This is a genomic window from Bacillus sp. OTU530 (genome assembly GCF_038440375.1).
The window spans coordinates 1-57,671 of record NZ_JASATP010000006.1 but is presented as its reverse complement, the minus strand read 5'-3'; the positions used below and the strand labels follow the sequence as shown (position 1 = coordinate 57,671).

Sequence of the window (57,671 nt, the reverse complement as noted above, 5' to 3'; positions counted from 1 at the left end):
AGCCACCTCCTTTTAATTTACAACAGTTATAATGTTTGTTCTAGATTATTTAGATATACTTGTTTATTGTTGGAGTAATTCGGATTTCAATTTTAAAAGGTAGGATATCGAATTGTGGATGTGCTGGAATAAAAAAACTGAGCACGGGTGATTTTCCCGTGCTCAGTTTTTTTATTGTTTTTTTACAGCATTAAGAGCTTCGGTATTGGAATTCTTAGGAGCGAAATAACCTTCTGTATTTACAACAGCAGTTTGCTCCTGATACTGACCATCAGCGTGCTTTTTCTTTTTTACATGCGGATCTTGATTGTTTCCCATGTTTATCACCTCCACCGATAGTATGCTCCACCGCTCGAAAAAAAACTTTCGCAGAAGTGTCAAAACAGTCAGTTTCGTGTGGTATTAGATAGTGTAGGGCTTAACGGTCATGTAAGAAATTACACCTGTTATTGACTTCAACATTGAATGATATAGAAGGTCTTTTGTTTTGACTAAGTGGTATAAAGTCATTGCAGTATGAAAATAACATAACGGTAAAATAACCCAATGTTTTTACAGTTTTGTGAATTTGAAATAGGAAGAGTTTCCTATTTGTTGTAATTTTTTCCGAGATAAACAGCGTATTGCACTAAGAGTTTATGCAAAAATGATAGTCTGTTCTTCGACCGAAGCATTATAACGCAAGCGGAATAATGTTTACATAGTGTAGTGGGGAAGGGTGAAATAAAACTTGCATTTTACAATTGGATGGAATCTGAATTAGAAAAAGCGTTGGCGACTCTCCAAAATCTGTTACAGGTATCCAAACCTGATTTGCATGAGGAATCGCTTGTTCCAATTGATCTATGTCAGGAGTTAGAGTCTCTATTGTTTTTATTCCAAGAAAGACTTTATAACGTGAAACTAGAAATGGATTTAAGGGATTCGGAGAGAAAAATAATTGGAAAAAGAAACTTATTTCTAAAAGCATTTTTTAATCTAATAAAGAACGCGATTGAGGCTATTCAGGACACAGGAAAAATTAAAATTGAACATTACTATCAAAATGAATGGATTCATATAAAAGTGAGTGATACAGGAGTAGGAATCCCTGAAGATAAAGTGAAAATGCTGGGAACACCATTTTTTTCTACTAAAAGCGAAGGGACAGGTCTGGGTCTAACTCAAGTGTTTACAACTATACATAAACACGGAGGAAATATCTCCGTTCACAGTACGATTGGAAAAGGAACTACCTTTCATATTCAACTTCCTGTTAGATAAAGATAGCTTACAATCATACTTATTAGGAGATATTCTCCTTTTTCAATTGACAAGGGATTTTTTAAGGTGAATTCAGAACATCATAATAACATTGAAACAAGGGTTTTATGATACATATATTAGTGATAGTTTACTGTTTCATTTTTCTAGTTAAAACTACATCTACAATCCATTTTACTAATGCAGCTTTTGCTACATAGATTGGTAAAGAGTAAGCATACTCCCAATTGTCCAGCCTGTAAATCTTCAGCCAAACTGTTATAGGTTCACATATAAAGGAAAAAATAGTTGCCATAATAACATTGGCAATCAAAAACGATTTCCATCTTTTGAAATGTTGATACACAGACATATGTGCAATGATGATAATTCCATAATCAATTGCAACCAGTTTAGGTACTACGGAAGTTAACTTGTATGGGTAAGACCAAAGGTTACAATTAACACCTATATCATCCAAAAATCCAACTAGCAGCATTAACAGAGACCCAAACAATAAAATTTCCTTGATTCTCTTTCGTTGTACATACCTCCACCATATTATCCAGGGAACAATCCAGATACATAAAAGCAACCACCATTGAAAAGTAAATAAATCGTGATGAAGCCAGTAGTCTGTAAGCATCTTCTGTAATTTATGTTGGAGGTCTTGTATTTCTTTAAAGCTTGGATAGGATTCTTTCAGTGGATTCACCCCCCGTTTTACTTTGATAGGATGCCCATTTATATTTATAGCTAGAAAATGAAATGCTTAGGAAAGATAATTGTTTTTATTCCTATAAATTGCAAAGATATTAGAAAAGCGATAGTATAAGAATCTACATTCGGGGTTTTTTTACACTTTAAAAAAGTATAAATTTCTAGCTAGAAGCCAATTCGACGTAGTGAGAAATTTTAGGAATACAGTATAAGTAGGGCTACGCCTCTGGCTTTGCCCAAAGGCAGGGCTCGCCAATCGGCGAGTTTTCTTTAAAGTGATGTGGCATAAAAGGTGTTGGAAGAAATCAATTGTAATGGCTATCTTTCGGCGGAGAGTGGATTTCATACAGGAAAGGCTAGGCGTTGAGTTGAGTATTTGAGATAGCAGATAAATAAGAAGTCTTGTTGCTTGCGGGCCTTGTGGGATACAAGCTACAAGGCTTTACGCATAGTTTAGATAGAACCATCATTACAAGGAAGAAACCATAAATTTCTATGCGAAATATGCCATATATTGTGTTTCAAACCTTCTTCTGCTATAGTACCTTTAAGTGTAGAAAACCTTAAAAAGAGGCGAAGGTATGGAGGAAAAAGAGAAAACGGTCATTATGTTTCCGAACCTGAGTGACCGTTTGCGGGAAAAAGGTTTTGATTCTTTACATAACAAACAATTTTCTGAGGCGCTAGACTGTTTTAACCAGTTAGGTGAATATGGGTTTGAGGATGAGGAGTCAGAGTTTGCTGCAGTTGTCTGTCTAATAGAGCTTCATGATTTAAAGGAAGCGAGAAAGCGGTGCGGAGCGCTATTAAAGAGGAGTGACAGACTATTTTTTGAGGTGCTCGAGATGTATCTTTCCGTTTTGCTGCAGCAGCATGACTATCAAGCGGTTGCAGAAGTAGTTCATTTTGCTTTAGCAGATCGTGAGCTTTCTAATGAACAAAGAGAAAAGCTATATCCGTTGCTTTCGTTTGCCGAAAAAATGGAAGGATTAGAAAGTGAGATTCCGAAATCACCTGAGGAGGAAGAGGTAGAGACAGCGTTAGGGACACGTGATGTAGCTAAGCAGCTGCAAGCTCTATATAGTTTGAGGCAGCGCGGTTCTATGCCAGCCGGTCCATTCGTTGCACGCTTTCTTGAGGATGAAACAAATCATCCGTATGTAAAGTCCGTTTTGTTGCAGCTCTTGATGGAAAGCGGTGTTCGTGATGAGGTTTCCGTGACGAAGTTTGGCAGAACCATGTCTGTTGTTCCTTGTGAACTTCCCGATATAAAGGAAGATACTTTTGTTACCGGTGTACTGCTTGAGGCGGAGAGAGGAACAGGCGGACAAAACCCCACGATGATCCAGGCCTTAGCGGAGTATTGGTATGAAATCATGTTCCTTGTTTTTCCATTTTCTCTTCTTCCTCTTGATGTTCGAGTTTGGGCAGCTGTTCTTGAGAAAATTGGAAGTGAGCGTTTTATGCTGTCACCGATTGATGAACAAATTGTTTCCCGTTACGGCATCTCCCAAGCTGACATGGAAGAAGCTTGTTCACAGCTTTTGAAGATTGAGCAGGAAGGGCTGCTGCCGCTGTAAAGAAAACTCGCCGATTGGCGGAGATAGGGGCATATTTGTACTTACACTGTATTCTTAAAATTCCCAACTACGTCGCATGACTTCCAGTTGGAAATTTATACTTTCTTACAGTGTAAAGAAAAAGAACGTACGGTGATGTTGAAACGATAATATTCTATGTTATAATGTAATGGTTGCAGGAGGCAGATTCCTGCCTTTTTCGTGAAGCAAGTAAAGCAACAGCACTTTACTCAGTTTCGTATTGTTCTCGGACATACATACCGAGTCATAATAGTTTATTAATATCGTTGTTGGAGGGAAAGAATAAATGGTTGCAAAGTGGGAAAAATTAGAAGGTAGCGTTGGCGTACTAACAGTAGAGGTTGACGTTGCAGAAGTAAACCAAGCGTTAGATGCAGCATTCAAGAAGGTTGTAAAAACAATTAATGTACCTGGTTTCCGTAAAGGGAAAATGCCTCGTCCATTGTTCGAGCAACGCTTTGGCGTAGAGTCTTTATATCAAGATGCGTTAGACATTATTTTACCACAAGCATATTCAAGTGCAGTGGATGAGACAGGAATCTTCCCTGTTGCGCACCCTGAAATTGACGTCGAGCAATTAGAAAAGGGAAAAAATCTAATCTTTACTGCGAAGGTAACAGTAAAGCCTGAAGTGAAATTGGGCGAATACAAAGGCTTAGAGCTTACAAAAGAAGACGAAACTGTAACAGATGAAGATGTAGCAAACGAATTGACAAAGCTGCAAGAGAAGCAAGCTGAGCTTGTTGTGAAAGAAGACGGCGCAGTTGAAAACGGCGATACAGCTGTAATTGATTTCGAAGGCTTTGTTGACGGTGCAGCATTCGAGGGTGGAAAAGGCGAGAACTATTCTCTTACAATCGGTTCCGGTACATTCATCCCAGGCTTTGAAGAGCAATTAGTTGGCTTAAAAACAGGCGAAGAGAAGGATGTAGAAGTAGCGTTCCCTGAAGAATACCATGCTGCTGATTTAGCTGGCAAGCCTGCTGTATTCAAAGTAAAAGTACACGAAATTAAAGCACAAGAGCTTCCTGCTTTAGACGATGAGTTCGCGAAAGACGTAAACGAGGAAGTTGAAACGCTTGATGAATTAAAAGCGAAGCTTCGTGCTGACCTAGAAGAAAGCAAAAAACGCGATGCGGAAAACAAACTTCGTGACGATGCGGTAGCTAAAGCTGTTGCAAATGCAGAAGTTGAAATTCCAGCAGCGATGATTGAAACAGAACTAGGCCGCATGCTTCGTGAATTCGAGCAACGCCTTCAATATCAAGGCATGAACCTAGAATTGTACTACCAATTCACAGGTACAGACGAGGCTGCTCTGAAAGGGCAAATGCAAGAAGATGCGCAATCTCGCGTAAAAACAAACCTTGTGCTTGAAACGATTATTGAGGCAGAGGGTATCGAAGCAGCAGACGAAGCTGTAAATGAAGAAGTACAAAAAATGGCTGAAATGTACAACATGACAGCTGAGGCTGTAACACAAGCTCTTGGAAGTCTTGAAGGACTAAAAGAAGACTTGAAAATTCGCAAGGCAGTTGATTTCCTAGTGGAAAGCAGCAAAGTTACTGCGTAAATTATATATAAACAGGGCGCGATGTTTGATCGTGCCCTGTTTTATAAGGAAAGCCTTTTTTGAGAAGAGAACTTTGTTTCGATCAGTGATATAAGACTCGCCATACATATAAGGATCGAAAAGCTTTTCTGATAGAGGGGAATAGTTTACTGCAGGAGCAAACTGGACTGTGGCTGCTTTTCTTTACACTGTAAGAAAGTATAAATTTCCAGCCGAAAGCCAATTCGGTGTAGTCGGAAATTTTAGGAATACAGTGTAAATGCAATTACGCTTCTGTCTTCGCCTAGCGGCTCGCTAATCAGCGGGTTTTCTTTACACTGTAAGAAAGTATAAATTTCCAGCTGAAAGCAAATTTGATGTGGTTGGAAATTTTAGGAGTACAGTGTAAGTACAACTACGCCTCTGTTTTCGCCCAGGGACAGGGCTCGCAAACAGCGAGTTTTCTTTATAACCATTTTTCTTGGATTGCAGGAAAACGCTTAAGTGACACAGAATATATATTTTTTAAAGGTTGTAAAAAATTTGCCCTGTACATATGAAACCATATAATTTGTATTTCTAAGCACATAGTGACATAATATGTATTTACATACGGTAGTAATTTCATTCTACATATAGTGGGTACTGTTTCTAGCACTTTTTAAGGGGTGTGAAGGTATGTTTAAATTTAATGATGAAAAAGGGCAATTAAAATGTTCTTTTTGCGGTAAAACGCAAACGCAAGTGCGTAAGCTTGTAGCAGGACCAGGAGTTTATATTTGCGATGAGTGTATTGAACTTTGTACTGAAATCGTTCAAGAGGAGTTATCTAAGGACGATGAAGTAGAATTCAAGGATGTTCCAAAACCAGCAGAGATCCGCGAGATTTTGGCTGAATATGTAATCGGACAAAATAAGGCAAAAAAAGCTTTGGCAGTTGCAGTATACAACCACTATAAACGTATTAACTCTAACAGCAAGATTGATGATGTTGAATTGTCGAAAAGCAATATCGCCCTAATTGGACCGACAGGAAGCGGTAAAACGTTATTGGCACAAACCTTGGCACGTATTTTGAACGTTCCGTTTGCAATTGCCGATGCGACTTCTTTAACAGAAGCCGGGTATGTCGGAGAAGATGTAGAAAATATTTTGTTAAAGCTGATTCAGGCAGCTGATTACGATGTAGAGAAAGCAGAAAAAGGGATTATCTACATAGACGAAATTGATAAAGTAGCGCGTAAGTCTGAAAATCCTTCAATTACACGCGATGTGTCAGGAGAAGGTGTGCAGCAGGCACTTTTGAAAATTTTAGAAGGTACGGTTGCCAGCGTTCCGCCACAAGGAGGCCGCAAGCATCCGCATCAGGAGTTTATTCAAATTGATACAACAAATATTCTCTTTATTTGCGGTGGAGCATTTGATGGCATCGAACAAATCATTAAGCGCCGCCTAGGCAAAAAGGTTATTGGCTTTGAGACAGGTACGGCAAAGAAACATGTAGATGACGAAAAAGTTCTATCACATGTGCTTCCAGAGGATTTGTTGAAGTTTGGTTTGATTCCTGAATTCATCGGCCGTCTTCCAGTAATTGCAAACTTGGAGCAATTGGATGAGGATGCACTTGTTGAAATTTTGACAAAGCCGAAGAATGCGCTTGTGAAGCAATATCAAAAGCTTCTAGAACTCGATGATGTTGAATTAGAGTTTGAAGAAGGAGCGCTGCTTGAAATTGCTAAAAAGGCGATTGAGCGCAAAACGGGTGCACGTGGATTACGTTCCATCATTGAAGGCATTATGCTTGATGTGATGTTTGAACTTCCATCCCGCGATGATATTGAGAAATGCATTATTTCACAAGAAACCGTTGCTGATGGAGCACCGCCAAAGCTTGTGCTTCATGACGGTACGATATTAGAGCAAGGCACAAAAACATCAGCGTAATGTATAGAGAGAAACAGCAATTGTCCACAATTGCTGTTTCTTCTTATGTTTATCCTACACCTTACTCGGAGATACTAGAAGAAAATAGTAGGGTTTGGGAGGGATTGTGATGAGCTGGACGAACATCATTTTGCTCATTCAGTTGGCGCTTGGTGTAATTGTTGGTCTCTACTTTTGGCATTTGCTTAGAAGTCAGCGCACGCAAAAGGTTTCAATTGATAAAGAGTCACGAAAAGAGATGGAGCAGCTCCGAAAAATGAGGATGGTTTCCTTGACAGAGCCGCTTGCTGAACGAGTGAGGCCATCTTCGTTTGCTGATATTATTGGTCAAGAGGATGGCATTAAAGCGCTAAAAGCAGCGCTGTGCGGACCAAATCCGCAGCACGTCATTATATACGGCCCTCCGGGAGTCGGCAAAACAGCTGCTGCTAGGCTTGTGCTAGAGGAAGCGAAAAAAAATGCGAAATCTCCATTTCGTGCAGCATCTGTCTTCGTTGAGCTTGATGCAACAACAGCACGTTTTGATGAAAGAGGAATTGCAGATCCCCTGATTGGTTCAGTGCATGACCCGATTTATCAGGGAGCCGGAGCGATGGGGCAGGCCGGAATTCCGCAGCCGAAAAAGGGAGCAGTAACTGATGCACACGGCGGTATCCTCTTTATTGATGAAATTGGGGAACTGCATCCGGTTCAAATGAACAAAATGCTTAAGGTGCTTGAGGATCGAAAGGTCTTTTTAGAAAGTGCATATTATAGCGAAGAAAACACAATGATTCCTACATATATTCACGACATTTTTCAAAATGGTTTACCAGCTGATTTTCGTCTCGTCGGCGCAACAACTAGATCACCAGAGGAAATCCCTCCGGCAATTCGTTCCCGCTGTCTGGAAGTTTTTTTCCGGGAGCTTGATACGGAAGAGGTTGAAGCGGTTGCTTTAAATGCGGCATCTAAAGTAAATCTAGAAATCGGGCGGAAAGGGCTGACTATGATTGGGCAATATGCCCGAAACGGTCGTGAAGCCATTAATCTTGTGCAAATTGCAGCTGGGATGGCGATTAATGAAAATCGTTCGTATATTCAGGATGAAGATATTGAGTGGGTTATCCACTCTAGCCAGCTTACACCAAAGCATGAAAAACGTATTTATCCAATTCCGAGAATCGGTCTGGTAAACGGCTTGGCCGTATATGGTCCGAACATGGGAGCTCTTTTAGAAATTGAAGTAACAGCGATACCGACGGATGGAAAAGGGTCGCTTATGATTACAGGAATTGTAGAAGAGGAAAGTATCGGAAGCCAGACAAAGTCGATTCGTCGTAAAAGTATGGCCAAAGGGTCTGTTGACAATGTCACGACAGTTCTTCGCTCACTTGAATTACTTCCGCAAGGGTATGATGTACATATTAACTTTCCAGGAGGAGTACCGGTAGATGGTCCATCTGCGGGTATTGCAATGGCGGTTGGTGTATACTCTGCGGTACACGGCGTATATGTGAAAAATGAAATTGCAATGACTGGTGAAATAAGCATTCATGGAGAAGTAAAGCCGGTAGGCGGTGTGTATGCGAAGATTAAAGCGGCAAAAAAAGCAGGAGCCAAAATGGTTCTCATTCCTGCAGAAAATATGCAGCCAATCTTATATTCCATTAAAGGTATTGAAATTGTACCCGTTCGGCATATGAAGGAGGTACTGGCACGAGCGATTGTTTCTGCTCCTTCCTCTACGCGTACTAGTATCGAAGCTATTCAGTCTTCCTTTAATGAGGGGGATATTCAATCTATATAATTGGGCAGGTCTCGCCAATCGACGAGTTTTCTTTACGCTGTAGAAACGTATAAATTTCTAGCTAGAAGTTATTCGATGTAGTCAGAAATTTTAGGAATATAGTGTAAGTGCAGCTACGCCTTTGTCTTCGCCCAAGGGCAGGGCTAGCTTTAAGAAACAGCAATCGGCTGCCCAGCTGGTTACTTGTGTTTGACTTCGTTTAGGCCTTGCTGCTGAAGCGAAGTCCATTTTTCGTTTTTCGTCCTTTTTAACACTTTAAGAAAGTATAAATTTCTAGCTGGGAGATCATTCGACGTAGCGAGAAATTTTAGGAATAAAGTATAAGGGCAACTACACCCCTGTCTTTGTCCACGGTTTGTTTGGCTCCCGCAGCAAAATAAACCGTATCTGCTTTTCTTATGTCTCAGAAATTGCATAACAGTTCTGTTGTAATATACAATAATTGAACAGGGAATTTATAAATCGGAGGTGCTATTACAACATGAAGGATAACGAAAGGGTTATTCCCCTCCTGCCATTGAGAGGCATTCTTGTGTATCCAACGATGGTTCTACATCTTGATGTAGGACGAGAAAAATCGATACAAGCGCTCGAAAATGCAGCGATAGACGACAATATTGTGTTTTTAGTGATGCAAAAAGATGTAAATATTGACGAGCCGCATAAAGATGATTTGTATCCGATCGGTACGCTGGCAAAGGTGAAGCAAATGCTAAAGCTGCCGAATAATACGGTACGTGTGCTTGTAGAAGGTTTACATAGGGCAGAAATACAGGAACTTTTGGAGGAAGAAGATGTTACGAATGCTGCTGTTCGCATCTTAGAGGATGAGGAAGCAGGAGACTTAGAGGAGAAAGCATTGATGCGTTCATTGCTTGAACAATTTGACGAATACATCAAGTTATCTAAGAAAATCTCCAACGAGGTATTTGCGACTGTTGCAGATATAGATGAGCCTGGACGTTTAGCTGATTTAATTTCCTCTCATCTGCCGTTGAAAACAAAGGAAAAGCAGGAAATATTGGCTATTACTAATATTAAAGAACGGCTGCAGACGCTTATTGCTCTCATTCAAGACGAGCAGGAGCTGTTAAATCTTGAAAAGAAGATTGGGCAGCGTGTAAAGCGTTCAATGGAACGAACACAAAGAGAGTATTTTCTTCGTGAACAGATGAAGGCAATCCAAAAGGAGCTTGGCGACAAGGAAGGAAAAGGCGGGGAAGTAGAAGAGCTGCGGGATAAAATTGAGAACTCCGGCATGCCAAACGAGACAAAGCAAGCGGCGCTTCGCGAGCTGGATCGTTACGAAAAGCTGCCAGCTAGCTCTGCTGAGAGCGGAGTTATTCGTAATTATATTGATTGGTTGTTGTCGCTTCCTTGGACGGAAGCAACAGAAGACATTTTGGACATTGAGCGTGCTGAAGGAATTTTGGATGAAGATCACTTTGGACTCGAGAAGGTAAAAGAGCGTGTACTAGAGTATCTTGCCGTACAACAGCTCACCCGCTCCTTAAAGGGACCTATTCTCTGTCTTGTTGGTCCTCCAGGCGTCGGGAAAACATCGCTTGCCCGTTCGATTGCAAGATCATTAAACCGTAATTTTGTTCGTATTTCCCTAGGCGGTGTGCGTGACGAATCAGAGATTCGAGGTCACCGAAGAACGTACGTTGGAGCAATGCCTGGCCGCATTATTCAAGGGATGAAGAAAGCGAAAACGATTAATCCAGTGTTTCTATTAGATGAGATCGACAAAATGTCAAGTGATTTCCGAGGAGATCCGTCTGCAGCCTTGCTGGAGGTGTTGGACCCGGAACAAAATCATAATTTTAGCGATCATTACATTGAAGAGCCGTACAACTTATCGAAGGTGATGTTTATTGCTACCGCTAATACGCTCTCTAGCATTCCAGGCCCGCTGTTGGATCGGATGGAGGTTATCTCGATTGCCGGATATACGGAACTAGAGAAAGTGCATATCGCAAGCGACCACTTGCTTCCAAAGCAGGTGCAGGAGCATGGCCTTAGTAAAGGAAAACTGCAGGTTCGAGAAGATGCCCTATTAGATATTATTCGTTATTACACACGTGAGGCCGGTGTTCGGACACTTGAACGTCAGCTCGCAACAGTGTGTCGCAAAGCAGCTAAAATTCTTGTTACGGAAGATAGAAAGCGCATTGTTGTAACAGAGAAGAGTGTGGTAGAGTTTCTTGGCAAAAAGAGATTCCGCTATGGAGAAGCAGAGCATCAGGATCAGGTTGGTGTAGCAACTGGTCTTGCTTACACGGCAGCGGGCGGAGATACGCTTGCAATTGAAGTGTCGCTATATCCTGGAAAAGGAAAGTTAATTTTGACAGGAAAGCTTGGCGATGTTATGAAGGAATCAGCACAGGCGGCATTCAGCTATATTCGTTCCCGTGCGGCTGAGCTGCATATCGACCCTGATTTCCATGAGAAAAATGATATTCACATCCATGTACCAGAAGGAGCCGTGCCAAAGGATGGACCGTCTGCCGGGATTACGATGGCAACGGCACTTATCTCAGCCCTCACAGGCAGGCCTGTTAGCAGAGAGGTTGGCATGACAGGAGAAATTACTCTGCGCGGACGTGTATTACCGATTGGCGGTCTAAAGGAAAAATCACTTAGTGCGCACCGTGCTGGACTGAAAAAGGTGATTATCCCGGCAGACAATGAAAAGGATCTCGATGATATTCCAGAGAGTGTAAAGGAAAACCTAACCTTTGTGCCGGTATCACATCTTGATGAGGTGCTAAAGCATGCGTTAGTAGGAGTGAAGCAATGAAAGTAACGAAATCAGAAATTGTCATCAGCGCTGTGAAGCCCGCGCAATATCCAGAAGGTGATCTTCCGGAAATTGCTTTGGCAGGGCGCTCTAATGTCGGAAAATCGTCCTTTATTAACAGGATGATTAACCGAAAAAGCCTAGCCCGTATTTCTTCTAAGCCTGGAAAAACACAAACATTGAATTTTTATATTATTAACGATGTCATGTATTTTGTAGACGTGCCTGGTTACGGTTATGCCAAGGTATCAAAGTCAGAAAAAGAGACGTGGGGTAAAATGATTGAAACGTATTTTACCGGACGTGAGCAGCTTAAGGCAGTTGTTCAGATTGTGGATTTACGTCATCCCCCTACAAATGACGATGTTATGATGTATGACTTCTTAAAGCATTATGAGATTCCTGTTATTGTGATCGCAACGAAGGCTGATAAAATCCCAAAGGGAAAATGGCAAAAGCATTTGAAGGTTGTCAAGGAGACGCTGGACATTGAAAAGGGAGATATTGTTGTGTTATTTTCTTCCGAAACAGGGCTTGGTAAAGAGGAAGCTTGGAAAGCAATTCATACATTTACACATATACATGAACGCGAAGAGGAGAACGTGTGATGGATTCATCACACGTTTTTTCACGCTGTAGAAAAGTATAAATTTCCAGCTGAAAGTGAATTCGACGTAGTCGGAAATTTTAGGAATACAGTATAAGTAGGGCTACACCTCTGTCTTTGCCCAGGGGCAGGGCTCGCCAGTCGGCGAGTTTTCTTTACACTTTAAGAAAGTATAAATTTCTAGCAGGAAGACCATTCGACGTCGTGAGAAATTTTAGGAACAAAGTATAAGTGCAACTATGCCTCTGTCTTCGCCCAAGAGCAGGGCTTGCCAGTCGGCGAGTTTTCTTTAATTTCAGCTTTCTTAAAGTGGAATAAAAAGGGTGAGGTTGAAAAAATATTTGTATGCTAGACAAGCATTATTTGGAGCAGCTCTCTTTTCTGTAGAATCGTTTCCATTGCTTGATTATGCCGGCATTTTTTGATAACGTACAAGATAGAATGATTTTATTTTGTTACGCTTTGCGGAAATGTGTAATTGTGATCTGAAATAAATAATGTTCACATATTTGTCAGGTTTGAACAGGTCAAGTTGTATTATGATAGGAAATAGATGAAAAATCAGATGAAAAGGGGGGACAAATCATGCACGTTCTTACTGTTGGTGTAAATTATCGTACGGCGCCTGTAGAAATTCGTGAAAAGCTGTCGTTTCAAGATTCAGACCTGGAAAAGGCGATGACTCAACTACAGCAGCAAAAGAGTATACTAGAGAATGTGATTGTATCAACCTGTAATCGTACGGAAATTTATGCAATTGTTGATCAACTTCACACAGGGCGTTATTATGTAAAGAAATTTTTATCTGATTGGTTTGGTCTTCCGCTTGAGGAAGTTTCTCCTTATTTGTTTATTCGTGAGGAAGATAGTGCAATTGAGCATTTGTTCCGCGTGTCCTGTGGACTGGATTCGATGGTAGTTGGAGAAACACAAATTCTTGGGCAGGTTCGCTCAAGTTTTTTACAGGCGCAGAATATGAAAACGACGGGTACAATTTTCAATGAATTGTTTAAGCAAGCAGTTACTACTGCCAAGCGTGCACACTCAGAGACAACGATTGGCAGCAATGCTGTTTCTGTTAGCTACGCAGCGGTAGAGCTCGCAAAAAAAATCTTTGGGGATTTACGAGAGTGCCATGTTCTGATTCTTGGAGCAGGTAAAATGGGAGAGCTTGCTCTGCAAAACTTGTACGGAAGCGGCGTCGGCAGAGTAACAGTAATGAACCGTACGTTTGAGAAGGCAGAATTGATGGCTAGAAAGTACGCGGGACAGGCAATGCCATTAACGGACCTGCAGCGTGTATTAGAGAAAGCAGATATTTTAATTAGCTCAACAGGAGCAGCGCATTATGTTGTTACGAAGGACATGATGGCAAAGGTGGAAAAAACAAGACGTGGCCGTCCGATTTTCATGGTGGATATTGCTGTTCCACGTGACTTAGATCCAGCCATTAGCGAGCTGGAGAGCGCATTTTTATATGATATCGATGACTTGCAGGGTGTTGTAGAGGCAAATAAAGAGGAGCGTCTGAAGGAAGCGGAAAAAATTCAGCTTATGCTTGAAGAGGAAATTGTGATTTTCAAAACTTGGATGAATACACTTGGTGTTGTACCGCTTATTTCTGCGCTTCGTGAAAAAGCGCTCGCGATTCAAAGCGAGACGATGCAAAGCATCGAGCGTAAAATTCCCACATTGACAGAGCGAGAGCGCAAGGTCATTAACAAGCATACAAAGAGCATTATTAACCAGATGCTGAAGGATCCGATTCTAGTTGCAAAAGAACTAGCGGCTGAACATGATGCAGAGGAAAAGTTAGAACTGTTTGCGAAAATTTTCAATGTAGCATCGTTTCCGCAGCAGGAAAGCAGACAAGAGCAGGTTAAGCAAGAGCAGAAATGGGCGTTGTCCGCTCAGCATCTTGTATAGTCCGGAGAGGATAAAGGAATGAGTATTCTCGGCGGGAGCATGATTTATCACGTTGCTATTATCTTGTATGCTTGCAGCGTGAGCTTGTATTTCATAGATTATTTGCAAAGTAACCAAAAGGCAAATCGGACCGCCTTTTGGTTACTTTCCATTGTTTGGGTGTTGCATACAGTATTTATGGTGATGCGGACGATAGAAACGAATGCAAACCCGATGCTTACATTGTTTTCAGGTATTTATTTTTACGTTTGGCTGTTAATTTCTTTATCTTTGATGATAAATCGCCTATTGCGTATTGATTTTCTCGTATTTTTTACAAATGTTATCGCTGCTGGTGTGAGCGCATTCTCCATCTTTACACCGATGGGAAGAACACCCCCCGTGTTAGCAAATCAATTAGTTTCAGAACTGCTGTATGTTCATGTCGGCATGGCTGTCGTTTCATATGCGACATTTACAGTATCTTTTATTTTTTCGGTGATGTATTTACTGCAATATCGGCTGTTAAAGCAGAAAAAATGGAATGCTCGTTTGCGGAGACTTGGCAATTTAACGAAGCTTGACTCGTTATCGTACATATTAAACCTATTTTCTATTCCTTTTTTCTTTCTCGCCCTTTTGTTAGGATGTATTTGGGCGTACGCAAAACTTGATCATTTCCATTGGTATGACCCGAAGGTAATTGGGTCATTTATCGTATTGTTCGTATATTGTATTGGCATTTATTTGAGGGTATCTGATAAACTGCAAGGAAGAAGTGTAGCGCACTGGAATGTTGGTGCCTTTCTGATTATGTTAATTAATATCTTTCTGTTTAGCAGCTTGTCATCATTTCATTTTTGGTACTCATAACGGTAGGAGAGAAAGTGTATGCGCAAAATTATTGTAGGTTCTAGAAGAAGCAAGCTTGCATTAACACAAACAAATTGGGTTATTGAACAATTAAAGCAGCTCGGTCTGCCATTTGAGTTTGAGGTAAAGGAATTTGTTACAAAGGGAGACGTTATTGTAGATGTTACCCTCTCAAAGGTAGGCGGCAAAGGCTTATTTGTGAAGGAAATTGAGCAGGCGATGCTTGATCAGGAAATTGACATGGCGGTACATAGTATGAAGGATATGCCGGCTGTGCTGCCAGAGGGATTAACTATTGGTTGTGTACCAAAGAGAGAGGATCCTCGTGATGTTATCATTTCCAAACAACATGTTTCATTTGCAAATCTGCCGGCTGGGTCAGTTGTTGGTACAAGCAGCTTGCGACGCAGCTCGCAGCTATTGGCTGCCCGCCCTGACTTACAGGTAAAGTGGATTCGCGGTAATATCGATACACGTCTTAAAAAGCTGCAGGAGGAAGAATACGATGCAATCGTGCTTGCTGCTGCAGGATTGAAGCGAATGGGCTGGGCTGAAGATGTAATTACTGAGTACCTGGAACCCGTTACATGCATCCCAGCAGTCGGGCAGGGGGCACTTGCGATTGAATGTCGCTCGGATGACAAGGAATTATTGGAGGCATTGCAGCTTTTTAACGATGAGGAAACGGAACGTACAGTAGCAGCGGAACGTGTGTTTCTTCATAAGCTTGAGGGAGGCTGCCAAGTTCCGATTGGTGGATATGCGACGATAAATGAACAGAGTGGGCTTACGCTTACAGCCCTTGTTGGTGCAAAGGATGGATCCGTCCTTTTAAAAGAGACAGTAACAAATCAAAATCCGCAGCAGGCAGGAGAAGAAGTGGCTCGATTGTTAATTGCCCGCGGCGCGGATAAGTTAGTGCAGCAATCAAAGGAGCAGGAGTAGGATGAATCATCTTGCTCCTCTTTCCCATATCTCCGTTCTAATTATGAGGGCGGAGACACAGGCGAAAGAAATGGCCGCGGCTGTGCGCAGCCGCGGCGGCATTCCAATTGAAATACCGCTGCTGCAGATTGAGCCTTCTGCCATGCAGCTGGCAAGACCTTTGCAAGAATACGATTGGATTATATTTACAAGCACAAACGGTGTTCGTTTTTTTCTGGAAGGAATCGGAATGGGCAACATTCCGTCTGCTGTCAAGCTTGCGGCTGTCGGGGAGAAAACCAAACAGGAGCTTGAAGCGTATGGTTTTCAGGTCCACTTTATGCCAGAGAAATTCGTCGCTGAGGTGTTTGCAAGAGAGTTTCTCTCATTTGTTCAGCCGGGAGCGCGTGTTTTATTTCCAAAAGGGAATCTAGCGCGAGATATCCTTCCGAATGAACTGCGGGCAAATCACATTCTTCTTGATGAGATTGTAGTATACGAAACGAGACGGAATGAAGCAGCTAAAGAGCTGTTGATGGAGGTGCTTCGTTCTGAACAAGCAGATGTTTTGACTTTCACGAGTCCCTCCACTGTTGTCCACTTTGCCGCTTTGCTTGAGGAAACAAATTGGAGAGAATGGACGAAACGTTGTACAATTGCTTGTATAGGGCCAGTTACGGAGAGAGAGGCTCTAGCGTATTTTCCTTCTGTTCTCGTCCCGGATACATATACGATTGACGGTTTACTCCGAAGATTAGAGGAACATTTTGCAAACGGGATACAATAGGAAGAGAAACTGAAAATGAATGGGAGATGGAAAACGATGAAGCATTTGCAATTTCAGCGTCACCGCCGCCTGCGGCAAACAGCAAATATGCGTGCGCTTGTTAGAGAAACGCACTTGCATACAGAAGATTTTATTTATCCGATTTTTGTTGTGGAAGGGGAAAACAAGCGTAATCAAGTTGCTTCTATGCCAGGTGTGGAGCAGGTGTCGTTAGACCTTCTGAATGCGGAAATCCAGGAAGCTGTAGATTTAGGCATCAAGTCTATTATCGTGTTTGGTATTCCACATGAAAAGGACGAGGTGGGTTCTTCTGCATACTGTGACCATGGCATCGTACAAAAGGCAATTTCCCAGGTGAAGGAGCAATTTCCAGAGCTTGTTGTCATTGCGGATACGTGCCTATGTCAATTTACAAGCCACGGTCATTGCGGCGTCATTGAGAATGGTGTAATCGTAAATGACGAATCATTAGAGCTGTTAGCTAAAACAGCTGTTAGCCAAGCGAAAGCAGGGGCTGATATTATCGCACCATCCAATATGATGGATGGATTTGTCGCGGCGATTCGCCATGCTCTTGATGAAAATGGATTTTCACATGTGCCGATTATGTCTTATGCTGTAAAGTTTTCTTCCGCTCACTATGGTCCGTTCCGCGATGCAGCTCATAGCTCACCGAAGTTCGGGGATCGAAAGGCGTACCAAATGGATCCGGCTAACCGTTTAGAAGCATTGCGTGAGGCGGAATCAGATGTGCTAGAGGGAGCAGACTTCCTGATGGTGAAGCCGGCCCTTTCTTATTTGGATATTATTCGCGATGTGAAAAATAACTTTAATTTGCCAATAGTTGCTTACAATGTAAGCGGTGAGTATTCAATGGTCAAAGCGGCTGCACAAAACGGGTGGATTAATGAACGTGAAATTGTACTTGAGCAGCTTGTTAGCATGAAGCGTGCAGGAGCTGATTTAATTCTTACATATTTTGCAAAGGATGCAGCAAAGTGGTTGAAGGAAGGAGACGTTAGCAAATGAGAAGTTTTGATAAGTCAATTGCAGCCTTTCAAGAGGCAAAACGTCTGATGCCCGGAGGTGTAAACAGCCCAGTGCGCGCCTTTAAATCGGTCGGTATGAATCCGATTTTTATGGAGAGCGGCAAAGGATCGAGGGTCTATGATCTTGATGGAAATGAGTATATTGACTACGTGCTATCATGGGGACCTCTTATTCATGGACATGCAAACGATAGAGTGGTAGAAGCGCTAAAGTGCGTTGCTGAAAAGGGTACAAGCTTTGGAGCGCCGACTGCCATTGAAAATGAACTTGCAAAGCTTGTTATCGAGCGTGTTCCCTCTGTGGAAATTGTGAGGATGGTAAACTCCGGAACAGAGGCGACCATGAGTGCGTTGCGTCTTGCGCGCGGCTATACAGGCAGAAATAAAATCGTAAAATTTGAAGGCTGCTATCATGGTCATGGAGATTCCTTATTGATTAAAGCCGGATCTGGTGTAGCTACGCTCGGGTTGCCAGACAGCCCTGGTGTACCAGAGGGAGTGGCTAGCAATACAATTACAGTCCCATATAATGATTTGGAGAGCTTACGCGTGGCATTTAAGCAATATGGCGATGATATTGCAGCTGTGATTGTCGAGCCTGTAGCAGGAAACATGGGGGTTGTTCCGCCGCTTCCTGGCTTTTTAGAGGGACTACGCAGTATCACAAAGGATCATGGAGCGTTGCTGATATTTGATGAGGTCATGACGGGCTTCCGCGTTGGCTATCATTGCGGTCAGGGCTATTTCGGTGTAACGCCAGATCTTACATGTCTTGGAAAGGTAATTGGGGGTGGTCTGCCGGTCGGAGCATACGGAGGTAAAGCGGACATTATGGAGCGCATTGCGCCAAGCGGTCCGATTTATCAGGCAGGAACCTTATCAGGGAACCCGCTTGCGATGACAGCAGGCTACGAAACGTTGATCCAGTTAACGCCAGACTCTTACCGAGAGTTTGAACGAAAAGCGGAATTGCTCGAGCGCGGTTTGCAGGCAGCGGCAGAAACATATGATATCCCGTATTGCATAAACCGAGTGGGCTCAATGGTTGGCTTCTTCTTTACAAATGAAAAAGTTGTTGATTACGAAACAGCCAAAACATCGAATCTCGAGTATTTCTCAGCGTATTACCGTGAAATGATTGAGCAAGGTGTCTTCCTTCCTCCGTCCCAGTTTGAAGGATTATTCTTATCGACTGCACATAGTGATGAGGATATTGAACAAACAATTCAGGCAGCAGAAATTGCCTTTTCTAAGCTGAAAGGTTGATAAAAAGAGCTAATCTAATAATCGTCTGAGGAAGACGGATTAGGTTAGCTCTTTTTTTATGAGTCTCTGTTAAGGAACATTGTTGATTTTCTTTATCATAAAACCTCCATTTTGCACATAAACCTGTAATGTCATATACGTTTGAGAGGGGGAACTCAAAATGGCAGCAGATCATCAAACATCACTTAGCTTTTCCTTAAAAGAATCGGTATGGTTCCAAAAGGGACAGGAAGTTGAGCAATTGCTTTCCATCGCGCTTGATCCAGACATTGTGGTACAGGATAGAGATTATGAAATTGTTGTAAAGGGGCAATTACAGCTAACTGGAGAATATATTCCGCAGGACAGTGAGGAAGCATCCTTCTCATTGCGTGAACTATCTCCTGTACGTACGGTCGATTATGTACATGTACGAGAGGATGGCGTAAATGAATTATCGCACTCGTTTCCTTTAGAAATTTCGATTCCGCGCTCTCGTGTGAAGCAGGCGGATGATTTATATGTAGAGATTGAAATGTTTGATTATGAACTTCCAGAACAGGGCTGTTTACAGCTTCTTGCTGATATTGCAATCTATGGGCTAACCGACCAAGCAACTGCGGAGGAGCAAATCGAGGGACGAGTAGAAGAACAGGAAGAATTATTGGAGGAATTGGAAGATCAGTATGCCGCTCCTGCCTTTGTACAGGAGGAAGAGGATGTTTTTGAGCCTTTTGAATTTGAAGTGCGTAAAGAGCCTGTGCTAGAAGAAGCAGAAAGGGAAGAACCTGTTATGCAGGTTGAGTTGTTTGGTCGTGCTGAGGAGACAAAGCAGCCGCCTGCTTCTGAAGAGGGTAAGGAGGAATTTGCGTATTCCAGCCGTGATGAAAATGCACTATATCTAACAAGATTATTCGGAAGGAATCAGGAAGAGCAATTTACGAAGCTGCGCATGTATTTTGTGCAAACGGGCGATACAGTCGAATCGATTGCAGAGCGGTACGATACAAATCTCCAGCATCTGGCGCGTATCAATCAGCTAGATGACCTATATGTTTCGCAAGGTCAGGTCTTATATGTTCCAGTATCAAAAACAAAGTCTAAATCATCATGATGCTTATGTTGGGAGCTAATTAAGACGCCCCAGTTTTTCTTTACGCCCATCCTGTTAGAAGGGGTCATCATTATATGGAAACAGCAGTGAGAGAGCAATATGAACCTCTTTTACAAATGTATCGTTTGAATCCGGAACATTTAGAAGAGCATGGAAGTGTGTTAAAGGTTTATACAAACCAGGGTCCTTATGCGTTAAAGAGGCTGAGTCCGAGCCGACTTGAACGGAGCAATTTTGTACACCATCTTCGCCTTCTTTCTGAGAAGGGATTTACAAATTACGCGCCTGTATATCATGCAAGCGACGGAGAGTATTTCTTATCGGACGGACAACATCAGTACTATTTAATGCCTTGGCTTGACAGCGCAGAACAAAAGGGTGAGGAGAACGACCATTACCATCAGATGTTTCAAACCCTTGCTGCTATGCATCAAAAGACAGTGAAGGAAGAAAGTATTACAGAGGAAACCATTGACAGTCATTATAACGCGCTGTCAGGACGTTGGGAGCAGGACCGCGATATGCTTGATACGTTTCTGACGCAATCTGAAGCGAAGTGGTATATGTCTCCGTTAGAGCTGCAATATTGTACGTATTATCACCATGTTTTACGTGCACATGAGTTTGCTGCAAAGCAGCTGGAGGAATGGCAAGAGCTCATGAAGGAAAAGGAAACGACACGAATCTCTTTAATTCATGGAAACGTGTCTCAAAGTCATTTTTTGTTTGATCATGAGCGAAACGGTTATTTTATTAGCTTGGAAAATTCACAGTTTTCCACACCGATACAGGATCTTGTACAATTTTATCAGCGTTCGTTTAACACATACCCCATTGCAAGAAATGACCGCTATGAATGGTATCAAGTGTATCAGAAGCACTTTCCCTATACAAAAGAAGAAAAAAAGCTGATGCTTGCTTATCTGGCGTATCCACAAAACTTTATCAGGCAAATTGCCCGCTATGTGAAAAACGGGGAACAGCGGGATAAACGAAATGAATTGCAATTTGTGAAGAATCTTCAGCAAACCCATTGGCTTGTAAGTAATACTGAATACTTTGTATCCCAAATTCAAGCAGCAGAGCATCAAGCTGAGCAAAGTCAGCAGCAAACATAAAACCTCTCCAGCCGGAGAGGTTTTACGCTTTAAAAGATATAAATTTCTAACAGGAAGACAATTCGACGTAGCGAGAAGTTTTAGGAATAAAGTATAAGTACAACTACGCCTCTGTCTTTGCTCGGCGAGCTTTCTGTATGTTTGCTAAGTACACATTCAGGAATCTATGCTGCCGTGCTTATGCTTGGAAATGCGTTTTAATCGTCAAGCCAATAAAAACAATCAATAAGATAAAATCCAAAAACGTAGGGAACAGCAATGTTCGAATACCTTGAAAGACTGTGAGCGGAATGATGAAGTCATATAGCAGTGTTTGAATATTCCGCATCCAGCCGGGTGTTGCGAAATTATAAGTACGTTTAAGTCGTCGCATTCTGCATTCCTCCGAAAATAACGGGTTTATAGTACCCTATGCGGGGCAAACACCTAGTGTGCATTTCGTGCACTTTTTTCGATTTTCTGCATATATTACAAAAAACTTGGCAAAGCTTATTGACGATTGCACTTTCTTTTTTTAGACTATAGTTTGTATAAAATAATAACAAAATGCTTAGATAGGGAAGAGTACGATGTGTTTGCATCTTTCAGAGAGAGAAATCAGCAGCTGGGAGATTTCTTAGATGACAGCGTCGGAAGGTCGCCCTTGAGCTGCTTCTTTGAATATTACAGTAGAGGAAGCCGGGTGTAACCCGTTACCAGATAAAGTGTGCAAGCCTTCGCTTGCAAAAAAAGGTGGTACCGCGAATATAACTCCATTCGTCCTTTTCTGGATGAGTGGGGTTTTTTATTTTGAGAAGGAGGAATTTATATGACAAATACGGACAATAATTTACCAACGAAATACGACCATAAATCCGTAGAAGAAGGCCGCTATGAATGGTGGCTTGCAGGAAAATATTTTGAAGCAAAGGGCGAAGCTGAGAAACAGCCATACACAATTGTAATTCCACCGCCAAACGTAACGGGTAAGCTTCATTTAGGGCACGCCTGGGATACAACGCTGCAGGACATTTTAACGCGTGCAAAGAGATTACAAGGTTATGATGTGCTATGGCTTCCTGGTATGGATCATGCCGGTATTGCGACACAGGCAAAGGTAGAAGCGAAGCTGCGTGAGGAAGGAGTAACGCGCTATGACCTTGGACGTGAAAAGTTCTTGGAAAAGGCATGGGAGTGGAAGGAAGAATATGCATCCCATATTCGCGCACAATGGGCGAAGGTTGGCTTAGGTCTTGATTATTCCCGCGAACGCTTTACGCTGGATGAAGGATTATCCGAAGCAGTACGCCATGTATTTGTTACTTTATATAAAAAGGGTCTCATTTACCGAGGTGAATATATCATTAACTGGGATCCGGCAACACGCACGGCCTTGTCTGATATTGAGGTTATTTATAAGGATGTACAAGGGGCATTCTATCATATGCGTTACCCGCTTTCTGATGGATCTGGCTACATTGAAGTTGCAACGACTCGTCCAGAAACGATGCTCGGTGATACAGCGATTGCGGTTCATCCGGAAGATGAACGCTACCAGCATTTAATTGGTAAAACAGCAGTGCTTCCAATCGTCGGCCGTGAAATCCGGATTGTCGGCGATGATTATGTAGATATGGAATTTGGCTCTGGCGCTGTAAAAATTACGCCAGCTCATGACCCGAACGATTTTGAAATTGGAAATCGTCATAACTTGCCGCGTATCCTTGTCATGAATGAGGACGGCACAATGAACGCAAATGCTGGAGTATATCAAGGAATGGACCGCTTTGAATGCCGCAAGCAGCTTGTGAAAGATTTACAAGAGCAGGGTGTACTTGTCAAAATTGAAGAGCATACACATTCCGTTGGTCATAGTGAGCGCAGCGGTGTTGTTGTAGAGCCGTATTTATCAACGCAATGGTTTGTGAAAATGCAGCCGTTAGCGGATGAGGCGATCAAGCTTCAGCAGCAGGAGGAAAAGGTAAACTTTGTGCCGGAGCGCTTTGAGAAAACATACTTGCACTGGATGGAAAACATCCGTGATTGGTGTATTTCCCGTCAGCTTTGGTGGGGACACCGCATTCCGGCTTGGTATCATAAAGAAACAGGGGAAGTGTATGTAGATACAAACCCGCCTGCTGATTCTGAGAATTGGGAGCAGGATAATGATGTTCTTGATACTTGGTTCAGCTCAGCGCTTTGGCCGTTTTCAACGCTTGGCTGGCCTGATAAAGACTCTGAAGACTTTAAGCGTTATTACTCAACTGATGTTCTGGTAACAGGCTATGATATTATTTTCTTCTGGGTATCACGCATGATTTTCCAAGGTCTTGAGTTTACAGGTCAACGTCCGTTCAACGATGTACTGATCCATGGCTTAGTTCGTGACGCGCAAGGTCGCAAGATGAGCAAATCGCTTGGAAACGGGGTAGACCCGATGGATGTGATTGAGCAGTATGGTGCTGACTCACTTCGATTCTTCCTATCTACAGGAAGTGCACCAGGTCAAGACTTACGCTTTAGTATCGAAAAGGTAGAATCTACTTGGAACTTTATTAATAAGATTTGGAATGCATCCCGCTTCGTGTTAATGAACATGAACGGCATGACATATCAGGAACTAGATTTAACGGGTGAGATGTCCGTTGCGGATAAATGGATTTTAACGCGCTTTAATGAAACAATTGAGAGCGTGACGAAAAATCTTGATAAGTATGAGCTCGGCGAAGTCGGCCGTGCGCTGTACAACTTTATTTGGGATGACTTCTGTGACTGGTACATTGAAATGGCGAAGCTTCCGCTTTACGGTGAAGAGGAAGCCGCAAAGAAAACAACTCGTTCCGTACTTGCATATGTACTTGAAGGAACGATGAAGCTGCTTCATCCGTTCATGCCGTTTGTAACAGAAACAATTTGGCAGCACCTTCCGCATGAAGGCGAATCGATTACGGTAGCGCAGTGGCCGACAATTCGTGAGGATTTAGCGGATAAGGAAGCGGCGGAGCAAATGCGTCAGCTTGTGGAAATCATCCGTTCTGTACGCAATATTCGCGCGGAAGTAAATACGCCGCTTAGTAAAAAGGTTCAATTGTACATTAAGGCGAAGGACGAGGCAACTCTTGCAAGTCTTCAGAAAAACAGCTCCTACATTGAGCGTTTCTGTAACCCGAGCGAGCTCGTGATTGAAACAGATGTACAAGCGCCAGAGCAATGTATGACAGCAGTTATCACAGGAGCGGAGCTATTCCTGCCTCTTGAGGATTTAATTAACTTAGACGAGGAAATCGCCCGTCTTGAAAAAGAGCTGAAACGCTTAGACAGTGAAGTAGAGCGTGTGCAGAAGAAGCTTAGCAATGAAGGCTTCGTGAAAAAGGCACCTGCTCAGGTAATTGAAGAAGAACGCAAGAAGCAGCAGGATTATACAGAAAAACGTGAGGCGGTTCGTCAGCGTTTGGCAGAATTAAAAAAATAAGCTGATATGCGAACCCGGCAAGACAGATGTGAAGCCCGGGTTCGCTTTTTTCAGAAAGGAGACTAGGATGACATATGAAGAAGCGGTAAGTTGGATCCACAACCGATTAAAGTTCGGCATTAAGCCAGGATTAGAACGGATGAACTGGATGCTTCAGCAATTGGACAACCCAGAGAGAAGAATTACATGCGTTCATCTTGCCGGTACAAATGGAAAAGGCTCCACACTTACATATATACGCTCGATCTTAGAGCAAGCAGAATATAAGGTTGGTACGTTTACTTCACCGTATATTGAAAGTTTTAATGAACGTATTAGCATAAACGGAACGCCAATTCCAAACGAGGACATTGCAGAACTTGTACGTATCGTGAAGCCTATTGCAGAAGCTTTGGATGAAACGGAATTCGGAGCGGCAACCGAATTTGAAATTTTAACTGTTATGGCCTTTTATTACTTCGGCAAGATCAATCCGTGTGATATTGTCCTACTGGAAACAGGGCTTGGGGGGCGTCTTGATTCGACGAATGTTATATATCCTGTCCTATCTATCATCACAACAATTGGATATGATCATATGCATGTGTTGGGAGAAACACTTGAAGAAATCACATCAGAAAAGGCAGGCATCATTAAATCCGGCGTACCTGTTATAACAGGCGTTTCCCAACAGGAGGCTCTTGCGGTGATTGCGGAAGAGGCACAGAAAAGACGCGCGAAGGTGTATACGCTCGGTAAAGAGTTTTCTGCAGGGCATACGCAATCGATAGCGGATGGAGAAACATTCACTTTTGAAAGCCCGTTTGGTATTATGGAAAACTTAAGCATTACGATGAAGGGAACACATCAGGTACAAAATGCTGCGCTTGCATTAATGGCGGTGTATTATTTAAAAACATATCAATCATTTTTGGTGAAGGATGAGGACATTCATCATGGATTAAAGAAAGCCTTTTGGCTGGGCCGTTTTGAGCAACTGTCTGATCACCCTCGGATCGTAATCGATGGTGCTCATAACCCGGAAGGAATCACTAGCCTTGTGCAAACGGTACAGTCTCATTATGCTGATAAACGTATAACGGTATTGTTCAGTGCACTTGGGGATAAAAAAATAGCTGAAATGGTAGCAGGACTTGAGACAATCGCGGATCGTATGGTATTTACAACCTTCGATTTTCCTCGTGCTATTTCACCAGAGCTGTTAGCCAAGCATTGCAGCATGGAACAAAAGGAGATATATCAGGATTGGAAAGAAGCTATAGACAAAATTAAACCGATTCTTACAGATGAGGATTTGTTTCTGATTACAGGTTCACTCTATTTTATTTCCGGTGTTCGTAAATATATAACAGAAAGCAGATAGCGCAAGCTGTCTGCTTTTTTGCATTGTAAGAAAGTATAAATTTCTAGCTGGAAGCCAATTCGACGTAGCGAGAAATTTTAGGAATAATGCTTATTCTTTTCTTTTTCTTTGTTCTGCTAAGCGTTATGTGAGAATAAACATAGAAATATGAAACAAATTGACGAAAATGATTTTCCTTCTCCTGACAAATCTCATGTTCTTTTTTAGAAGAACTGTGATACCATTCTAAAAAGCAATAAGAAGGGGATGAAGCCATGGACAAGCGTTCTCCAAAAATCTTAATTAAAGTGAACGGTACCGAAACAAACTATAAGGAGGAGCCGACAAAGCAAGATGCTCCCCCGCAGGAGGAGTTCCAATGGATGCTTCCTTCCGAGCAAATTTTACAGCATAATGTAGTACCATTTCGTGCAGGGAATGAACCTTCAGTAGAGCCGAAAAAAAGGAAAGGGCGCCGTAAGCAGATGATTCTCACTGTTGGAACGGCAATTTTGCTTGGGACGGGCTTTGGCTTTGGAGTATTACATGTGTTAGATGGTACGAAGGAAGAAAAAAGCATGCCGGCAGCGGCTAGTGTAACTTCTACAACAACAACTGCTCCTGCAGAGAAGCAAACGAAATCCTCGGAGCAACAAACGCAGCAATCTGCAGCATTAGAGGAGCTTGCTGTGTATGTTATACAAGGAAATGTGTTTTCCACAGCGGAAAGGGGACAAGCAGCACTAGATGATATGAAGAAAAAGGGAATGCCGGGGGCTCTCATCAACTCTGATGGAAAAACCTTTTTGTTTATCGGCATAGCGAATGATGAAAAAGGAGCGAAGAAACTCACCGCCTCCTATAAAGCGAAGGGTTTTGCTGTACTGGAAAAGCGGCGGGTTCTTACAGATAAACAGGTACCGGCAGCATTCAAAAAATATGAGGGACTGATAGGCAAAACTGAGAAGTCACTTCGTACTCTTATTGAGCAAACTTCAACTGTGTATACGGCAGGGAAAATCAGCAATGAGCAGTGGAGTGAGCTGGATAAAAGTGTGAAGGAGCTTACCAAGGAGGGGAAGTCTGTCGAGAAGGCTGAAGTGAAAAAGCTGCTTACGTACGTGTCTCTTTCCTGCGATGCTCTGCAGGAATATAAGGAAACAAAAGATGAGAAGACGTTTGTAAAGCTGCAGCAGCTTTTGTTGGACGGACTTGTTTCCTATGAGACAGTTCTCACAGGAAAGGACTCATAACGAACGGGAAGAAGAAAGAATCCTTCTTTCCTTTTTTGTTTTCTAAGACGAGATTCGCAGAAATCGATGAACAAAGTGACATTTTGTAAAATTGAGAGGAAGTTGTATATTTGATACGATACAAGCGTATCTTCCTTCTAAAACAACATAGGAAAGGTGATAGGATGACAAAACCCCTTATCTTAGCTTCGGCATCCCCGAGACGTAAGGAGCTGCTAGAGCTTGTGCAAATTCCATTTGAAATTCATGTGAGCGAGGTAGAGGAAAAGATTGAAGAAACCGCGTCTCCGGCAGAGGTTGTGATGTCCCTAGCGGCGCAAAAGGCAGCCGATGTTGCACGGCATTATCCTCATGCTGTTGTGTTAGGAGCAGACACAATTGTAACATACGGCGCACGGATGCTAGGAAAACCAAATAGTAAGGAAGAAGCCGTGGAAATGCTGCGCCTTTTATCAGGCAACATACATGAGGTGTATACTGGAGTAGCGCTCATTTCCGAGGGTGAAACCTTTACTTTTTATGAACGAACAGAGGTAACATTTTGGAAATTATCTGAAGAGGAAATACAAGCATATGTCGAAACAGGAGAGCCTCTTGATAAGGCAGGGAGCTACGGCATTCAAGGAAAAGGCGCCACGCTAGTTAAGAAAATTAATGGTGATTATTACTCGGTTGTCGGTCTTCCAGTGGCACGTATTGTACGTGAGCTCCGATCTTTTATATGGGAGGGGAACGATGCGTATAAACCAGATTCGTGATGTAGTAAAGGATGATCAGCCAAGGGAACGTTTATTGATAGAGGGGGTAAGCAGCTTGTCTAATACAGAGCTGCTTGCTGTTTTATTAAGAACGGGAACAAAGGAGGAGTCTGTTTTAGCGCTTGCAGGTCGTATTTTACATCATTTTGATGGTCTTCGGATGCTAAAAGACGCAACAGTGGAGGAGCTGACAAATATAAATGGCATCGGGATTGCAAAAGCAGCGCAGCTCATTGCAGCCTTTGAGCTGGGGCGCAGAATGGTACGGATTGAATACAAGGAGCGCTATAGCATCCGCAGCCCGGAGGATTGTGCAAACTATATGATGGAGGAGATGCGCTTTCTGCAGCAGGAGCATTTCGTCTGTTTATATTTAAATACAAAAAATCAAGTAATGCACAGGCAAACTGTGTTTATCGGCAGTTTAAATGCCTCCATAGTACATCCGCGCGAGGTCTTTCGCGAAGCGTTTCGCCGCTCTGCTGCCTCTATTATATGCCTTCATAACCACCCCTCAGGCGATCCGGCCCCGAGCCGTGAAGATATCGAAGTGACAAAAAGATTAGCAGAATGCGGAAAGATCATGGGTGTTGATTTGCTTGATCATATTATCATCGGAGAGCATCGCTTTGTTAGTTTAAAGGAAAAAGGTTATATTTAAGCCTATCCATTTTTTTTGTTTTGTTTTATAATGTATTTTATGAGTTTTTTATAGGGTTTAGCGAACAATAAAGAGAGATATAGATAGAAACGTGTTGTTTTTAAATATATAAATAAAAATAAGGAAAGTATTTTCGTTTTGGAAAGGAAGATACACATATGTTAGGATTAGGTGGCTTTACTCGTGATCTCGGAATAGACTTAGGAACTGCAAATACATTAGTATACGTGAAGGGAAAAGGTGTTGTTGTGCGCGAGCCTTCCGTTGTCGCGATGCAGACGGATACAAAGCAAATCGTGGCAGTCGGTAACGATGCTAAGCAAATGATCGGACGTACACCAGGAAATGTTGTGGCACTTCGCCCGATGCGAGACGGTGTAATTGCAGATTATGAAACAACAGCAACGATGATGAAATATTATATTAGACAAGCACAAAAATCGAACGGTTTCTTTTCGCGCAAACCATATGTGATGGTTTGTGTGCCATCTGGAATTACAGCTGTAGAGAAGAGGGCTGTAATTGATGCGACACGTCAGGCTGGTGCACGTGATGCGTATCCGATTGAAGAGCCGTTTGCGGCAGCAATTGGTGCAAATTTACCTGTATGGGAACCGACTGGCAGCATGGTCGTAGATATCGGTGGCGGTACAACAGAAGTAGCGATTATCTCGCTCGGCGGAATTGTAACGAGTCAATCGATTCGCGTAGCAGGTGATGAGATGGATGAAGCAATTATCCAGTATATTAAGAAGAATTATAATTTGATGATTGGTGAGCGGACAGCTGAAACGTTGAAGCTGGAAGTTGGTTCTGCTGGTACTGGAGAGGGCATTGAACCGATAGAAATCCGTGGACGTGACCTGATTACAGGATTGCCGAAGACAGTATTGATTCGAGCAGAGGAAATCGCAGATGCGTTGAAGGATACGGTGGCGGCCATCGTTGAATCTGTAAAGAATACACTTGAGAAGACACCTCCTGAGTTGGCAGCAGACATTATGGATCGCGGTATTGTATTAACAGGTGGAGGAGCGCTGCTTCGCAATTTGGACAAGGTCATTAGTGACGAAACAAAAATGCCTGTGCTTGTAGCAGAAAATCCTCTTGACTGCGTGGCAATCGGAACAGGAAAAGCGCTTGATAATATCGATTTGTTTAAAACAAAACTAAGCTGATTAAGAGGGTGTAAGTGTGCCGCAGTTTTTCTTAAACAAACGGTTGATCGTTTTATTAGTAAGCATTATCCTTCTTGTAGCACTAATCGGTATTTCCTTAAAAGAGAGGCAACGGTTAACTTGGCCGGAGCAATTTATACAGGATACAGTTGGAGTAATGGAACGGGTCTTGGAAAAACCTGCGCACGCTGTGGCGGGTTTTTTCGAGAGTATTGAAGATATCAAACATACATATGAAGAAAACCAACTGCTAAAGGAAAAGTTGGATAAGTATGCGAAGCTTTCAGTGGATGTTAAGAATTTACAGCAGGATAACGAAGAGCTGCGGGCTATTTTAGGGAAAAAAGATTCTCTTGATGATTATAACCCATTGCAAGCCACAATCATTGGACGGAACCCTGATAAATGGTATGATTTAGTTGCAATTGATAAGGGAGAGCAGCAAGGTGTGAAAAAGGATATGGCGGTTATTACAGAAAAAGGGCTCATAGGCAAGATAAAGAGTGTATCGCAGTTTACCTCTACGGTTGAGCTACTTAGTTCCTTAAATCGTACAAATCGTATTTCCGCCGTTGCGCAGGGCGATGAAAAAGTATTTGGCTTAATTGAAGGATATGATACAGAAAAGCAGATGCTCATCTTTACAAAAATTCCATCAGATGCACAGGTAAAGAAGGGGCAGTACGTTGAAACATCTGGTCTTGGCGGCATTTTTCCAAGAGGGCTTGTTATCGGGCAAATTACTGATGTAACGCCGGATGAGTATGGCTTAACACAAACTGCTTATGTCAAACCTGCTGCTGATTTAAATGATATCGATCATGTTATAGTAGTAAAACGGACGATGCCTACAGCAGAAGCAGAGCTGCAAGAGTAGGGGGAGAAACAAATGCAAAAATGGATTCTTTCCCTGTTTCTTGTCGCTGTCTTTTTGCTTGAGAATGTATTTTCCTTTAGTTTTCCTGCAGATTTCCTATGGAAAGGGAGCATAGCGGTTCCTCACTTTTTGATTATCGTGCTATTCTTTATAGCTATATATTATCATTCGTTACAGGCTGTATATTTTTCTTTATTGTTCGGTTTTTTGTTTGATGTTGTAAATACGGAACTTATTGGTATTTACTTATTTCTTTATCCTGTATTGACTTATCTGGTTATTAATGCGATGAGAATTTTGCAGGTCAATGTATTCATAGTCTCAGTACTGGTATTAGTAGGAGTTACAGCTTTAGAATACGCGGTGTATGGATTGCTGCTGCTACTTGGGCAAGTGGATTTGACGCCGGGCATATTTTTTGAAAAGCGAATCCTTGCTACTCTCGTTTTAAACGGTATATTTTTACTGCTGTTTTGTGTCCCGCTGAAAAAATATTTCTTGCGTCTTGCTGAGGCGAGAGAAGAAAAATAAAAAGGATTTTCTGACTTTGTGTCGAAATGAATCGGTGGGGTGAGCGTTAGTGAAGGAACGAAAGCAACCATATGTAACAATTAAAGGAACAAAGGACGGTTTAACGTTACATCTTGATGATACCTGTTCTTTTGACGAGTTATTACAAGAGCTTGAGGAGCGGTTGTCTACAGCGTTATATGATAGCGGTGAACGCTCACTGATTGAAGTGCATGTAAAGGTGGGCAACCGCTATTTGACAGGAAAGCAGGAGGAAGCTCTGCGTACTCTTGTTCGAAATAAAAAGAATCTTGTAGTCAACGAAGTGGAAAGTAACGTAGTCACAAAGGAACAGGCATTAGAGTGGAAACGGGAGACAGAGATTGCATCTGTTACGAGAATTATTCGCTCCGGTCAAGTTCTTCATGTAAAAGGGGACTTACTATTAATCGGGGATGTGAATCCGGGAGGAACCGTCATTGCTGGCGGTAATATCTTTATTATCGGGGCTTTACGAGGTATTGCCCATGCTGGATATTCCGGTGATAAGCAAGCTGTTATCGCAGCGTCAATCATGAATCCGTTACAGCTCCGAATTAGTGATGTGACGAATCGAACCCCCGATTATAAAGGGAAAGAGAACGAAATGGAATGCGCATATGTTAACCAAAACAACCAAATTATGGTCGACCGCATTCAAATTCTTACTCACCTCAGACCTAATTTAACAAGGTTAGAAAGGGGAATCATATAGCTGTGGGAGAGGCAATTGTTATTACATCTGGAAAAGGCGGAGTCGGGAAAACAACGAGCTCTGCAAATCTTGGAACAGCCCTCGCTTTATCCGGCAAAAAGGTCTGCCTTGTCGATACAGACATCGGACTCCGCAACTTGGATGTCGTGATGGGACTAGAAAACCGTATTGTGTTTGACCTTGTAGACGTAGTGGAAGGCCGCTGCCGTTTGCCGCAGGCTTTGATTAAGGACAAACGATTTGAAGAATTATACTTGTTGCCTGCCGCCCAAACGAGCGATAAGTCAGCGGTCACACCAGAGCAGATGATTGATATTATTCGTCAGCTCCGCCAAGATTTTGATTACGTATTAATCGACTGTCCAGCCGGAATTGAGCAAGGCTTTAAGAATGCTGTTGCAGGAGCTGACAAGGCGATCGTTGTCACAACACCTGAGGTTTCTTCTATGCGCGATGCAGACCGTATCATCGGACTGTTAGAAAAAAATGAAGAAATTGAGCCTCCTAAGCTTATTATTAACCGCGTTCGCAGTCATATGCTGAAAAATCAAGAGATGCTCGATGTAGATGAAATTGTGCGAACCCTTTCTATTGAGTTAATTGGGATCGTTGAGGACGATGAAGAAGTTATCAAGGCTACAAATAAGGGAGAACCAGTAGCTCTTATTCCGAATGGCAAAGCTTCTATAGCATATCGCAATATTGCTCGCAGATTGCTTGGAGAGTCTGTCCCTCTTCAATCATTGGAGCAAGAAAAAGGGACAGTTTTAACAAAAGTGAAGAAATTTTTTGGTATTCGCTAAACATCTCGCGGACAAGCGCGGGATGTTTTTCTTTTATACTTTAAATAAGTATAAATTTCCAGTTGGAAGTGAATTCAACGTAGTCGAAAACTTTAGGAATACAGTATAAGTGCAACTAGGACATGTTCGCTTTAAAAAAGGTCTATGCTGAGACGAATATCTCCTCTGGACAACTCATACATATGTACAAACTATGTAAATGAGGAAGGGGACAGCATGCGGAAAAGGAAAATTGAAGACATTCGTAAGAGAATTGCTAAGCGAAAAGCGGAACAACAGCGACATGTGGAGCAGCAGCGTTATGCACCCTTTGAACAAGTAGAAGAACTGTTTCCAGAACTAGGTGAAGGGGAAGCGGAGTTTGGAGATGAGTTTGGAGATGAGTTTGGACATGTTGTGTTTGAGGAACCAAAGGAGGAGACACGTTCGTTATTTCGAAAGGAAGTGTTTCTCATGCAGCTGCTCTGTTCCGTTGCTCTTGTGCTAGGGACAGGTATTGTGTTTAAAAGTAATAATCCGTCTTTAGAACAGGCTCGTACAGTTGTCCAAAAGGCCATGCAAGAGGAATTTCAATTTGCTACCGTTTCTAATTGGTATGAGCAGCAATTTGGCAAGCCGCTTACTTTGCTGCCAACTTCTCAGACGCAATCAACGCAGAAGGAGAAGAACTATGCTGTGCCTGCGTCTGGAAAGGTGTTGCAAAGCTTTAAAGCGAACGGGCAAGGCGTGTTTGTACAAACAAACATTAATGCCCCGGTAGATGCTATGAATGAAGGGGTGGCTGTATTTGTGGGGAAGAAAGAAGGACTCGGAAATACAATTATCATTCAGCATGCTGACGGAACAGAATCATGGTACGGCAATTTATCAGAAGCAACAGTCGCACTTTATGATTATGTAAAACAAAAGCAAAAAATCGGTGTGGTCGCAAACAGTGAAGACGGAAAATCAGGTACCTTTTATTTTGCTTTGAAGAAGGAGAACCAATTTATTGATCCGATTCAGGTGATATCATTTGAATAGATATATAGAGACATTCACAAAGGTGACGATTCATCCATTGTTTTGGGCTTTGATAGCAATTGGAGTATTGACTGCTCATTTTAAGGAGCTGCTTGTGTTATTTGGAATTGTATTAGTGCATGAGCTAGGACATGGTTTAGCAGCTGCTCATTTCCGCTGGCGGATTAAAAGAATTCAGCTGTTGCCGTTCGGTGGAGTGGCAGAGCTTGAGGAGCACGGCAACAAGCCTTTAAAGGAAGAATGCATTGTTGTGTTAGCGGGGCCTCTTCAGCATATTTGGATGGGCTTGGCGGTTTATGGTTTATACACTGGAGGTTGGATTTCAGAAGCATCCTACTCTTTTTTTATGTGGAATAATATGACTATTTTCTTTTTTAATCTTCTCCCAATTTGGCCGCTTGATGGCGGAAAGCTTGTATTAAATATTTACTCGGCCTTCGTTCCATTTTTGCAGGCACATCGCTTAACGCTTCTTACGTCTGGAGCTTGTTTCCTAGGCCTAACGATTGCCGCTCTCCTTTGGAATGCTTCTAATGTAACGATGTGGATTGTTGTCATTTTTTTAGCCGTGTCTCTATACTTAGAATGGAAGCAACGGCAATATATCTTCGTTCGTTTTTTATTAGAGCGTTACTATGGGAAAAAACGGGATATTGAAAAGCTCACTCTCATTAACGCTAATGCAAATGATCCGCTTTATACCGTATTCATGCAATTCCGCCGGGGATATAAGCATTCGGTTGTTATTAAAGGGAAGGAACGGCAGCAATATACGTTAGACGAAAATGAGCTGCTATACGCATATTTCACAGAAAAGCGAATCAGCTCCTCAATAGGAGAACTTATTAGCTAGTGTTGACGCAGACACTAGCCTTTTTGTATGGTAAAGAAAACTCGCCGATTGGCGAGCCCTGCCCTTGGGCGAAGACAGAGGCGTAGTTGCCCTTATACTGTATTCCTAAAATTTCTCGCTACGTCGAATGATCTTCCAGTTAGAAATTTATATGTTCTTACAGTGTAAAGAAAACTCGCCGATTGGCGGGCCCTGCCCTTGGACGAAGACAGAGGCGTAGTTGCTCTTATACTGTATTCCTAAAATTTCTCGCTACGTCGAATGATCTGCCAGCTAGAAATTTATATGTTCTTACAGTGTAAAGAAAACTCGCCGATTGGCGAGCCCTGCCCTTGGGCAAAATGTATACTTTTAAAGTGTCAAAAGAAAAGCGGATACAGTCTGTTCACATCCGCTAGACAAGAAGAAAAGAGGTAAAAAAGTGAGAACGCTATATATGAATCTGCTTGGAGAAGAAAAACGTATTGCGGTAGAAGAGGACGGCAAGCTGGCAGAGCTTTTTTTACATCGCCCTAACAAGGAAGAGATTGTCGGGAATATATATCGGGGGCGTGTTGTCAATGTATTGCCGGGCATGCAGGCTGCGTTTGTGGATATTGGAATGGAAAAGCACGCATATCTCCGCCGCGAGGATCTTCTATCCTTTACAGAGGGGGCATCCATCAGCCAGCTAGTGCATCAAGGGCAGCAAATTATTGTGCAGGTTGTGAAGGAAGCTATGGATACAAAGGGTCCGAAGGTTACAACTAAGATAGAGTTCCCAGGAAAATATGTTGTTTATATCCCATCTGACTCATATTCTGCGGTATCCAAAAAAATTCGAAACGAAGGAAAGCGAAATGAATTACTGCAGCTCGGAAAACAGGGAGGCTTTGTGTTTCGTTCCGCCTGCGAAACGGCTCCTATTGCACATGTGCAAGCTGAGATGGAGGAGCTTCGTCACACAGCTGAGGAGCTTCAGGAAAGCAGTCAAGAGAAGATACCATTTCTTCTCTACTCCTCACAATCGTTGTTTGCCCGTCTGTTCCGGGAGATTCCAACAGAAACCGTTTCCCATATCATTGTTGATGATCGCTTGAGCGTACGTGAGCTCGCTGAAAGAGTCAGTAAGGAGCGCGTTACTTTGTATACCGGAAAAGAAAACATATTCCACTCCTACGGCGTCGAGCATGAAATCGAGAAGGCATTAAAAAAAATTGTGTGGCTTGAAAATGGTTCATATCTTCTAATTGAGCAAACAGAAACGATGACAGTTATTGATGTAAATACAGGAAAATTTACAGGTAAGCAAACGCTGCAGGATACGGTGAGAAAAACGAATGAGGCGGCTGCTATAGAAATTGCAAGGCAGTTGCGGCTTCGTGATATTGGCGGCATGATTTTAATTGATTTTATTAATATGAAGAATGATCATGATAAAGAAACCGTGCGTAATCTATTGATATCTGCTTTAAAGCGAGATCATACGCCAACAAGGGTGTTCGGATTCACCGCACTTGGCATTTTAGAGGTAACAAGAAAGCGGAAGAGAAAGCCGCTGCGTGATATGCTTGAGTCTTCATGTGGAAGTTGTAATGGTCGCGGCTTCGTTTCTTCTTCTGAAACGGAGGCGTATCGTTTACAACGTGAGCTGCTTGCTTACAAGGGGACGGATTACGAAGCGGTCCTTGTCGAGTGCAGCCCAGAGGTGCAGGCAATCTTCCGAGACAGTCGGCTACAGGAGGCCTTGACGGTAGAGGTATATTTTATAGATAGTGCATCGTCTGTGTGCCATATTCGTCATATGGGAACAAGACAAGAGGTTATGCAGCGAAGATTGTAAAATCCATGTTGACAGAGTGCTTCTATCTATGATAGGATTCTTTTGTTATAGTTTATAGCACCTATGGCTATATGCTACAACCGCACGCATTAGGTTTTCAAAGACAGATGTCTACCGATTGCGGCGAGTCTGAGTATACTTATGAGGAGGTGCAATTATGTACGCAATCATCGAAACAGGTGGAAAACAAATCAAAGTTGAAGAAGGTCAAGCAATCTACGTAGAAAAGCTTGGCGTTGAAGCTGGTGAAACAGTTACTTTCGACAAAGTTCTTTTTGTTGGTGGTGAAAACGTGAAGGTTGGAAGCCCAGTAGTAGCTGGCGCAACTGTAACAGCGAAGGTTGAGAAAGAAGGCCGCGCGAAAAAAATCATCGTTTTCAAATACAAAGCGAAAAAGAACCAACGCAAAAAGCAAGGTCATCGTCAACCATACACGAAGCTTGTGATTGAAAAAATCAACGCATAAGATATGATACAGGTTACGATACATCGCGAAAAAACAAACGCTATTGGTTCATTTACGATGAAGGGACATGCCAATTATGCACCGCATGGACAAGACCTTGTTTGTGCCGGCGCTTCAGCTGTTGTGTTCGGTTCGATTAACGCAGTGGAGGCGCTCACAGGCGCAGTGGCAACCATCGAGCTTGGAAAGGACGGCGGCTTTCTGAAGTATGAGCTCCCAAGTGATTTGGAGAACAATTCATTTGAGAAAGCACAGCTTCTTTTAGAAGGGATGCTCGTTTCTTTACAAACAATCGAAATGGACTATGGCAAATATATTCGCATAAAAGAAATCAAGCAGGAGGTGTAAATCATGTTAAGATTAGATCTTCAGTTTTTCGCATCTAAGAAGGGTGTAGGTAGCACAAAGAACGGTCGTGACTCCATCTCTAAGCGTCTTGGCGCTAAGCGTGCAGACGGTCAGTTGGTAACAGGCGGATCTATCCTTTACCGTCAACGCGGTACTAAGATTTATCCAGGTGTAAACGTTGGCCGCGGCGGCGACGACACTCTATTCGCGAAGGTTGACGGCGTTGTACGCTTCGAGCGTCTTGGCCGTGACCGCAAACAAGTGAGCGTATATCCTGTTGCTCAAGAAGCATAATAAACTCACGGAAAACTCTAACCTGAGTGCAGGTTAGAGTTTTTCTATATTAAAGAGGGGTAAACCGATGGATAAAAAGTGGACGGTTCTAGATGCTTTGCGACATTCGCGTCACGATTGGCTGAATCGATTGCAGCTGGTCAAAGCGCATCTTTCACTTGGTAGTACAGAGCGCGTGCATGAGCTTATCGAAGAATTCGTAGGTGAATCGCAGCAGGAAGCGCGTCTGATGAATTTGAAAACACCTCTGTTTGCCGAGCTTTTGCTTACCTATAGCTGGGAACCTCAACCATGCTCCTTGGAATACGAAATATTAAGTGACATACATACCTTATCCCATTTAGATGAAGAACTAACAGCTTGGACGAGACGATTCCTCTCTGTATTGCATCCTTGCTTAGATCAGCGTAAAGAAAATCACCTTTGCGTAACGGTTGACCAGGAGGAGGAAGATATTCGTTTCTTTTTTGATTTTCGTGGAAAGCTAACCTCTATAGAGAAGATGACACAATGGCTTGCAAAGCAGGAAAGCAGTGTGTTTTCTGTTTCATATTCATTAGACAACGAAGAAGGATCAGTTGCGCTGCAGCTGAAAAAAAAATAAAGAGTGGTGAAATTATGTTCGTCGATCAGGTCAAGATTTATGTAAAAGGCGGCGATGGTGGGAATGGAATGGTGGCATTCCGCCGCGAGAAATATGTACCAGAGGGCGGTCCAGCAGGCGGTGACGGCGGCAAGGGTGCTGACGTTGTATTTATCGTCGATGAAGGATTACGCACGTTGATGGACTTCCGTTATCAAAGGCATTTTAAGGCGCCACGCGGTGAGCACGGTATGAGTAAAGGCCAGCATGGTAAGAATGCTCAGGATATGGTTGTCAAGGTACCGCCGGGAACAGTGGTAATGGATGAGGATACAGGTCAGACGATCGCTGATTTGGTTACGCATGGCCAAAAGGCTGTTGTCGCCAAGGGTGGACGAGGCGGTCGCGGTAATACTCGTTTTGCAACACCGGCAAATCCTGCGCCAGAAATCGCAGAAAACGGTGAGCCGGGGCAAGAGCGCAATTTGACGTTGGAATTAAAGGTGTTGGCTGATGTAGGACTTGTCGGTTTTCCAAGCGTTGGGAAGTCTACTCTGCTATCTGTTGTATCAGCAGCACGTCCAAAAATTGCAGCATATCATTTCACAACGATCGTTCCGAATCTAGGTGTGGTTGAGACTGAGGATAGTCGCAGCTTTGTTATGGCTGATTTGCCGGGATTGATTGAAGGCGCACACGAGGGAGTCGGACTTGGACATCAATTTTTAAGGCATATCGAGCGTACGCGTGTAATTGTACACATCATTGATATGTCTGGAATGGAAGGACGCGATCCATACGAGGACTATGTGACGATCAATAACGAGTTGAAGGAGTACAATCTGCGACTCACTGAACGTCCACAAATTATCGTAGCGAATAAAATGGACATTCCAGAAGCGGAAGAAAACCTGCGTATTTTTAAAGAGCAGGTAGGGGATGATGTGAAAATTTTCCCGATTTCGGCTGTTTCTCGCCAAGGATTGCGTGACTTGTTATTTACAATTGCTGATCTTCTTGAAACAACACCTGAATTCCCGCTTGAAGAAATTGGGCAGGAAGCAACAAATGTGATGTACAAGTTCCAAAAAGAAGAGAAGCCGTTTACGATTACACGCGATAGTGATGGTGCTTGGGTACTGTCTGGTGCGGAGCTGGAAAAGCTGTTTAAGATGACAGACTTCTCCCGTGATGAGTCGATTCGCCGTTTCTCTCGTCAAATGCGCGGTATGGGCATTGATGAAGCGTTGCGCGAGCGCGGAGCAAAAGATGGAGATACCGTGCGAATTATGAAATATGAGTTTGAATTTATTGAGTAGAGCTGCCAAACATAGGCAGCTTTTTTGTGCTATGGGAATTGATACTTTCTTACAGTTCATTTTACACTGTAAGAAAGTATCAATTTCCAGCTAGACGCGAATTAGACGTAGTCGGAAATTTTAGGAATACAGTATAAGGGCAACTACGCCTCTGTCTTCGCCCAAGAGCAGGGCTCGCCAATCGGCGAGTTTTCTTTATTTTGTTTTACAAAACGAATAAACTATTTAATAAGCTGGTGGTATACTCTGTGGAAAATGAAAGAAATTTTCGGGATCATATTTCGCCTTTACTTCTCGAAGTCTTGCAAAGTTTGCACCGTAATATTTTCTTCCAAAATTTATCTCCTCCTCCGCCTCTAGCACGTTTTTGAGGGATGACTGTCTCTTAACCTTAACCTGATAGGCATGTAACAACACCCCTGTTTTCATCTAACGTCAGCGAGTTTTCTTTATTATAATAAAAGAGGGGGGTGCTTCTCATGTACAAAATCCTAATTGTAGAAGATGATGAGAAAATTGCACGTATTTTAGAGGAGCATGTGCAAAAATATGGCTATAGCTCATATGTAGTGCAAAACTTTCAGGAGATTAAGCAGGAGTTTTTGATGTATAGTCCACATCTAGTGCTTCTTGATGTGAATTTGCCATATTTTGATGGCTTTTATTGGTGCCGGCAAATTCGTACAGTGTCAAATGTACCCGTTTTATTTATTTCTGCGCGAACGGGAGATATGGATCAGGTAATAGCAATTGAGTATGGCGGTGATGACTATATTACAAAGCCCTTCCATCTTGATGTTGTAATGGCAAAAATAAAGGGAGCACTGCGGAGAGTATATGGGGAATATGCGGCGAGAAATGAGCAGGATTCCTATGGCGTTAATGGGCTTTTACTTTTTCCTGCCCAGCATATGGTGCAATGGAACGATCGAAAAGTAGAACTAACAAAAAACGAATATAATTTACTGTCATGCCTAGTGAAAAAAGCCAATCAGTACGTCGCAAGAGAAGAGCTGTTAGAAGCGCTTTGGGACGAAAGTGCGTTTGTTGATGATAATACGCTTACGGTTAATGTAAAGCGTGTTCGCAATAAATTGGAGGAACTTGGGATTATCGGTGCAATTGTGACAAAGAGGGGTTATGGATATTCTTTTACAAGTGAGTGGGGGGAAGAGCAGTGAAATATATACGCGACTGGTTTCCTTTTCTCCTTATATACATTCTTAGTCATGTACTGTTTATTCTAGTTGTGCAGCTCGATTTATATGTTCATAGGAAGTCACTTGAGACGTCAACAATTCTATATGGAATCTCGTTATCAGCTTTTCTGCTTTTGCTGCTGCTAGGACAAGTCTATTGGAAACGAAGACGATTTATTAGGCAGCTTGAGCACTATGTTGCAGCGGGAACGGAACTCACGGATTCTTTTGCTATTCAAGAGCCGCCTTATCATGAGCAGAGGCTGCTGCTAGAGGCGTTAACTTCTATGAGACAGCAATATATGGACAGCATGCAGAAAAAGGAAGCAAAGGAGCAGCAACAGGTTATTTTCCTGAATCAATGGATTCATCAAATGAAGACCCCTGTTTCTGTTATTGAGCTGCTTGTGCAAAAGGGGCTTGCCGATAGTGGTGATGCTGAACTCCTCAAGCAAATTCGCGAGGAAAATGAACGAATTTTACAAGGGCTGGATTTGGCGCTGCAGCTGGCTAGGCTAGAAAGATTTGAAAAGGACTATAAAATTGAAAATCTCGATTTACGAGAATTTGTCCGGGCATTTATTAATGAGCATAAGAGACTTTTTATTCAGCATGGTGTATATCCGCGACTACAAGGGGCGGAACAGGAGTCTGTCATTCAAACAGACCGTAAGTGGTTGACAGCGGCATTATGGCAGATTGTCGGGAATGCGCTAAAGTATACGAGTATTAGCGGCAAGCAGCAGAAATACATAGAGCTACGCATTGAAAACAAAGACAATAAGAGTGAATTACATATTATTGATAACGGCATTGGGATTCCAAAACAGGATATTCGGAGGGTGTTTGAGCCTTTTTTTACAGGAGTGAACGGAAGAAAGACAAGAGAAGCAACAGGGATGGGCTTGTATATCGCTAAGCATGCCTGTGATAGGCTGGGCCATCGCCTTACTATTAGGTCCGAGGTTGGTGTAGGAACAACGGTAAGCTTTGCATTTACTAAGGATGAGGCTTACTATAATATGCTATCCCAGGTGACAAAAATGTAAGATAACTCGCGAATTTGTAAGGAGAATCACTCGTTTCACTTTCTATATTCCCTTATAGTAAGGGTAGAGAAAGGGGTATGAAATATGAGTGTATTAGAAACAAAGGGACTTACAAAGGTATATAGCACAAAGGGAGCAGTAGTAACAACTGCTTTAAAAGGAATTGACTTAAAGATTGAGAAGGGAGAGTTTGTCGGGATTATGGGACCGTCAGGAAGTGGGAAAACAACGCTTCTTAATCTGCTTGCCACAATCGATAAGCCAACCTCTGGAAAAATCCTTATCAATACCCAGGATGTGAGTGAACTAAGAAAGGATAAGCTTGCAGCTTTTCGCCGAAAGCATCTTGGCTTTATTTTTCAAGATTTTAATTTGCTTGATACCTTAACCATTCAGGAGAATATGATTTTACCGCTTGTGATGGATCGTCGTTCTGTTACAGAAATTGAAAAACGAGTAGGGGAAATTGCCAACTTTCTTGGCATTACAGGCGTTTTACACAAAAAGGTGTATGAGGTATCGGGCGGACAGCAGCAACGGGCAGCAGCCGGTCGCGCGATGATTCATGAGCCTTCCTTGCTGCTTGCTGATGAACCGACCGGAAACTTAGACTCTAAGTCAGCAAAATCTCTTATGACAGCACTTGGGCAGCTGCATGAGCAAAAGCAAGCGACCATTGTGATGGTAACGCATGATCCGGTTGCTGCTAGCCATTGTGAGCGGATTTTATTTATCCGCGATGGAGAAATTTTTTCTGAAATCTGTAAGGGACAGAATCAGCATTCATTTTTTCAGGAAATTTTAGATGTATTGGCAATGATAGGAGGGGATTATCATGAACCTTCGTCATCTCGCCTTTAAAAATATAAAAGGGAATTGGCGCAGCTATAAAGCCTTTTTATATAGCAGTTGCTTTTCCATTATTATTTTCTTTATGTACGCATCGTTTATTTACCATCCTGATGTGGCAAACGGCGTGATTAATCCGCGTGTACAAAAGGGGCTTGGCGCTTGTAACTGTTTAATTGTTGTCTTTTCTGCGCTCTTTATTTTATACTCCAATACAACATTTCTGCGTTCACGGAAGAAAGAACTGGGACTGTTAACGCTCATCGGCACTACAAGAAGGCAAATTGCCCGCATGGTTATACTAGAGCAAATGATGATAGGGCTTTTATCGATTGTCATAGGTGTAGGTATAGGGATGGTGTTTTCAAAGTTATTTTTTATGATGATGAGTACACTGCTTGAGGTCAAAAACCCTATCCCATTTGTTTGGAATGGAAAAGCGATTCTATTAACTTCTGTAACGTATTTTCTATTATTCTTTGTACTATCGTCATTGGGAGTGGGGGCTATTCGAAGGCTAGAAGTAGTAGAGCTATTGAAGGATGCTCGGAAAGAGCGGACTGAACCGTTTTACTCCAGATGGCTGCTTGTATTAGGGATAGTATGTATTACAGTTGGTTATGTTTTATCCATTCGTGTAACGCTAGTAAATTTCGGGAAATTTTTCTATCCAGTCATTGGTCTTGTGACGATTGGCACATACTTTCTCTTTACGCAAGGAAGCGTAGCATGTTTAAAGGCACTTCAACGTAAAAAGAGCTTATTTTACCAATATCCAAATTTGTTTGTCATTAGCAATCTTGTATATAAAATGAAAGACAATGCAAGGTTTTTGTTTACGATCTCAATTTTAACCGCGCTTGTTGTCTCGGCGACAGGAGCGATGCTGACGTATTATGCGGATTTGAAGCATAAGGTAACAGAAGGTCGGCCATATGCATTTTCGTATACAGAGAAGGGAATTGGTTTGCATACCGTTTTGCAGCCTGAGCGATTGCAGGAAACGCTGCAAAAGTACGGATTTTCCGATGCGAGGGAAATGAGTATTGAACAGCTTCCCGCAAAGTTCTCTTCTATAAAAGGGAAAGAAATGGATATTATGATTGTGTCAGAAGCATTGTATAATACTGAGGCGAAGCGGCTTGGCAAACGGGAGTGGCATAGCCAGCCGGGAAGCGGTGTGCTCCTGTACCCGGATGCGTACGGTGAATTCCGTTTTTATGAAGGCTCCCAGTTTGTTTTTACGCTCATGGGAGCAAAGCACGAGATGAAGCTAAATATACAGGAGGCAGATTCTATTTTTGCATCCGAGCTGTGCTTTTTGGTGAATGATGAGGACTATAAAAAATTTGCTATGTCTGTACCAGAAGGTGAGCGATATGTCTATTACGCCTATGAGATTAAGAATTGGGAAAAAACAGAGGAACTTGCGCGAGAGTTACAGCAGCAGGTGACGGGAACAGGAGGAGAGTCTCGCAGCTTTGAGGGAAGAACCGGACCTGTTCAGATATTTGACACGAGGATATTGCCGTTTCTAGAGGTTAAGCAATCTGGTGCGCTGACGCTGTTTATCGGCGGCTTCATTAGTGTTTTATTTTTCCTTTCGTCATGCAGTATGACATATTTCAAATGGTTCACAGATATTGAACAGGATCGTTCCCAGTTTCATTCGTTGCTGCGCATCGGGATGACGGGGAAGGAAATCAATCGGGTTGCTATCTGGCAAATGGGAATCGTATTTTTTATTCCAATTCTTACGGGTGTGCTGCATAGTGTGTTTGCTCTGTATTCATTAAGCCATATGCTGGATATTAATTTATTACAAACAAGCCTTGTTGTGATTGGGATATACTGCACGGCAGCATTTCTATATTTTTTACTGGCACAGCGAGAATATATGAAGCATATTTAGCCTTAGAGCTTTTTTCCTTAGATGAATGTTAGAAAAATATATAGAAGGAAAAGTGTATCCATGGTATAACTAAGAGCATAATGAGTGAAAAAGGAGCGAACACCATTGGGTTATCGAATTGGATATTTAGGACCGGAGGCAACGTTTACCAACATGGCTGTAACGCGTTTCTTTCCGGGAGAAGTAAGCATTCCCTATGTCACAATCCCTGATTGCATTGATGCGGTTGCAGCTGGAGAAATTGATTATGCGGTTGTACCACTTGAGAATGCGATTGAGGGCTCAGTCAATATTACCATTGACTATCTCGTGCATGAGCAGCCGGTCCCGATTGTGGGAGAGATTACAGTGCCGATTCAGCAGCACCTTCTCGTTCATCCAAGCCATGCCGATGCATGGCGAGAGGCGAAGATGGTATACTCTCATCCACACGCGATTGCGCAATGTCACAAATTTTTAAGTCAGCATTTAAAGGGAACGCCAGTTGAGGATGTAACATCGACAAGCGCAGCAGCACGGCTTGTGGCGCAGCATCCAGAGGAGAATATTGCAGCGATTGCGAATGAGGCAGCAGCTGAGAAATATGGTCTGGCAATTGTACAGCGCAGCATTCATACGCATCAAAATAACCATACAAAATTTATCGTTTTGCATCAAACGCCAGAAAGAAAATTCCAAAAAAACGAGGATTATTGCGGGGAAAAGGCAACGCTGATGGTAACGTTGCCGTCTGATTATGCCGGTGCGTTGTATCAGGTGCTTGCCGCATTTGCATGGCGTAAAATTAACCTTTCCAAGATTGAGTCTCGTCCGATGAAAACCGGGCTTGGAAACTATTTCTTTTTAATTGATGTTGAAGGGGAGCACGATAGCATCCTTTTATCAGGAGCGAAAGCGGAGCTGGAAGCACTTGGTTGTTCGGTGAGCTTTCTTGGAAGCTATCCGTGTTATTCCTTTAAACAAAACGAAAGCGCTAAGTCATAAGACTTTGCGCTTTTTATGCTTTCTTAAAGTATAATTTTCCCGTGCTCAGTTTTTCTTAATCTTCTACGAGAAATCCTGCTGCGTCAAGAGCCCGGCATGCGTCATCTAGTTTACGGATGGAATCGGCTTCGATCGTGTGAAGATGAATGCCGCCGGTTAATTGTGATAGATAGGCTGCGTTTGTTTCTTTTATTTTTTTTAAATACTCCGCTGCCTCGTTGCGCGTGCTAACAAAGATAGGTGCTGTTAAGTCTCCATAAACCGGATGTTCAACCTTTACATCCCGAATTGTAACGCCGTGGTCGACAAGAATGGTCAGCTCTTGCTCAACCTGCTCAGGTCGGTGCATGCAGGCGATGACTCGCTCGAAGCGCTGCTTTGGAGCGAGGGGCCTTACATACAGATATCCTTGTGCTGTTGCGATAATCGGTTCGTTCCGTGCCTTAAGGAGAGAAATATCCTGTACAATCACCTGTCGGCTAACATTTGTTTTCTTTGATAATTCTCCGCCGGATAACGGTTTTTCCGTTTCCATCAACCAGTGTAAAATAAGCTGTCTTCGTTCCTCACCCAATATTTTTTTTTGTTCGTTTTCACTCATGTCAAGCTGACTCCTTTAAAAAATTGCTGAAGCATTGTTCTGAGTACCTCTAGCGTTTTATAAATATGTTCTTCTGTTGTATGGACGCCAAAAGAAAAGCGGACATATTGCTTTGCTTCTTCTACTTCCTTGCCAATAGCGAGCATCGTCTTGGAAGGTTCTTGCTTTCCGATTTGGCAGGCACTTCCTACGGAAACAGCGATACCGTGACGATTACATTCGAGCATTGTATACTGCCCTTCTATTCCTTTGATAGTAATGCCTACGATATTGGGCAAACAAGACGTTGGATGACCCTCCACCGAAATTGAGTAGCCCATAGAGTGTAATCCATCCACAAACAAACGGCGCAGCTGCTGTAAGCGAGCCGCTTCCTCCTCCATTTTTTCTGTCATATGGCGAGCTGCTGTAATGAAGGAGGCTATACCGGGTACATTAACAGTACCGGGACGAAATCCACTTTCATGAGATGTGCCTTCAAATGCAGGCTGCCAACGGATCTGAGGATTTATATAGCAAGCACCGACTCCTTTTGGTCCGTACAGTTTATGCGCAGAAACAGACAAGCTGTCGATATGCATACTCTGAACATCAATCGGGGTTTTTCCAAATGTTTGTACACAATCGGTATGAAACACTACATTATACTTTTTCAATATCAATCCGATTTTTTCAATATTTTGAATTGTTCCGATTTCTGAGTTCGCGTGCTGAATGCTTGCCAATACAGTTTGCTCTGTTATGGAATTTTCTAATATCTGTGGATCAATCATCCCGTATTGGTCAACAGGTAAATACGTAACATGATATCCTTGCTTTTCTAATTCTCGAAAATAGTTTCGAATGGAAGCGTGCTCTATCTCGGTTGTAATAATATGACTTCCCGGTCCGTGCACAGCCAACAAAGATTGAAGGGCTAAATAGTTCGATTCTGAGCCGCCGCTTGTAAAATATACACCCTGCTCTTTACCGCCAATCATACTTGCGAAGTCTTTCCGGCAGGCTTGCAGCAAGGCTGCTGCAGATGTTCCTGTATCATGCAAGCTTTGTTCATTGCCAAAGTATTGCTGGGAGGCCTGTATGAAAGTCTGCAAGGCTTCCTCGCTCATTGGGGTTGTTGCTGCGTAGTCCATGTATATCATAATTGTAGCCCCTCTCTATGGAAGAATACTTGCTTTCTTTTACCTTTTCATAAAAAGGTCTTGTCATTAGTTTAAATATATGTAAATATAGGTGTCAAGACAGTAAAAAAAGTGGAAACAGGAGGCGTACAAAATGGACGTCTTAATTGTTGGAAGCGGGTTGGCTGCGTTGCAGACAGCGAATAGGCTTAGTCGCTCAAAGAATGTGATGCTTATCACAAAAAAAACGAAATATCATAACAATTCAAATATGGCACAAGGCGGGGTTGCTGCGGTTTTTGCACCAGAAGATCACTGGACATCGCATTACAAAGATACACTCCTTGCCGGTTGCCACTATAACAATAAAGCTGCAGTACAGTATTTGGTTCAGGAAGGATCGCAGGAAATCCATCGTTTAATTCAAGATGGTATGGTATTTGATGGAGATGGGAGCGGTCCAAGTCTTGGGCAAGAAGGGGCGCACAGTATGAGGAGAATTCTTCATGCGGGCGGAGATGCTACCGGGGCAAAGATTATGCAGCATACATTGCAGCATCTTTCTGATCGAGTACAGGTCATTGAAAATGAAATGGTGCTAGATTTAATTGTTGAAGACGGCAGATGCCTCGGGGTAATAACGAGAGACGAAGAGGGTAGCGTGAAACATTACTATGCTTCTCATACTGTACTTGCAACAGGCGGAAGCGGCTCACTTTATTCATTCAGCTCTAACAACGGTACGATAACAGGAGACGGACTAGCGATGGCATACCGAGCTGGTGCGGAACTGGTCGATTTAGAATTCGTGCAGTTTCATCCGACAATGCTGTATGTAGATGGAGAGTGCCGTGGTCTTATATCGGAGGCGGTGCGCGGAGAAGGAGCACTCCTTTATAATTCCCGGGGTGAGCGTTTCATGGAAGATATCCATGAGCAAAAGGAGCTTGCGCCAAGAGATGTTGTAGCACGCGCGATTCATGAGCAAATCTTAAGGGGCGAAAAGGTGTATTTGGACATCACAATGATTGATTGTTTTGCCTCACGCTTTCCGACCATTGCCTCTTTGTGTGAAAGCAACGGAATTTCTTTAGAGGAAGGTCGTATTCCTGTCGTGCCGGGCGCTCATTTTCATATGGGGGGCATTCGTACAAATTTGGACGGTGAAACAACAGTGCCAGGATTATATGCTGTCGGAGAAGCTGCATGTAATGGAGTACATGGCGCAAACCGTCTTGCAAGTAACTCCTTGTTAGAATGCCTTGTGTTCGGTAAACGGCTTGGAGAGTATTTGCTCACAAAGCCGACTACAAGGATACAGCCAAGAACGCAAAATCATCAAGCTGCTTTCCCAGATATTATGCTTCCATCTAAGGGAGATTTGCAGGAAATGATGATGAAGCATGCTGGTATCGTCCGAACGGAGCAATCTCTGCAGGAAGTCAAGCAGTGGATTGAGTGCTATTTGTCTGCAGCAGCCGGTGAAGCGCTTCCGTACGAGGTGTTAACAAACGAGCAAGTAATAGTGTATAACATGATGACAGCCGCATGGCTTATAGTGACAGCTGCGTTAGAACGAAGAGAAAGTATAGGCGGACATTATCGAAGCGATTTTCCAAATAGAAGTGAGGCACCAAAGCCGATTGTATTGTCAAAAGAGACCATGCTGTCGTTTGCATGATAAGGGGGATAACATGAATTCGTTAAAATTGAAACACGCATTGCAGCAATTTTTTATGGAGGATATCGGAGAGCGTGATGTAACGTCACAGCTTATTTTTCCAGGAAACATGCAGGCGAAGGGAACTTTTCTTGCGAAGGAGAGCGGTGTATTTGCCGGTACAGACGTGATTACGGCTGGCTTCCATCTGCTTGACACCGATATTAAAATTGAACTTTACAAACAAGATGGCGATCGCGTGGAGAAGGGGGACATCCTTGGGGCAGTGTACGGACCAATTGTACAGCTGTTAACAGGTGAACGGGTTATTTTAAATATCATCCAACGCATGAGCGGTATCGCCACGTTGACGAGAGAAGCAGTAGAACGGCTTGATAGCGAGCATACGCGCATTTGCGATACAAGAAAAACAATGCCAGGTTTGCGTATGTTTGATAAATATGCTGTAACGTGCGGCGGCGGCTATAATCACCGTTTTGGTTTGTATGACGGTGTGATGATTAAAGACAATCATATCGCGTTTGCCGGTTCCATTACAAAGGCGGTGGCGGCTGTGAAACAGCAGCTTGGCCACATGGTGAAGGTTGAAGTAGAGACGGAAACAAAAGAACAGGTGCTTGAGGCAATCGAAGCAGGCGCAGATATTATCATGTTTGATAATCGTACACCAGAAGAGGTAAAGGAGTTTGCGGCTCTTGTGCCAAGCAGCATTACAACGGAGGCATCTGGCGGCCTCACCTTAGCGAATTTGCATGAGTACGGTAAAACCGGGGTTGATTATATTTCACTTGGAATGCTAACGCATTCGGCAAAGGCGCTTGATATTAGCTTTAATATTGAAGAATAGCATAAAGAATGTTGGGGGGAAAAAGCATGAGCATTTTAGAAATGGTAGAACAACATGGTCAAGTAGCACTTCCAGAACGATATGCGAACATGTCTGTAGAAGAAATGGAGAAACGCGTTCGTGAAATTAAAGAAAAGTTTGGCGAGGAATTATTCCTTCCCGGACACCATTATCAAAAGGATGAAGTTGTAAAATTCTCTGATTCAACAGGAGATTCTTTACAGCTTGCACAGGTAGCAGCAAAAAATACGAAAGCAAAATATATTGTATTTTGCGGTGTGCACTTTATGGCGGAAACAGCAGACATTTTGACGACTGATGAACAGGTTGTTATTTTACCGGATATGCGTGCTGGCTGTTCCATGGCAGATATGGCGGACATTGAGCAGACGGAACGTGCGTGGCCGAAGCTGCACGAGTTATTTGGGGATACAATTTTACCGCTCACTTACGTAAACTCTACAGCTGCAATTAAGGCATTTTGCGGCCGAAATGGCGGGGCAACTGTTACATCATCAAATGCAAAGCAAATGGTAGCATGGGCATTTACCCAAAAAGAACGCATTCTGTTTTTACCGGATCAGCATTTAGGCAGAAATACAGCGTATGACCTAGGTGTGCCTCTTGAGCACATGGCAGTTTGGGATCCGCAAACAGATCAGCTTGAGTATGAAGGCAATTTAGAAGATATTAAGGTCATTCTATGGAAAGGACATTGCTCCGTTCACCAAAACTTCACAGTGAAAAATGTAGAAAATATAAGAAAGAACTACCCGAATATGAATGTAATCGTACATCCAGAGTGCTGCCGTGAAGTTGTTGCAGTTTCCGATTACGCGGGATCTACAAAATATATCATTGATACGATTGAACAAGCACCGGCAGGAAGTGAATGGGCAATTGGAACGGAAATGAATCTCGTGCAACGCATTATTGCACAGCATCCAGATAAGCACATTGTATCGGTAAATCCGTATATGTGTCCGTGCTTAACGATGAATCGCATTGATTTACCGCATCTGCTCTGGACATTAGAGTCATTGGAGCAGGGCGAAGTAGTGAACGTGATTGAAGTAGATAAGGAAGTTGCAAAGGACGCATTGCTTGCATTAAATCGCATGCTCGCTTTGGCATAATAGAATGAGGCTAGGAAGAAGCAAGGAGATCTCTCTTTGTTTCTTTTTTATACTTGCACTTGAAGAAAGTATAAAATTCCAGCGAGAAGCGTCTTCGACGTAGCCGGAGATTTTAGGAATACAGTATAAGTAGGGCTACGCCTCTGTCTTCGCCCAAAGGCAGAGCTCGCCAATCGGCGAGTTTCTTTAAAATAAATCTTTTTGGGCATTGTGTATTGATAGGTAAGAGCCTCTATAAGCTTCTATGTTTTACACAGGGTTGCCCATAAATTTTGTACATAAAGTCCTTTTCTAGCGCATAGATTGTGATGAAGTCACATGGCACTCAAACTTACATTACTAATTATAGAGATGTTATACAGGAGGGGGAAAAGGTGAAAATTCATATTGTACAAAAAGGGGACACTTTGTATAAAATTGCAAATAAGTATGGAGTGGAGCTTAACGCATTAAAAAGCGCGAATGCACAGCTGAGTAACCCCGAGTTAATTATGCCGGGCATGAAGATAAAGATACCATCCGCCAGCACGGCAGCTAAGAAAAATCCCGGAGCAGGGGCCGTGTCGCCGAAAGAGTATGTCAAAGAGGTACAAATGAAGCAGCCTGCTTCAGAAATTAAGACGCTCTCGATCGAAGAGGAAGAAGAGGCTCTACCAGGAGCTGCTCCAGCTACCCAGCAGCCTGCGATGCAGCAGGAAATGGTGCAGCAGCAAAAGGAATATCCGTTGCCCATAATGAAGCAAAAGGAAATGCCAATTCCAAAAGAGACGCCGATTCAGAAGGAAACACCAGTTCAAAAAGAGACGCCGATTCAGAAGGAAACACCAATTCCAAAAGAGACGCCGATTCAGAAGGAAACACCGATTCCAAAAGAGACGCCGATTCAGAAGGAAACACCGATTCAAAAAGAGATACCGATTCAGAAGGAAACACCGATTCAAAAAGAGATACCGATTCAAAAAGAGATACCGATTCAGAAGGAAACACCGATTCAAAAAGAGATACCGATTCAAAAAGAGATACCGATTCAAAAAGAGATACCGATTCAAAAAGAGATACCGATTCAAAAAGAGATACCGATCCAAAAAGAAGTGCCGATTCAAAAGGAAGCGCCGATTCAAAAGCAAATATCAATTCAAAAAGAGGCACCAATTCAAAAGGAAAAGCCAATTCAAAAAGAGGCGCCAATTACAAAAACAGCCGCTCCGCAAAAAGAAACAACAAAATTTTCAATCAACATTTTACCGCAGCCGCCGCAGCCGCCAACAAAGAATTTTCATGTCGCTAATGAATTCAAGGTCGGAGGAGCAGAGAAAAAGGCGGAAAAGCCAATCATTGTTCCTGGGGCAGGCAAATCTAATACAGAAGCTGTTTCGCCGATAGCAAACAAAGGAAATGAGGGCCTCCAATTCACTGCTCCTAATGCTGAAAAAGCAAATGTAAATATGGCTGTATCCCCAGCTGCAGGAAAAACGAACGTGAATCCTGCTGCCGACAAAGCAAAAGCTAATCCAATACCTACAGTACCGCTGCCAAGCTTTACAGCACCGGTAGCACAGAAGGAGAATGTGAATGTGCCCGTCCCTCCTGTTGCTAATAAAGGAAAAACGGCAACACCTTCTCAAGCGATAAGTATACCGGGCCTCAGTCCCGTGCAGGCAGAAATGCCAAATCCGATTCTTCCTGTTGCGGATAAAGGAAAAACGGCAGCACCTTCTCAAACTATAAGTATTCCAGGCCTCAGTCCCGTGCAGGCAGAAATACCAAATCCGATTTTTCCTGTTGCGGATAAAGGACAAACGGCAGCACCTTCTCAAACTATAAGTATTCCAGGCCTCAGTCCTGTGCAGGCAGAAATGCCAAATCCGATTCTTCCTGCTGCGGATAAAGGTGCTGGAGCCTTCCCAACGCTGCCATTAACGGGCTTTATGCCTCAAATGACAGGTATGCCGGGCATGGGTGCAATGCCTGCACCAAATCCAGGAATGGTGTCGCCATTAGGAGCCATGCCAAACGCGTCAAATCCAGGAATGGCGTCACCATTAGGAGACATGCCGCATTTATCGAATCCGGGGATGGTATCTCCTTCAGCGAGTATGCCATACGGGAATGCAGCACCAGATCATATGGCAGCGATGCCGAGTCAGCCTTATATGCCGTCATACGATCCGTACGCTGCTCCAGTTGTTTCACCAGCGTACGAAATGAATCCGTATGGGGCGATGCCAATGCCAACTTATGTCCAGCCGCCGCAATATATACCATATCCGCCATATCCACAATACGTACCAGCATATCAGCCGCAGCCTCCATATTATGGAGGAATGCCATATCAGTCGCCATATCCGCCTATGAATCCTGGATATGTGCAAGGAGCTTATACGCAGCCTGAATCATCTGCTTTCATGCAGCCCTATCACCATGCTCCTTATGAGTCGTCTTCTTTACAAATGCCGTCATATGATTCAAATGCAGCCGCAATGAGTCCTGCTTACGATCCGAATATGCCGCCAGCTCTGAGTCCTTATGCTCCGCAAGAGGATTGCGGCTGCAGTGATCCGCAGCCATCCTATCCATATGCACCGCAGCCTGGAGGACCGTATGGAGCTCCGTATTATCCGTCTTATCCGCAAGTGCCGTATTATCAGCCAACGCCGTATACACCGTATGCGCCGCAGCCGGGTATGCCTTATTATCGTCCTGAACAAACATCTATGTTTGGTACACCGGACATTGATGATGAAGATGAAACGGAATAAGCACCAACTGGAAAAAGGCGATGCATTAACAGATCGCCTTTTTTTCTTCTTGACGGGGCATGGGATAAACGTACGGTATATTGTACAGTTGCGGCCGACGGTGTTTTTGATTCGATGTGAGGTGGAATCTTATATATTGAAAGGGTACAGCACGTATGAACAAGCAAGGAAGCAAATGATATTTCTGCAGCATCTGCAGCAAACTGGTTTCCGGCTTACCTCTTATATACGGTCATTTCCGTCCGGACTACAGTATGGCTGTTTTTACGGTAAGTATTGGCTGTTATTTCAATATATCCAGCATATAGGGGTGTTTCGTTTTGATGAGGAACAGAACAGACGGCAAGCCGCTGCAGCGCTTGATGAATATCATTGCTACGCTGCTAAACTGCCGAACCAATTGTTGTCGCAAGTGCCGTTTCTTGAATGGAATGCAAAATGGCAGATGCGCACACTTAAGTTTCAGCGCTATACGTCATTGATTTCAGCTTGTATTGGCAGTGAGATAACAAGTGAGTTGCTCCGCTGGGCAGAGTTCTCTTTAGCTGGGTTAAATTCTTTTGACTGGTCTTCGCAGCCATATGGGTTTATTCATGGTGATGTTATTGAGCATAACTTTGTTAGAGGAGAGCATACGTATCTCATCGATTTTGACTGTGTCAGCTTTGGGCCTATTTTGTATGATTATGTGAAATATTGCTATGGCATTCTTCCTTTTCTGAATTGGTCATTTGCGGCATTGACCCGATATAAGGAACTTTACCCCTTTCTTTTTAATAGAGCCTTTCTATTAGCTCTTATATTTCCAGGCGATATTATGAGGGAATGGGATTATTTTTTAGAGCTTCCGTCCTTCTTACAGGAGAAATTCCGCCGACAGCTTATTTTATTTACGAAAAATAACTATGAATTACGCTTCGCATTTGTTGAGAAATTATATAATGTGATAACATAACTACAGGTAACCAGTCTAAGAAAAGGGGTAACAGGAAATGGAAAATCAAATTGCGAAGCTAGTGGAATGGCTCCAACAAAAGGTAAAGGAAGCAAATGCAAACGGTGCGATTGTCGGTATTAGCGGAGGAATCGATTCAGCTGTTGTAACGCACTTAATTAAACGTGCGTTCCCAGACCAATCCCTCGGCTTAATTATGCCTTGCAAAAGCAATCCAAAGGATCAGGAAGATGCGTTACGCGTTGTAGAAAGCTCTGGGATTGATCATTATGTAATCAACTTGACAGAAACACATCAAGCATTGTTTGGTGAAGTTGAAAAGCAGCTTCAGGCAACAGGTGAATGGAATGAGGAGAAAGCTCGTCTTGGAGACGGCAATACGAGAGCACGCTTGCGTATGACTACTTTATATGCGGTTGCGAATAATTTCAACTATCTAGTTGTTGGAACGGACAATGCGGCAGAATGGCATACAGGCTATTTCACAAAATACGGCGATGGCGGTGTTGATCTTGTGCCGCTTGTACACTTTACCAAGGGAGAGGTGGGCGAAATGGCTCGCCTGCTCGGAGTACCGGATGAAGTGATACATAAAGCACCGACAGCTGGTCTTTGGGAAGGGCAAACCGATGAAAATGAAATGGGTACTACGTATAATATGATTGACAAGTACCTAAAGGGCGAAGAAGTCCCTGAGCAAGATCGTGCAGTTATTGAAAGACTGCATGCACGTTCCGAGCATAAACGTCATTTAGCAGCAGCTCCTCCAAAGTTCTAAGTTAAATAATTACAGTTTAAAAACCCCCTCTGCTTGTCATGATAAGAACGAGCATCGTATTGATGTTCACTTAGCAGAGGGGGTCTTTGTATTGAACAACAAATGGAAGCTGCTGACAACATCGTTGTTCGTCGTTGGTGCTTTAACTGCTTGTAATACTGATAAAGACACAGCTATGGAAAATCGTAATGCACATAAAATGTCGACACGTGAATACCGTAATGTAACATATCGCAATGAAGCAAACCGCAATGTGTACGGTAATGATGTAATACCAGGAGCTAATCCTTGGGATGCTAGCCGAGTAGGTTATTATAACAAGGCGACTGGTACCCCAGATGGTACGGCTGATGGGACAGCAATGCGCAGACATGTAAGAAACCAGCTTACAGGTATTGGCGATAACGATATTACAAATCACCTCAGAAAAACGGGAACGAACGAGTCGAATCGTAATAGGGAACAGACAGGTATAACTGGTACAGGCACATATCCTGGTGCTGGCATGACAAATGTTGGGACAACGCGCTCAGGTGCTGGGGCAACAGGCACGGGAGTCGGCATGACCGGTACAGGTGCTGGAGTAGGTAGAACTAACGGTTCTGGTGTTACTAACATTGACATGACACGTTCCGGTCAGATTGATGGTGGGACAGGAACACGTGATTACAATATGAACCGCGTCACAAATCGCTATAGCAATCCAGATATGACGGAATATAACCGAGCGTATGATGCAAATCGTGTCACAAATCGCGGAACGAAAACAGATGATTACGGGAATGTAAAATATTCTAAAGTGAATCAAAAAATGAAACAGCTTGGGGATAAAGGCCCTAACTACAACTACTACGGTTCCCGTAACTATCACGGACATCTAACAAATGATGGGTACCCAACACGCAATATGACGATCAGTGATTACAATGTTGATGGAGGAGGCGCTGCGGCGGAAAAGATTCAAAATCGCGTGAAGGGTTTGCGTGATGTAGATCGCGTTGCAGCTGTCACATATGGAGATGATATTCTGGTTGCGATTAAACCGCGTAATGGCGCAGCAACAGGAACAATAGAAAACGATGTGCGGCGCGTTGCTGAACCCTATGCAAAGGGACGCACCATTCATGTGACAGTAACAAAAACGATGTATGATCGCGTGCGTAATATGAGCAATAAAATGAAAAATGGTGCCATGACAAACGAAATGAATCGTGATATGACGAATTTATTTCGTTCAATTCGTACGGATTATCATCGCGTAGTGGATTAATGAGGGCAAAGAGGGAATGGCAAAGCTACCATTTCCTCTTTGTTCCACCGTAAGAAAGTATAAATTTCCAGCCAGAGGTGGATTCGACGTAGCAAGAGCCTCGGTGCAACTATGCCTCTGTCTTCACCAAAACGGTGTGTTTCGTACGAGTTTGTTTACATTTTCTTATGTGTAGAGAAAATAACTATAGAGGGGGATAAAATAACCCATTCCGGCAAAAATACATATGTATTTGCGCTATTTCCCGATTCTCTTCAAAGAGGTGATTCGTATGGATGTCATAATGAAGGCTATATTTACAATAGTGATCGCCTGTTTCATTATGTTAAATGAGGGAAATGTATGGGCTGCGCCAATGGAGCCGATAATCCCAAAGCGACCGGATGCTTCTCATGAAGAGCCGCGCATAACCGTTATTTTGCAGCGTACATATTTAGATGGAGAAGTGAGTGAAGAGGTGCTTACAGAGAAAACGCAGCAGATAGAACAAGTGCTGCGTAAATACAAGGATTGGCAAATTATTGATCGTGATGATGTAGAGATTGTTTTACAAAAGCGGATCAATGATATATCTCCCTTATTAAAAACAAGCGGTTATTTCGGTGTTTCAAAGGAAGGGATTTTGCAAATTTTTAAGGGTATGCCAAATAGTGAACATGTTATTCAATCCTTTTTTCAAATTGATACGAAGAAGCTGAAGACGGATCGCCGCCAGCAGCTTGAGAAGGGAATTCGTATTCAGTCAAAGGAGCGTTTCGCAGAAGTACTAGAGGAAATGAAAAGCTACTCCAATTTGCAAGACTAGCTGACCGCTAGTCTCTTTCTTATACCTTAGGAAAGTACAAATTTTTAGCAGAGAGCCCGTCCGACGTAGCGAGAAATTTTAGGAATAAAGTATAAGGGCAACTACGCCTCTGTCTTCGCCCGGGGGGCAGGGCTCGCCAATCGGCGAGTTTTCTTTA

Annotated in this window: 51 protein-coding genes, 1 pseudogene and 2 other annotated features; of the genes and pseudogenes, 46 read left to right on the top strand and 6 right to left on the bottom strand. The window is 42.9% G+C overall.

Annotation, left to right across the window (positions count from 1 at the left end; all coding sequences use genetic code 11):
* Positions 1 to 171: 171 nt before the first annotated feature.
* Complete coding sequence (locus tag AAHB12_RS06095) at positions 172 to 318, bottom strand: hypothetical protein (RefSeq protein ID WP_165350736.1); 147 nt, start codon at positions 316 to 318, stop codon at positions 172 to 174.
* Between the two features lie 549 nt (positions 319 to 867).
* Here AAHB12_RS06095 and AAHB12_RS06090 point away from each other — a divergent pair.
* Positions 868 to 1,263, top strand: coding sequence for a sensor histidine kinase (locus AAHB12_RS06090; RefSeq protein ID WP_342044656.1), 396 nt, complete (start codon positions 868 to 870; stop codon positions 1,261 to 1,263).
* A 130-nt stretch (positions 1,264 to 1,393) separates the two neighbouring features.
* Here AAHB12_RS06090 and AAHB12_RS06085 read toward each other — a convergent pair whose 3' ends face one another.
* Positions 1,394 to 1,957: a CBO0543 family protein gene (locus AAHB12_RS06085; protein ID WP_342044655.1), complete on the bottom strand. Its 564-nt coding sequence runs from the start codon at positions 1,955 to 1,957 to the stop codon at positions 1,394 to 1,396.
* A 586-nt stretch (positions 1,958 to 2,543) separates the two neighbouring features.
* Between AAHB12_RS06085 and AAHB12_RS06080 the strand changes: the two genes are divergently transcribed.
* From AAHB12_RS06080 to ysxE, 14 genes are all read left to right on the top strand, one after another.
* Positions 2,544 to 3,542: a hypothetical protein gene (locus AAHB12_RS06080; protein ID WP_342044654.1), complete on the top strand. Its 999-nt coding sequence runs from the start codon at positions 2,544 to 2,546 to the stop codon at positions 3,540 to 3,542.
* A 307-nt stretch (positions 3,543 to 3,849) separates the two neighbouring features.
* Entirely contained in the window at positions 3,850 to 5,136 is a 1,287-nt protein-coding gene (gene tig, locus AAHB12_RS06075) for a trigger factor (RefSeq protein ID WP_129727734.1), read from the top strand.
* Positions 5,137 to 5,793: 657 nt separating this feature from the next.
* Positions 5,794 to 7,059, top strand: coding sequence for an ATP-dependent protease ATP-binding subunit ClpX (gene clpX, locus AAHB12_RS06070; RefSeq protein WP_129727733.1), 1,266 nt, complete (start codon positions 5,794 to 5,796; stop codon positions 7,057 to 7,059).
* A gap of 109 nt (positions 7,060 to 7,168) precedes the next feature.
* Positions 7,169 to 8,848, top strand: a complete 1,680-nt coding sequence (gene lonB / locus AAHB12_RS06065; RefSeq protein WP_129727732.1) for an ATP-dependent protease LonB — start codon at positions 7,169 to 7,171, stop codon at positions 8,846 to 8,848.
* A gap of 481 nt (positions 8,849 to 9,329) precedes the next feature.
* Positions 9,330 to 11,651: an endopeptidase La gene (lon, locus tag AAHB12_RS06060; RefSeq protein ID WP_129727731.1), complete on the top strand. Its 2,322-nt coding sequence runs from the start codon at positions 9,330 to 9,332 to the stop codon at positions 11,649 to 11,651.
* Positions 11,648 to 12,259 carry a ribosome biogenesis GTP-binding protein YihA/YsxC gene (gene yihA / locus AAHB12_RS06055; RefSeq protein WP_129727730.1) on the top strand — a complete coding sequence of 204 codons (612 nt, stop codon included), beginning with the start codon at positions 11,648 to 11,650 and terminating at the stop codon, positions 12,257 to 12,259. The genes lon and yihA overlap by 4 nt, the downstream gene beginning before the upstream one ends.
* A gap of 584 nt (positions 12,260 to 12,843) precedes the next feature.
* On the top strand, positions 12,844 to 14,184 hold the full coding sequence (hemA, locus tag AAHB12_RS06050; RefSeq protein ID WP_129727729.1) for a glutamyl-tRNA reductase: 1,341 nt from the start codon (positions 12,844 to 12,846) through the stop codon (positions 14,182 to 14,184).
* 18 nt (positions 14,185 to 14,202) lie between these two features.
* Entirely contained in the window at positions 14,203 to 15,036 is an 834-nt protein-coding gene (locus AAHB12_RS06045) for a cytochrome C assembly family protein (RefSeq protein WP_342044651.1), read from the top strand.
* A gap of 18 nt (positions 15,037 to 15,054) precedes the next feature.
* A complete protein-coding gene (hemC, locus tag AAHB12_RS06040; protein ID WP_129727727.1) occupies positions 15,055 to 15,981 on the top strand; it encodes a hydroxymethylbilane synthase in 927 nt (308 codons plus the stop codon).
* Between the two features lies 1 nt (position 15,982).
* Complete coding sequence (locus tag AAHB12_RS06035) at positions 15,983 to 16,747, top strand: uroporphyrinogen-III synthase (RefSeq protein ID WP_342044648.1); 765 nt, start codon at positions 15,983 to 15,985, stop codon at positions 16,745 to 16,747.
* 36 nt (positions 16,748 to 16,783) lie between these two features.
* A complete protein-coding gene (gene hemB, locus AAHB12_RS06030) occupies positions 16,784 to 17,776 on the top strand; it encodes a porphobilinogen synthase (RefSeq protein WP_342044728.1) in 993 nt (330 codons plus the stop codon).
* Positions 17,773 to 19,062, top strand: coding sequence for a glutamate-1-semialdehyde 2,1-aminomutase (gene hemL / locus AAHB12_RS06025; RefSeq protein WP_342044646.1), 1,290 nt, complete (start codon positions 17,773 to 17,775; stop codon positions 19,060 to 19,062). The genes hemB and hemL overlap by 4 nt, the downstream gene beginning before the upstream one ends.
* Positions 19,063 to 19,222: 160 nt before the next feature.
* Positions 19,223 to 20,155: a stage VI sporulation protein D gene (gene spoVID, locus AAHB12_RS06020; protein ID WP_342044645.1), complete on the top strand. Its 933-nt coding sequence runs from the start codon at positions 19,223 to 19,225 to the stop codon at positions 20,153 to 20,155.
* Positions 20,156 to 20,229: 74 nt separating this feature from the next.
* Positions 20,230 to 21,273 (top strand): spore coat protein YsxE, encoded by a 1,044-nt coding sequence (gene ysxE / locus AAHB12_RS06015; protein WP_129727723.1) that lies wholly within the window; start codon positions 20,230 to 20,232, stop codon positions 21,271 to 21,273.
* A 178-nt stretch (positions 21,274 to 21,451) separates the two neighbouring features.
* Here the strand turns inward: ysxE and AAHB12_RS06010 are convergent, their stop codons facing one another.
* Positions 21,452 to 21,646, bottom strand: coding sequence for a hypothetical protein (locus tag AAHB12_RS06010; protein ID WP_342044644.1), 195 nt, complete (start codon positions 21,644 to 21,646; stop codon positions 21,452 to 21,454).
* Positions 21,647 to 21,815: 169 nt separating this feature from the next.
* Positions 21,816 to 22,040, top strand: a binding site (T-box leader).
* A 41-nt stretch (positions 22,041 to 22,081) separates the two neighbouring features.
* Here AAHB12_RS06010 and AAHB12_RS06005 point away from each other — a divergent pair.
* From AAHB12_RS06005 to obgE, 18 genes are all read left to right on the top strand, one after another.
* A complete protein-coding gene (locus tag AAHB12_RS06005; RefSeq protein WP_129727721.1) occupies positions 22,082 to 24,724 on the top strand; it encodes a valine--tRNA ligase in 2,643 nt (880 codons plus the stop codon).
* A gap of 67 nt (positions 24,725 to 24,791) precedes the next feature.
* Positions 24,792 to 26,087, top strand: coding sequence for a bifunctional folylpolyglutamate synthase/dihydrofolate synthase (locus AAHB12_RS06000; protein ID WP_342044643.1), 1,296 nt, complete (start codon positions 24,792 to 24,794; stop codon positions 26,085 to 26,087).
* A gap of 254 nt (positions 26,088 to 26,341) precedes the next feature.
* Complete coding sequence (locus AAHB12_RS05995; RefSeq protein ID WP_342044642.1) at positions 26,342 to 27,319, top strand: hypothetical protein; 978 nt, start codon at positions 26,342 to 26,344, stop codon at positions 27,317 to 27,319.
* Positions 27,320 to 27,483: 164 nt separating this feature from the next.
* Complete coding sequence (locus AAHB12_RS05990; protein WP_129727718.1) at positions 27,484 to 28,077, top strand: Maf family protein; 594 nt, start codon at positions 27,484 to 27,486, stop codon at positions 28,075 to 28,077.
* Positions 28,061 to 28,738 carry a RadC family protein gene (gene radC, locus AAHB12_RS05985; RefSeq protein WP_129727880.1) on the top strand — a complete coding sequence of 226 codons (678 nt, stop codon included), beginning with the start codon at positions 28,061 to 28,063 and terminating at the stop codon, positions 28,736 to 28,738. The genes AAHB12_RS05990 and radC overlap by 17 nt, the downstream gene beginning before the upstream one ends.
* A gap of 158 nt (positions 28,739 to 28,896) precedes the next feature.
* Positions 28,897 to 29,916, top strand: coding sequence for a rod shape-determining protein (locus AAHB12_RS05980; RefSeq protein ID WP_129727717.1), 1,020 nt, complete (start codon positions 28,897 to 28,899; stop codon positions 29,914 to 29,916).
* Between the two features lie 16 nt (positions 29,917 to 29,932).
* Entirely contained in the window at positions 29,933 to 30,793 is an 861-nt protein-coding gene (gene mreC, locus AAHB12_RS05975) for a rod shape-determining protein MreC (protein WP_129727716.1), read from the top strand.
* Between the two features lie 12 nt (positions 30,794 to 30,805).
* Positions 30,806 to 31,324, top strand: coding sequence for a rod shape-determining protein MreD (mreD, locus tag AAHB12_RS05970; RefSeq protein ID WP_129727715.1), 519 nt, complete (start codon positions 30,806 to 30,808; stop codon positions 31,322 to 31,324).
* A gap of 49 nt (positions 31,325 to 31,373) precedes the next feature.
* The gene (minC, locus tag AAHB12_RS05965) at positions 31,374 to 32,057 is read left to right on the top strand and encodes a septum site-determining protein MinC (protein ID WP_129727714.1); all 684 of its coding nucleotides are present in this window, start codon (positions 31,374 to 31,376) and stop codon (positions 32,055 to 32,057) included.
* Between the two features lie 2 nt (positions 32,058 to 32,059).
* Positions 32,060 to 32,860: a septum site-determining protein MinD gene (gene minD / locus AAHB12_RS05960; protein WP_129727713.1), complete on the top strand. Its 801-nt coding sequence runs from the start codon at positions 32,060 to 32,062 to the stop codon at positions 32,858 to 32,860.
* Positions 32,861 to 33,076: 216 nt separating this feature from the next.
* Complete coding sequence (locus AAHB12_RS05955; RefSeq protein WP_129727712.1) at positions 33,077 to 33,883, top strand: M23 family metallopeptidase; 807 nt, start codon at positions 33,077 to 33,079, stop codon at positions 33,881 to 33,883.
* Positions 33,876 to 34,736 (top strand): M50 family metallopeptidase, encoded by an 861-nt coding sequence (locus AAHB12_RS05950; protein ID WP_342044640.1) that lies wholly within the window; start codon positions 33,876 to 33,878, stop codon positions 34,734 to 34,736. Before AAHB12_RS05955 ends, AAHB12_RS05950 begins: the two co-directional genes overlap by 8 nt.
* A gap of 421 nt (positions 34,737 to 35,157) precedes the next feature.
* Positions 35,158 to 36,558 carry an Rne/Rng family ribonuclease gene (locus tag AAHB12_RS05945; RefSeq protein WP_342044639.1) on the top strand — a complete coding sequence of 467 codons (1,401 nt, stop codon included), beginning with the start codon at positions 35,158 to 35,160 and terminating at the stop codon, positions 36,556 to 36,558.
* Positions 36,559 to 36,626: 68 nt separating this feature from the next.
* Positions 36,627 to 36,699 (top strand) — a sequence feature (ribosomal protein L21 leader region).
* A gap of 16 nt (positions 36,700 to 36,715) precedes the next feature.
* On the top strand, positions 36,716 to 37,024 hold the full coding sequence (gene rplU, locus AAHB12_RS05940) for a 50S ribosomal protein L21 (protein WP_129727709.1): 309 nt from the start codon (positions 36,716 to 36,718) through the stop codon (positions 37,022 to 37,024).
* 3 nt (positions 37,025 to 37,027) lie between these two features.
* Positions 37,028 to 37,372: a ribosomal-processing cysteine protease Prp gene (locus tag AAHB12_RS05935; protein ID WP_129727708.1), complete on the top strand. Its 345-nt coding sequence runs from the start codon at positions 37,028 to 37,030 to the stop codon at positions 37,370 to 37,372.
* 3 nt (positions 37,373 to 37,375) lie between these two features.
* The gene (rpmA, locus tag AAHB12_RS05930; protein ID WP_129727707.1) at positions 37,376 to 37,666 is read left to right on the top strand and encodes a 50S ribosomal protein L27; all 291 of its coding nucleotides are present in this window, start codon (positions 37,376 to 37,378) and stop codon (positions 37,664 to 37,666) included.
* 67 nt (positions 37,667 to 37,733) lie between these two features.
* Entirely contained in the window at positions 37,734 to 38,270 is a 537-nt protein-coding gene (locus tag AAHB12_RS05925) for a sporulation initiation phosphotransferase B (protein WP_342044638.1), read from the top strand.
* A 14-nt stretch (positions 38,271 to 38,284) separates the two neighbouring features.
* The gene (obgE, locus tag AAHB12_RS05920) at positions 38,285 to 39,568 is read left to right on the top strand and encodes a GTPase ObgE (protein WP_129727705.1); all 1,284 of its coding nucleotides are present in this window, start codon (positions 38,285 to 38,287) and stop codon (positions 39,566 to 39,568) included.
* Positions 39,569 to 39,793: 225 nt separating this feature from the next.
* Here the strand turns inward: obgE and AAHB12_RS05915 are convergent.
* A pseudogene (locus AAHB12_RS05915) lies at positions 39,794 to 39,907 on the bottom strand (BBE domain-containing protein); the annotation flags it as partial.
* 140 nt (positions 39,908 to 40,047) lie between these two features.
* On the opposite strand from AAHB12_RS05915, the gene AAHB12_RS05910 reads away from it, so the two are divergent.
* The 5 genes from AAHB12_RS05910 (at position 40,048) to pheA (ending at position 45,561) form a co-directional block, all read left to right on the top strand.
* Positions 40,048 to 40,749: a response regulator transcription factor gene (locus tag AAHB12_RS05910; protein ID WP_129727704.1), complete on the top strand. Its 702-nt coding sequence runs from the start codon at positions 40,048 to 40,050 to the stop codon at positions 40,747 to 40,749.
* Positions 40,746 to 41,816: a sensor histidine kinase gene (locus AAHB12_RS05905; protein WP_342044637.1), complete on the top strand. Its 1,071-nt coding sequence runs from the start codon at positions 40,746 to 40,748 to the stop codon at positions 41,814 to 41,816. The genes AAHB12_RS05910 and AAHB12_RS05905 overlap by 4 nt, the downstream gene beginning before the upstream one ends.
* Before the next feature lie 84 nt (positions 41,817 to 41,900).
* On the top strand, positions 41,901 to 42,677 hold the full coding sequence (locus AAHB12_RS05900; protein ID WP_342044636.1) for an ABC transporter ATP-binding protein: 777 nt from the start codon (positions 41,901 to 41,903) through the stop codon (positions 42,675 to 42,677).
* Entirely contained in the window at positions 42,652 to 44,577 is a 1,926-nt protein-coding gene (locus tag AAHB12_RS05895; RefSeq protein ID WP_342044635.1) for an ABC transporter permease, read from the top strand. Before AAHB12_RS05900 ends, AAHB12_RS05895 begins: the two co-directional genes overlap by 26 nt.
* Before the next feature lie 105 nt (positions 44,578 to 44,682).
* Positions 44,683 to 45,561, top strand: coding sequence for a prephenate dehydratase (pheA, locus tag AAHB12_RS05890; RefSeq protein ID WP_129727701.1), 879 nt, complete (start codon positions 44,683 to 44,685; stop codon positions 45,559 to 45,561).
* A gap of 55 nt (positions 45,562 to 45,616) precedes the next feature.
* Here pheA and AAHB12_RS05885 read toward each other — a convergent pair whose 3' ends face one another.
* The gene (locus AAHB12_RS05885) at positions 45,617 to 46,162 is read right to left on the bottom strand and encodes a transcription repressor NadR (protein ID WP_342044634.1); all 546 of its coding nucleotides are present in this window, start codon (positions 46,160 to 46,162) and stop codon (positions 45,617 to 45,619) included.
* Positions 46,159 to 47,307 carry an IscS subfamily cysteine desulfurase gene (locus tag AAHB12_RS05880; RefSeq protein ID WP_342044727.1) on the bottom strand — a complete coding sequence of 383 codons (1,149 nt, stop codon included), beginning with the start codon at positions 47,305 to 47,307 and terminating at the stop codon, positions 46,159 to 46,161. Before AAHB12_RS05880 ends, AAHB12_RS05885 begins: the two co-directional genes overlap by 4 nt.
* 130 nt (positions 47,308 to 47,437) lie before the next feature.
* On the opposite strand from AAHB12_RS05880, the gene nadB reads away from it, so the two are divergent.
* The 8 genes from nadB to AAHB12_RS05840 all read left to right on the top strand — a co-directional run bounded on the left by nadB (position 47,438) and on the right by AAHB12_RS05840 (position 57,514).
* Positions 47,438 to 48,964, top strand: a complete 1,527-nt coding sequence (gene nadB / locus AAHB12_RS05875) for an L-aspartate oxidase (RefSeq protein ID WP_342044633.1) — start codon at positions 47,438 to 47,440, stop codon at positions 48,962 to 48,964.
* Between the two features lie 13 nt (positions 48,965 to 48,977).
* The gene (nadC, locus tag AAHB12_RS05870; protein WP_342044632.1) at positions 48,978 to 49,811 is read left to right on the top strand and encodes a carboxylating nicotinate-nucleotide diphosphorylase; all 834 of its coding nucleotides are present in this window, start codon (positions 48,978 to 48,980) and stop codon (positions 49,809 to 49,811) included.
* 26 nt (positions 49,812 to 49,837) lie between these two features.
* Positions 49,838 to 50,947, top strand: coding sequence for a quinolinate synthase NadA (nadA, locus tag AAHB12_RS05865; protein WP_129727696.1), 1,110 nt, complete (start codon positions 49,838 to 49,840; stop codon positions 50,945 to 50,947).
* Positions 50,948 to 51,321: 374 nt separating this feature from the next.
* Positions 51,322 to 53,706 (top strand): SafA/ExsA family spore coat assembly protein, encoded by a 2,385-nt coding sequence (safA, locus tag AAHB12_RS31675; protein ID WP_446715520.1) that lies wholly within the window; start codon positions 51,322 to 51,324, stop codon positions 53,704 to 53,706.
* Complete coding sequence (locus AAHB12_RS05855) at positions 53,693 to 54,661, top strand: aminoglycoside phosphotransferase family protein (RefSeq protein ID WP_342044631.1); 969 nt, start codon at positions 53,693 to 53,695, stop codon at positions 54,659 to 54,661. Before safA ends, AAHB12_RS05855 begins: the two co-directional genes overlap by 14 nt.
* Positions 54,662 to 54,698: 37 nt before the next feature.
* The gene (nadE, locus tag AAHB12_RS05850; protein ID WP_129727694.1) at positions 54,699 to 55,439 is read left to right on the top strand and encodes an NAD(+) synthase; all 741 of its coding nucleotides are present in this window, start codon (positions 54,699 to 54,701) and stop codon (positions 55,437 to 55,439) included.
* 91 nt (positions 55,440 to 55,530) lie between these two features.
* Entirely contained in the window at positions 55,531 to 56,709 is a 1,179-nt protein-coding gene (locus AAHB12_RS05845; RefSeq protein WP_129727693.1) for a YhcN/YlaJ family sporulation lipoprotein, read from the top strand.
* Between the two features lie 322 nt (positions 56,710 to 57,031).
* Positions 57,032 to 57,514: a BofC C-terminal domain-containing protein gene (locus tag AAHB12_RS05840; protein WP_246040216.1), complete on the top strand. Its 483-nt coding sequence runs from the start codon at positions 57,032 to 57,034 to the stop codon at positions 57,512 to 57,514.
* Positions 57,515 to 57,671: the final 157 nt, after the last annotated feature.

Coding starts and splice junctions, on each gene's coding strand:
- AAHB12_RS06095 (WP_165350736.1), bottom strand. CDS start 318: ATGGGAAACAATCAAGATCCGCATGTAAAAAAGAAAAAGCACGCTGAT.
- AAHB12_RS06080 (WP_342044654.1), top strand. CDS start 2,544: ATGGAGGAAAAAGAGAAAACGGTCATTATGTTTCCGAACCTGAGTGAC.
- tig (WP_129727734.1), top strand. CDS start 3,850: ATGGTTGCAAAGTGGGAAAAATTAGAAGGTAGCGTTGGCGTACTAACA.
- clpX (WP_129727733.1), top strand. CDS start 5,794: ATGTTTAAATTTAATGATGAAAAAGGGCAATTAAAATGTTCTTTTTGC.
- lonB (WP_129727732.1), top strand. CDS start 7,169: ATGAGCTGGACGAACATCATTTTGCTCATTCAGTTGGCGCTTGGTGTA.
- lon (WP_129727731.1), top strand. CDS start 9,330: ATGAAGGATAACGAAAGGGTTATTCCCCTCCTGCCATTGAGAGGCATT.
- yihA (WP_129727730.1), top strand. CDS start 11,648: ATGAAAGTAACGAAATCAGAAATTGTCATCAGCGCTGTGAAGCCCGCG.
- hemA (WP_129727729.1), top strand. CDS start 12,844: ATGCACGTTCTTACTGTTGGTGTAAATTATCGTACGGCGCCTGTAGAA.
- AAHB12_RS06045 (WP_342044651.1), top strand. CDS start 14,203: ATGAGTATTCTCGGCGGGAGCATGATTTATCACGTTGCTATTATCTTG.
- hemC (WP_129727727.1), top strand. CDS start 15,055: ATGCGCAAAATTATTGTAGGTTCTAGAAGAAGCAAGCTTGCATTAACA.
- AAHB12_RS06035 (WP_342044648.1), top strand. CDS start 15,983: ATGAATCATCTTGCTCCTCTTTCCCATATCTCCGTTCTAATTATGAGG.
- hemB (WP_342044728.1), top strand. CDS start 16,784: ATGAAGCATTTGCAATTTCAGCGTCACCGCCGCCTGCGGCAAACAGCA.
- hemL (WP_342044646.1), top strand. CDS start 17,773: ATGAGAAGTTTTGATAAGTCAATTGCAGCCTTTCAAGAGGCAAAACGT.
- spoVID (WP_342044645.1), top strand. CDS start 19,223: ATGGCAGCAGATCATCAAACATCACTTAGCTTTTCCTTAAAAGAATCG.
- ysxE (WP_129727723.1), top strand. CDS start 20,230: ATGGAAACAGCAGTGAGAGAGCAATATGAACCTCTTTTACAAATGTAT.
- AAHB12_RS06010 (WP_342044644.1), bottom strand. CDS start 21,646: ATGCGACGACTTAAACGTACTTATAATTTCGCAACACCCGGCTGGATG.
- AAHB12_RS06005 (WP_129727721.1), top strand. CDS start 22,082: ATGACAAATACGGACAATAATTTACCAACGAAATACGACCATAAATCC.
- AAHB12_RS06000 (WP_342044643.1), top strand. CDS start 24,792: ATGACATATGAAGAAGCGGTAAGTTGGATCCACAACCGATTAAAGTTC.
- AAHB12_RS05995 (WP_342044642.1), top strand. CDS start 26,342: ATGGACAAGCGTTCTCCAAAAATCTTAATTAAAGTGAACGGTACCGAA.
- AAHB12_RS05990 (WP_129727718.1), top strand. CDS start 27,484: ATGACAAAACCCCTTATCTTAGCTTCGGCATCCCCGAGACGTAAGGAG.
- AAHB12_RS05980 (WP_129727717.1), top strand. CDS start 28,897: ATGTTAGGATTAGGTGGCTTTACTCGTGATCTCGGAATAGACTTAGGA.
- mreD (WP_129727715.1), top strand. CDS start 30,806: ATGCAAAAATGGATTCTTTCCCTGTTTCTTGTCGCTGTCTTTTTGCTT.
- AAHB12_RS05955 (WP_129727712.1), top strand. CDS start 33,077: ATGCGGAAAAGGAAAATTGAAGACATTCGTAAGAGAATTGCTAAGCGA.
- rplU (WP_129727709.1), top strand. CDS start 36,716: ATGTACGCAATCATCGAAACAGGTGGAAAACAAATCAAAGTTGAAGAA.
- AAHB12_RS05935 (WP_129727708.1), top strand. CDS start 37,028: ATGATACAGGTTACGATACATCGCGAAAAAACAAACGCTATTGGTTCA.
- rpmA (WP_129727707.1), top strand. CDS start 37,376: ATGTTAAGATTAGATCTTCAGTTTTTCGCATCTAAGAAGGGTGTAGGT.
- AAHB12_RS05925 (WP_342044638.1), top strand. CDS start 37,734: ATGGATAAAAAGTGGACGGTTCTAGATGCTTTGCGACATTCGCGTCAC.
- obgE (WP_129727705.1), top strand. CDS start 38,285: ATGTTCGTCGATCAGGTCAAGATTTATGTAAAAGGCGGCGATGGTGGG.
- AAHB12_RS05910 (WP_129727704.1), top strand. CDS start 40,048: ATGTACAAAATCCTAATTGTAGAAGATGATGAGAAAATTGCACGTATT.
- AAHB12_RS05900 (WP_342044636.1), top strand. CDS start 41,901: ATGAGTGTATTAGAAACAAAGGGACTTACAAAGGTATATAGCACAAAG.
- AAHB12_RS05895 (WP_342044635.1), top strand. CDS start 42,652: ATGAACCTTCGTCATCTCGCCTTTAAAAATATAAAAGGGAATTGGCGC.
- AAHB12_RS05885 (WP_342044634.1), bottom strand. CDS start 46,162: ATGAGTGAAAACGAACAAAAAAAAATATTGGGTGAGGAACGAAGACAG.
- nadB (WP_342044633.1), top strand. CDS start 47,438: ATGGACGTCTTAATTGTTGGAAGCGGGTTGGCTGCGTTGCAGACAGCG.
- nadC (WP_342044632.1), top strand. CDS start 48,978: ATGAATTCGTTAAAATTGAAACACGCATTGCAGCAATTTTTTATGGAG.
- nadA (WP_129727696.1), top strand. CDS start 49,838: ATGAGCATTTTAGAAATGGTAGAACAACATGGTCAAGTAGCACTTCCA.
- AAHB12_RS05855 (WP_342044631.1), top strand. CDS start 53,693: ATGAAACGGAATAAGCACCAACTGGAAAAAGGCGATGCATTAACAGAT.
- nadE (WP_129727694.1), top strand. CDS start 54,699: ATGGAAAATCAAATTGCGAAGCTAGTGGAATGGCTCCAACAAAAGGTA.
- AAHB12_RS05840 (WP_246040216.1), top strand. CDS start 57,032: ATGTTAAATGAGGGAAATGTATGGGCTGCGCCAATGGAGCCGATAATC.